We start from the raw sequence: 51,521 nt of genomic DNA on the forward strand, positions 1-51,521 counted from the left end.
ATGAGCCACGACAACGCGATCACTCTTGCCCTCGCGACCTCACCCACGGCCAACGCCGATCCGCTGGCCACCAGCACCCACATGCCACCGGCCCGTTTCTTCGAAGACGGCACTGCGCTCAACCGGTTGTTGCTGGAAGCGCCGTACCTGGCGCGGTGCAGCGACGACAAAACCGCGACCCGCGTTCGTCCTCGTGAATACGCGCTGCGTTACCCCTACATGCAGGTCAATCGTCCTGGCATGGTGTCCTGGCTGGTGTTCGACCTGGACCACGTCAATGCCCTGGCCTGGGACGATGCCGGGTTGCCCGCGCCGAACCTGATGGTGCGTAACCGAAAAAGCGGCCATTCCCAGTTGTTCTATGCCGTGCCGTCCGTGTGCACCACCGAGAACGCACGGGCCAAGCCGATTCAGTACATGAAAGCGATCTATGCCGCGTTTGCCGCTCGCCTCGACGCGGACGTGGACTACCACGGTGGCCCAGTGGCCAAAACACCCGGTCACCCCTGGTGGGAGACGACCGAATTCCACAGCCACGTCTATGAACTGGGTGAACTGGCGAGCGCGGTAGAACTGACCGTCAAACCCTGGGCCACAGGTCCCAAGCTTGACCAGGTCAGCCATTCGCGGCACTGCATCCTGTTCGAGCAGCTGCGTTATTTTGCGTACAGCATCGTCAATCGCGAGCGCGAGCTGGGGTCGTTTGAGTCTTTCATGCGTTCGCTCGATGCGTATGCGTACAACCACAACAGCTTTCTAAAACAGGGTTTTTCGGAAAACTTGCCGCTGTCGTCGATACGCGCCACGGTCAAATCCGTAGGTCGCTGGACGTGGGATCGGTACACCGGTGATCGTCGTTGCCATCGAGGTGCAATGCAGCTCGATGGCAGCTTGTCGCTCACCGAGCGGCAGAGCCTGGCTGCGAAGCGCACCAATGAGCTGCGGCACAAAGCCACTGAATCGAAGATCCGTGCTGCGTGCAGGCAGCTTCAAGACCAGGGCAAGGCATTGGTACGTTCTGCCATTGCGACAGTCGCCGGCGTTTCGGTGAGAACGGTGGCCAGCTACACGCACATTCTCACTGAAGTCTCTCAACCATCCACTGTGAGCGTTCTCAGGGTCACCCGTCAGCCTGCTATGGCTGCGTCTGGTGCACCTGGCCAAGTCGATTCAACTACCCCCCAACCCGCTCCGGCTCGGGCTGCTAATCGCAGTGCTCCGGGTGTGCAATCCGGTGTACATCAGATATCTGCGGTCCCGCAGGGGCCGCAAGCCGGAGAGCCCTTAAAAAAAGAACATGACGATTGCTCATGATGGGGCGTGGTTGAATGAGTTTGGTGCGATAAGAGAACGGCTTATGTGCTGTTGGTCGGCTTGAGTTGACGGGAATCCGCAGCGCGCCGTTAACTGTACGCCCATACAGTAAACTCTGTTCTCAGTCAGGTTCGCGTCATGAACGTCAAAATACTTGGTCGGTTGTGCGAGTCCGGAAAGGTCATCCCGCTCTACTCCTTTAAAATCCCTGCTGGTTTTCCTAACCCAGCAGCGGATCACATCGAGCAGGACTTTTCATTCGACCGGCTGATGGATTTGCGTGCGCCTCACATCTACGTGGCCAAGATCGATGGCGACAGCATGGAGGGTGCGAAGATTTTTCATGACAGCCTGGTCGTCGTAGATCGTTCGCGAAAGCCGTCCAGTGGCAGCATTGTGATTGCGGCACTGAACAACGAGCCGCTGTGCAAAATCCTTATCCTGCAGGGCGATCATGTGGTGTTGAAGTCAGCCAACCCCGCCTATCCGCCTCGGCATATCCTGGAAGGTGAAGAGCTGTCGATATGGGGCGTTGTGCGACATGGCGTCACAAGCTTTGAGTAACAAGCCAGCGCCGGTATTTGCGCCTGGTCGATTGCAATTCGTTCTACGCCAGCTGTGAGCGCGTTTTCCGACCTGACTTGGCCGAGGTGCCTATTGTGGTGCTCAGCAATAACGATGGCTGCGTTATTGCCCGCAGCTACGATGCAAAACCCTACGTGAAAATGGGCGCGCCTTATTTCCAGATCAAGGATGTTTTGCGTCGACACGGAATCCAGTCGTTCAGCAGTAATTTTGCACTCTACGGCGACATAAGCCAGCGCGTGATGGCCATCATTGAATCCATGGTCCCTGCCGTCGAGGTATACAGCATCGATAAGAATAAGATACGTACTGTGGACACCCAAAGTTAGATAGTGCACCCATGGACATTCTTGTTTCTTTCTGAGGCATTGAATGGCGACGTTAGAACGGATTCTTCTCGTTCCCCACCACCTGGCGCACCAGCTGGACGCCGTCACCTACTCTCGCAGTAACAGCCCCTCGTCCAGCGAGGGCCTGTCAGCTCGAAATATTTGAAAGGAATACGACCATATCCGACCAGCCGGTACAATATGTCGATCTAGCTGCCGAAGAGGTTCTTGCGTTGCATAGTCCGATCCCGACGTGAATTCTCGTAGGCAGTTCGGCGTTTAGCCGCGTTTTTAATCAATTCTAGGACCTGGGCAATATCCCTGAGAAGTTCTTCACGCGCGGGGAGCGGCAGTTGGCGTTCGCCTGGGGTGTCGTGGGCCTCAGTCGCTTCGCAGGCCCGCGCATACACTGCCAGCAACTGCTCCCATTCCTCTGCGGGGTGGCCAATGACAGCACCAAATGCTTCTACGCTCACGACATCGCTGAACGGCTGGACGGTATTGTTCAGAAAAACTTCGCGGATTGCGCGTTCGACAGTGCCTCGGAGGCTTGAATATCCCGATGCAATTTGACGTTCAAGTTCGTCGTCTGGGTCGCTGCCGACTGGAACGTTCAGCGCTTTTGCACGATTTTCAAGATCGCCTAGACGTGCCTTGGTGTCCATCGTTGCCCATGTCAGCCCTTCGCTCACCAGTCCTGGCGACTCGTCCCAACCGATGGTCTTGTAGCTGGCCGAACGATCAGCGCGCTGAAGCGCCATCGCTAGCTCGGTCAGGAAAACCGCATCATGGGTGAACACCAGTACTTGACGGATCTCAGCCAGCGCTACTAAACGCCTAGCTATGGCCCGACGATATACGTGATCCAGCGACGTAGATGGATCGTCGAAAATGACGGTCGAATTATGTGGCAGTGATTCGAGCTCGGCGAGGAACATAGCCATACCTAACGCGCGCTGTTCCCCCTCCGACAGCACCTTGGAGGCTTTCGCAGCAATTTCCTGCAAGCGCAGCGTGACTTTAGTCACTCCCAGCTCTGTGCGCCCGCTTAGGTCGGGTTGCACGCGTCGCTTATAGCCCAAGGCTTTCAACTCAGCATTCATGGAGGCGGCCAGAGACTCAGTAACATACGTCGCCGCCAGGGACGTCAGTTTGCGTGACACGGCCGCTGGGTTAAGAGCGGCATGGCAACGGCTCAACGTGGTATTGGTCTGACTGTCCTGAACGAAGCGCTCCACCGCGCCAAGCTGGTTGGCGAGGCGTTGTCGGGCTTCTAGCTCTGCCAGTTCTTGGATCAGCGCCAAGCGTACGGCGGGATCGACAGAGGTACGCAGGGTATTGGCGTCAACTCGGAGTGAAGCAGCTTTGGCAGAGAAGAGGTTATCGAGGTTTGCTTCGATAGGAAGCGACTCGGACTCTAGGGACCAGTGGCCATTTTGCAGGGTTTGGCTGACCCAAGTATGCCGAGCGGCCCAGATCAATGCCGCTGCGGTGATGGCAGCATGTAGGTCGGGCAGTCGCTCCTCCACGTCAGCTCGTGTTGGCACATCCAGAATGTTTAGATCGACAGCCTGCACCTTCTTTAAAGCGTTTGTGCGCGCAAGCTTGGCGGCTTCAGCATCCGCCGTGGCATTGTCGGCGACAAATGCCGCGAAACGCCGCATGCGATCCGAGGCATCCGTTGAATAAGATTGTTGGCAGAGTACACAGTAAGCGTCGGGTTCCAAGTGCGGGAAGGGATGTTCAGGGTATGCCGTCTGCTGAGAGAAAGCTTCAGCGGCTCGGTACATTGTTTGCCAGAGTTCATCCCCTGTACCTTCCAGCAGTGTAGCGGTGGGTGAGGACGTTACCTGCGGCTCCATGGCGTTCAGTACGTCTTGACCTTGAAGACGCGCTTGCGCCAGTTGCATGGCGAGATGCGCAGTTTTTTGCTTTGTAATCAGTTCCTTTGCCCGTGCTACGGCACGATCACTCACCCAACGCTGGGTTTCCTCGGCTCTGCGCTGAGCCTGTTCTAAGCGTGTCGCCAAACGTTCCAATGCCAGCGCCTGCGGCACAGGATCGGTTTCCAGCAATGTCCGCTTCAGGAACTCCAGGCGCCGGAGTTCATCGTCACTGACCGCCCCTAATCGAGCAAGCACGGCGCGGTCCGAGTCCCCCCCTAATTTGGCAATGTAGCGACCGACTTCGGTGTCACCCTTAAGCGGTTCGAATTGTCGGGGGTCCAGGATCAAGGCATTGCGTTCGGTCCCAATCCGTACCTGCAAATCACGCTGAAGTAGGACTAGACGCGTTAGGTGAGTGAGTCCATAGGGCTGAAATGCAGGGGTTCCTTCCGCATCAATGTAGTCATTGGCACAAGCCGCGTCGTAGACTGAGACCGAGCTCAAATGCAAATGGGCTGGCCCGTTCTGGACCCAACGTGCGGTTTCCGGAGTGCCATCCACCAAAATGGCAAAATCTGCTGATGGCGGTCTAGCTGGGGTTGCCGCCTCAAAGGCGTGGGGTAGAACATCCACCCGATGCCGAGCTTTGCAGGCGTTCTTGAAGACGCGGGCGTACCCGGATTTGCCGGCGCCGTTATGACCAAAGAAAATGGTCATGCCCTCCGGTGCGAGGTCAAAGGCACGACCGGATGGGAAGCCGTTCACCTGGTCTAGCCCCGAAACACCTACTAGCCGCACGGTTGAGCCACTTCCGGCGCCTGGTACGTCGTCTAACGTGAATGGCTGGGTTTGCCCAGTAGTTGCTTCTTCCCGCTCTTGCTCGCGAACCATTCGCAGAATGGTCTCGATGTCATCTTGAGTTAGTTCGGCCTGGGCAAATATCCGGCGCAGTGCTTCCTGCTGCCAGGGTCGAAGTCCGCCTGCCCACCCGATAATCGCGTCCAACAATGGCATATCCGTCTCCTTTTCAGATCCGTCGATTAAAGGCCGGGCTAAGTTGGATCGCAAGTGGCCATTGCCTGCGAGATGCTTTGTCGCGTTCCGTTTGCCCGCCTACTGACCGCCGCCCTAGTAGCTTGTCAGGCGTGATGCTGCATGGACAGAGGTTCTGGATGCTGAGCAGTACCAAGCTAGCTAAGTCCGCTACCGGAAAAGTGCTGTTTAGCGGTGAGATGGTGAAACTGCAGAAGCTACTACCGATGCAAGCGATGTGGTGAGCAGTCTTCCGGTATGGACTTCAAGCCTCAATTTCCTAGAAAAGAGCTTTTTTCTATGGACATTCGACATCGGAGAGTGAGTAGCGGAATTTCTGGGCTGAAGCCATGTCCATGGCTGTTCTTCTTTCCTTTACATCGACGAAGCATTTTTAGACCTTACCGGTGTGCCAGGCAACATGACCGAGTTGGGAAGATCGATTCGATCCAAAGTCTACCGCTGCACCGGCATTCCCGTGGGTGTGGGCATTGCACCGACCAAGACCCTGGCCAAGCTGGCCAATCACACTGCGAAGCGTCTCCAGGTGCACACAGGCGGGGTCGTGGACATCTGCGACCCAATGAAACGTGATTGGGTACTGCGCAATACCTCTGTCGGTGAGGTGTGGGGCATCGGTCGAAAGATGAAAGCGCACCTGGAGGGCATGCAGATCCTGTCGGCCAAGGACCTGGCCATGGCCGATCCTTGGATGCTGCGCAAAACATTCAGTGTTGTGATCGAGAAAACGTCACGCGAGCTGGCTGGTACTGCGTGCCTGGAGCTTGACGAAGTCGAACCGCCCCGGCAGGAGATTTGCTGCAGCAGAATGTTCGGCAAGCGACCGACTGAGCTGGGTCCGATCAAAGAGGCGGTGGCCACCTACATGATGCGTGCTTCGGAGAAGCTGCGTGCCCAAGGATCTGTGTGCAAAAAGATCAGGGTCAGCATCCGCACCGGCATGTTCAATCCTGACGAGGCCAAGTATTTGAATGGCGCACTTGTCCAGCTGCCCTACCCTACCAATGATGTCCGACTGTTGACCAAATACGCGACGGATGCTGTCACGCGTATCTACCGGCCCGGGTTCAGGTACAGCAAAGCAGAAGTGCTGCTGATGGACATATGCCAGCCAGGCGAGTTTACCGATGACCTGTTCTCTGCCGTGCAGCCATTGAGCTCCAATCGTCTCATGGCTGCGTTGGACCTGATCAATCACAAGTGGGGCCGTGGCACGCTGCGTACAGGATCAGTACCAGTAACGCCTGATTGGGGTATGAGGCGCGATCAGATGAGCCAGAGTTTTACGACGCGGCTTGACCAGTTGTGGGTTGTAAAAGCGAAATAAAGAACGCTTCCGGCGCAACTAAAAGGATACCAATTAGATATCCTTTTAGTATCTAATTAGGTCCTTTAGAGTATTGTATGAATATTTTTATAGCCGAATCGGGCCAGCAGAACTCTGACGCAAAATATGGTTATCATCTTCCGGTCGCTCTGTCGGCGGCAGCTGCCTGGTTCTTACACTGGGGCGCCTAGCCCGCTTCTAGCGTACTACCCGTGTCGCACAGTTCTTCACTGTCACTACAGTGCAGAAGCAGGCACGCTGGGGTAGAAATTACATGGCTACGGGCTGGGATATCCTTAAGGTATCTAATAAATATCTAACTAGTACTATATTGGTATCTATTAGGTGTCTTAAGGGGCCTTCATTGGAATTCTTGAGGTCGAGAATTTGATAATTCAAGGACATCGCATTGGATCAACTCAATGCCCTCGCAGGTGAAAGCGTTTGCAGGGGAGATATCTATACCCCTGCGTCCAGCAAGCGACGCACAGCGATTTTGATCAGCGCTGGCCTGGATAACCCAAGCTTGTTACGAGCAGCATCAAACTCCGCGAGCAGATCTGGCTCGAACCCAACGGAGAACATCTCTCGATTGCCACGCATGTTTTTCTTCGCTTTGCTGTCTGGAGCTGTTGCTGCAACCTTTGCGGCAGCCGTCGTCGCTGCAGGATCAGCACTTGCTGGTTTGGGGGCTCGTTGTATGACTGCCATGTGATCACCATCTAAAAAGGTACTTTTGGGATATCCTTAGGATATCATAGATGTATCCATGGGACACTATTTGAGTGCCCTTTTATCAGTCGAACAGGGCTTTGATTAATCCATCAATCTCTTTGCACGCTTTAATGTCCTTCGGCTTCATTTCCGAGACGGCCATGCCGAGAGTTGAGGCCGCAGCGATAGATTTTCGACGTGTGATCGTAAGGTCAATCAACTGCAGTTCGGGAAAAGCCGCAATCGACTTACGCGTACTGATGTTGTCACTGGAGTACTTCTTGGGTTCGGCCATGTTGAGGAAGGCATAAATCGGCAGCGGATTGTCTGCGCGAGAGGCTTGAATTTCACGAATCAATGGCACCAACTCGTCCTCCAAGGCGTCGAGCTCAAAGTTACCAGGTGCGATTGGTACAAGCATTACATCTGCAATCATCATGGCGTGACGAAATGCAGAGCTATCCCGACCACCAGCATCGATGATGATATCGTCGTACTTTTCGAGCTGCCTGAGGACTTGAGTCCGCAGTTGCTCTCCTTCGGGGTACGCGACTAATGTGAGGCTGGGCGTTAGTCCGGCTGCATCCCTACGATCAATTGCTTTAGACGACGAGGACTGGCGGTCGCTGTTTACGACGAGCACATCCCTGCCTTGCAGCGCGCGCCCCATTCCTATTTGAACAGTGAGCGTCGACTTGCCTACACCACCTTTACTATTTCCAACCACGAAAATTGCCATGCGGGTTTCCTGACGTTTTTTAGATACCGAAAGGATATCCTTTCGGTATCCGATGTCAATCCCTTTGATGTTGTAAAGGCATCCTTATGGTATTTCATCATCCCAACTGTGTGGCGGGTGGCTGATTTATTGGGTTGCAATTATGATCTGGAAAACGAGCTAGCTATGGAGGTGCTTCGTATGGATGACCGTATAAACCACTTTGCAGAAATGGTCGCTTTGGCCGCGGGGATAGCGCTGGTCGGTTATGCACTTGCGAAGGCGTTCTCTGACCAGGTCGGGCTGGATGTTTCCGCGGGAGGACGTCTGCTGTTCAGCATCGTGCTTTGTGTGGGCCTCATAGGCTACGCAGCGTGGAATGAGTTGACGGATGGATTCCTTGGCATGAGAGCCCTATTGCCCCTTGCGCTATCGACTGTTTGGAGTGGTATGTGGCCGGCAATGCAGTATTGGGGAACGAAGTCACTGTACTTCCCGGGCTTGCCGATCGAGCAGCAAGACGTGGAATGGTGGGCGAACGGGTACACCCAGTGGGGCGGTTTCGCCGTTCTGCTGATAGGTGGGTATGCAATCGCCTACTACACTTGGCGGGCGCGCTGAAACTGGGCAGACAGCAAGGTCCATTGATCAAAAATGATCAGCAGACCTTGAACCTAATCAACAAATAGTTGAATATAGCCCTGCAAATGCGGAACGACTGACCGGATGAGATAGAACGTTCCCTAGCCCGCAAGGGTGTTCGCGCAAGGCGAACCGAGGCGAAAGCCGAGTGGTGTCCGGACCTGCTACACCGAATACGAAGAGGGTGCCTATGGCACCCTTTTTCGTTTCTGGCGTTAGCGTTTTGTAGACGTTGGCTCCCGCAAATAGATTTTGCCGCATAGCAGCGGAAAGGCCATCGAGCCTTTGAGCCTCGGCCCGCCACCATCGGCCTCGTGATACGCGCTTTCCACCACCAAATTCAGATCCTGCCATTGCCGACGCTCACCCGTAGCGCGACGCACTTCGAAAAACACGTGGTATGGGCCTTTCGGGTCATCAATGGTGATCGAATAACACCAGTTGCGCTCTGTCGCTGTCTCCCACACCTTGGCTTTCGGATGGTTGAGGCTCTGGATGAGTGCGGGCAGCTGGTGGGACAGTCGATATCGGATTGGACAGAAGGTGCGTGGCCTGGCCGAAGCGGCATCAATGACGGGTTGCCCTGCGGGATGGTTCTCCTGCAGGTAGCTGATGCTGAAACAATGCGTGGAGAACGTCACATGCACACGCAGCTCGCGCTTGGCTTTTTCACTGTGGATGACAAATGTGAAGGGCTCAAGATGTGCCAGGTCAATGCTCTGGCCGTCTATGAGCAGTTCGGGGAAATAAGGCTGGTCGACCACGCAGGACTCCTTGTTGAACGCGGAGTGTAAGGGGTTTGCAGCACAATTAAACCTGCCCCGGCGAAGCGTGGGGTGCACAGCCAATCAAAACCAATGGAACGGCGGGGCAGGTGGGCATCTCACATGCAGACATCCACACCTGCCTGCGAGGCTCTATGTGCAGCCATTATGAAGCACCGTCACCCCACCAGGTCGCTGAAGCGTTTGGGGTCGCACTGTTCGACCAGGGCAGGCTCGATCTGTGGCCTGGCTACATCGACCCATTCCTGCGCCGCCCAGACGGCAGGGCAGATGACAACGATTCTCCCGCAACCATGGAAGTGCTGACCGGCTCCTTTGGGTTGATCCCGTCCTGGAGTAAGGACAGCAAGTTTGCCAAACGCACGTACAATGCTCGATCAGAGACCGTGGCCGAGAAACCGTCGTTCCGACATGCATGGCGCCAGGCGCAACACTGCATTATCCCTGCGGTGGCCATCTACGAGCCGGACTGGCGATCAGGCAAGGCAATTGCCACGCGTATAGCCCGTGCAGACGGCGAGCTGCTTGGCATTGCGGGCCTTTGGGAGCGGTGGCGCGATCCGTCCACCGACCAGATCCTGCACAGCTACACCATGCTGACCGTGAATGCAGATGATCACGACTTCATGAAGGCGTACCACAAGCCCCAGGATGAAAAGCGCATGGTAGTGATTTTGCCCAAGGGCTCGTATGCGGACTGGTTGACGGCGGGTCCGGAGCAGAGCGCAGCGTTCATGAACCAGTACCCGGCAGATCGGTTGACCGTGTCCATGTGATGGGCTTTACCTGGAGCAGGGCAGGGTGAGGCGTTGTGCTGGCTGTGTCCGGCACCCTGCTGCAGGTGCTTTAGCATTTTCCTATAACACCGCATAAACACTGGTGGTAGGCTTTCCCGGAGGCCCACTGCTGACACTCTTTGGAACGACAGCGAATTTCCGCCAATCCTGATAGAGAGTCCCATGACAGCCAAGATCCGTCGTGCAACATCCCTTCGACCTGGACAATTCAAACACCTCATAAGAGTCGCTTAGGTGACAGGTCGCATGCCAGAGCGGGACGTGCTGCTGCTTTGACTCACTCTCACACAACCGGCCTGCGCGTCACAGAGCTGGCCCAGCTTGAAACATCGAGCGTGCTACACCCATCTGGAGCCGTGCGCTCTGAAGTGCACCTATCTTCTACGATCACAAAAGGGTCGCGTGCCAAGAACGTCTACCTCACGCATACCAAGTGCATCGATGCCCTAGAGCGTTGGATGGATGTGCGATTGCAGCGTGGCTGGGGGGGGCTGGATCTGACGATTTTCTCGGCCTACGCCCAAACTCAAAACTCATTCTCAGCCATAAGGGTGAAGCGTTCGAGCTTGCGTTCAAGCATCGCATGCTCGACAGCGGTCCGGAGGTATACCGGTGCTGTGACACCCTGCAACAGACTTTCAGTCGCCTTTATCGTCAAGCGGGAATCAAGGGAGGATCGTCACACAGCGGTCGCCGCACGTTAGCAGCGAAGTACTCGCCGCAACCGGCGATGTGGAGATAGTCCAGATGCTCCTCGGCCATGCTTGTCTCAGTCACACGAAGCCGTATCTCACGGTAGATCAAGGCACTTTACGACGCGCCTTTGAGCTGGCATTGTAGACACATTGTATAAACATATTGCTTGCTTTTTTTGAGAGTGTATCTACGGTAGATCTACATTAAGGGTGCTTATGATGGAAGTAAAAATTCAAAAGTGGGGCAACAGCGCTGCGATTCGCTTGCCATCTGACGTGCTCAAGCAAATGAGTTTGGCTGTTGGGTATGTGCTGAGCCTCGATTTCACGCCTGAATTAATGACGCTGAAACCTGCGAAGGCCAAACCACATTACAAGCTGGCCGACCTAATGTCTCAGTGCGACCTGAACGCGCAGGAACCAGCAGAGCTTGCCGCCTGGAACGCTATGCAGCCGGTGGGGCGTGAGGTGTGAAGAGAGCGAAGTACGCTCGGGCCGATATTGTCCGTTTGAATCTGAACCCAACGTCCGGCCGTGAGCAGCAGGGCGATTTTCGTCCGGCACTGGTTCTCACGCCAGCGGCGTACAACGCCTCGGGGCTCGCAGTGATTGCACCGATCACACAAGGCGGCGACTTTGCCCGATATGCGGGTTTTGCGGTGCCGTTGAGCGGTTCAGGCACCGAGACTCAGGGTGTTGTTCTGTCTAACCAGATCCGCACTGTTGACCTTGAGGCCCGAGGCGCCAAGCGTATAGAGTCTGTTCCCGAGGTGGTGATTGACGATGTGCTGGCCCGCGTCCAAGCACTCTTTGAATAGCAGGAAAAAATTGCCCATGAAACAGGTGATCGAGGCGCTACGTGCAACCGCCACAAAGTGGCGGGCAAGCAACCAGGAACACCCCGCTGGTGTTGTGCTGGTGTGGGAAGGCGAAGTGTATGGCTGGAAAAACGAACTGCGTGATCCAGAAAGTGAACGACCAGGCGCATACGCCGTGGACATGGCTGGGCTGGTCTACATGGCACAAGGCGGTGATGACTACAACGGCGCGAAAGCGTGGGTCGCGGTTGATCCTGACGGACAGTAGGAAAGCGCCCAGTTGCGCCCTAACCCAACCTTGGGGACCTAAGTGGTCATTTTCAAAGCCAGTCCCCAAGAGCTGCTATTAGGAAAAAGACGATGTTTTCCCTGGAAAAAAGCCACCGGTCTTCAAAATGGGTTCAAGGAATTTCTGGTACTCAGACCAGGAGCTAAAAACCTTGATATCTGCTCTAGGGTTTTCAATATCACCACTCAGTCTGATGAGAAAAACACCACCACCTGCTTCGATGATGCGCTTAGCTTTTTCACCAGTAGATCCATAGGATAACAGGTAGCCAAGCGAAGCAAGTCCCAGCACAGAACCTTTCTGAGCAGCAGATGCTTTCAGCAGCGGATCTGCTGGAACGTCAGAAATCATCAGCATCATAGCGCCTAAATGATGCGCCTCATCATCAAAGCCATCGGCGAGCTCTTTGCCCATTCTTAATGCGTCGGCAGCACGAGATTTAGGTATCTCGTTTTCATGCGCGAATGATTCATAGGAAGTCAGCAGAACTGTACCAACGGGAGCAGGATTTTTTGGATAATGTCGATCGGTTTGCATACCTGCCTCTAAAAATTGACGGTCAGTGACGAACAAAGTTTATCGGAAATGAATTGATCCTAGGAAAAAAACGCATGGATGAACTATTGAACAGCTCTGACGGTCTGCATACCGAGATTCTAGTGGTGCTGCAGGATGCAAGAGCGTTCCCAGTTATACGCCATGAGGTCGCCCTGGTTGCGTGTGGCATGGCACTTGAGCACGCTCTAAGCCTGCGGCTGCTCGTTAGGGCGCATTATCTCCAAAAAAATCAAAATGGTAACGTGCTGACCCAAAACGCCGATCAGGTACTGGTGGGCATCATTACCCAGTCAGACCTGATCAAGACACGTTATCCCGCTTTCAACAATTGAGCTGTTTGCTATTCCTTTCACGCATTGCCGGATAACTTGAACTTACCGACCACGCTGCGAAGTTCGTTAGCCAGCAATGAAAGCTCGTCAGCCGTCACGGCGTTGTCCTCTACGCCTTCCATGACGATCAAACTGCTATTTCGAATGCCGATGACGTTACGGTTGATATCCTCTGAAACCGAGTGCTGTTGCACTGCAGCACTGGCGATCTGAGTGTTCATCCCCACGATGCCGTCCACTGCTTCATTGATCTGATTCAGGCTTCCAGACGCTTGGCTCGCCGCCTCGATGCACTCCCGTGCTCGCGTTTGTCCGGCCTTCATCTGCTGCACAGCGGCATCAGTAGCGCCTTGCAACTGTTGAATGATCCGTCGAATTTCCTCTGTGGAATTTTGTGTGCGCGAGGCAAGAGTTCGCACTTCGTCAGCCACAACGGCAAAACCACGGCCTTGCTCGCCAGCTCGCGCAGCCTCAATGGCCGCGTTAAGGGCCAGAAGGTTAGTCTGGTCCGCGATGGTGCTGATGACTTCGATCACACCACCGATTTCTTTGCTGTGTGTCGCCAGCGCTTCGACTTTGCGTGCGCTGAGCTCTACTTCGTTGGCCAGAGCCTCAATAGCAGCACTTGTTTCAATCATAACTTTCAGGCCGTCGTTAGACGCATTGCTTGCAGATTCAGCGGCACGTGCTGCGCCCTCGGTGTTCTGGGCCACGTCGGAAACGCTCGCGGTCATTTCGTTGATAGCAGTGGCAACCTGCTCAGTTTCAGCCTGTTGTGAGCTCATTGAGGCTTTAGCTTGGCCGATAGAAATCTCTAGCCGCTTCGCCGCATCGGAGACTGAGTGCGAGCTGCGCTCCACCTGGCTCAGTGAGCCCGAGAAGGCCGTTACCATGCGGTTAAGTCCCTCGCCTACATCACCGATTTCATCGTGGCTGTTAATTCGAACTCGCGCGCTCAGATCGCCTTGGGCAATACGTGCGGTCACAGCTAGAAGCTCATCAACGCCTAAGCGCAGGGCCTTGTAGATGCCGACGAACGCGTAGAGCAGCAGTATCGCGATGACGGTAAACAGCTCAATGCCGAAGGTACGCTCATTACGCAGCGTATTCAGACGCTCATCAATTCGAATACGTAGCGATTCCTGCATCTGATCCTGAGCTTTGTAGAACTGAGCAACGACGGCATTTCCGCGCTCGCCCAAGGTGTTGGCATTTACGCTAGAGCGCTTGCTTGGGTCAAGGTAGTCAGCTAGGTCTTTACGTAGGCTTTCCAGGTCGGTAATGGCGGTTGTTACAGACGGCTCAACCACGCCAAAGAGTTCCGGCTTTTCGCGGCGAAGCAGGAAAAGGCTCTGCTGCAACTCTTGACGTATTAGAAGCTCCTGTTTCAACAACGTCTGCGCAAAAATTCGAGTTGTCTCGTCCAGAGGACGGTCAGCGCTAAAGCCGCTGGCCAGACCGCGAAGCTGTCCGACCAGATTTATTTGCCGAGGGAGACGTATAGAGCTTAGATCGATGAGGTACAACGAACCGGCTTCTTCGTCCAAAATCATGCCGGAAGTGGCCGTAATGTAGTAAACGAAATTCATTAAGTCGGTTAGCTGGTCGTTCCACGCAGCAAAGATCACCAAAGGTGTTTCGCCTGCTTTCCCGCGTTCAATCAGTTGCAAGCTAGCTGTACGCAGCTTCTGAACGCGATCTGCTGTTTCCAGTTGAGTGCTGAATTTTGCGTCCTGCGCCGCCAGAGCTGCATATGCATCGTTCAGCTTTTCGGCGTTTCGCGCTGCATTGGCGACGGCGTTGGTATCACCACTGAGCATGCCGTGGGTCAGCGCCCGTTGAATCATGGTTAGACGCAGGATAGGGGTGACAGCCAACAAGTATTGTTGACCTACCTGTTCATGCTTGATGCCTGTAATGCTCGTGTTGAGTGAAAGCATCACCCGCGTGCCTAGCAGCAGCAGAGGAATAAGGACAATCACTCCTAGGATGACGAACTTAATGGGGAATCGAACACGGTTAGTGACGTACAGGGCAGGGGCAAATAAATTCATTGGGGTCTCGATCACTCAAGCATCAGTGCATGCCTTCCTAGGCTTGTCTAAGAGGCTCCATCGCACATTTATGACGGTTTCCGTCGTTATAAAGAGCGTATCGGCTGGAGCAATAGAAGCTTCAGTGGACTATCAGAGTAAAATTCTGTGAGGGTTGAATCGCCCCGGATTCTCTAGACGCCTCCATGCCTTAAACTGAGGCCAATCAGGAGGTGCCATGAGCAACCCACGTTATCCCGAAGAATTCAAAATCCAAGCGGTCAATCAAGTGACCGAAAAGAAGCTGCCTGTCGCTGATGTGGCGGCGCGTCTTGGCGTGTCGACGCATAGCCTCTATGCCTGGATAAAGCGCTACAGCAAACCTCAGGCAGAACGGCAGCAAGACGATGATCAGCACGCTGAACTGCGTCGTCTGCGAGCGGAACTCAAGCGGGTCACTGAAGAGCGGGACATCTTAAAAAAGGCCGCCGCGTACTTTGCCAAGGAGTGCGGCTGAAGTACGCCTTTATCAAGCAGCGCGCGGGCGACTACTCCATTCGACGGCTTTGCCTGACGCTGAAAGTCCATCCCAGTGGTTATTACGCTTGGTTGTCTGAGCCGCAATCTGCACGCGCTAAAGACGACCAGCGATTGCTGGGTTTGATCAAGCACTCGTGGCTGGAGAGCGGCGGAGTTTATGGCTATCGCAAAATCCATGACGACCTGCGCGAGGTCGGTGAAGATTGTGGTCGGCATCGTGTGGCGAGGTTGATGCGTCTTGAAGGTCTGCGCTCTCAGACAGGGTATCGACGTCGCCCTGGAAAGTACGGAGGTAAGCCAGCGGTCGCCTCACCCAATTTACTGAAGCGCGAGTTCGATGTCGTGGAACCCAACAAGGTTTGGGTCACCGACATCACCTACATTCGTACGTATGAAGGCTGGCTGTATTTGGCGGTGGTGCTGGACCTGTTTTCTCGTCAGGTCGTTGGCTGGTCAATGAAGTCGCAGATGACCAGTGATTTGGCCATTGATGCGTTATTGATGGCGGTTTGGAGGCGAAAACCGAAACAAGAGGTGATGGTACACTCCGACCAGAGCAGCCAGTACAGCAGCTCCGATTGGCGCAGTTTTTTGAAGGCAAACAATTTGGTTGCCAGCATGAGCCGCCGAGGCAATTGTCATGACAACGCCGTGGCTGAGAGCTTTTTCCAGCTTCTGAAACGGGAACGAATCAAGCGGAAAATCTACACCTCACGGCAAGATGCTCGTAGTGATGTGTTCGATTACATCGAGATGTTCTACAACCCAAAACGCCGCCATGGTTTCAACAATCAGCTGTCACCGGTAGAGTTTGAAAAACGTTACGCAATGAGCTTGCAAGGTGTCTAGAGAATCCGGGGCGATTCATATCGACTACGAGCGCTTTGTCAGAGCCGACCCTTTGAAGCTGGCCGCCTTGAAGCACGCGAAGCATTGTGGCCTGCACTGCCAATGGCAGCTCGCCGATATCATCTAGAAAAAGCGTTCCCGTACTTGCTACTTCAAATTTGCCAAACCTGTTTTCTATTGCATCTGAAAAGGCCCCTTTGACGTGGCCAAAAAGCTCGCTTTCAACTAAGTGCTCGGGAAGAGCCGCGCAGTTTACGGTTATGTAAGGTTTGTCTGCTCTGGCCGATAAATCATGCAGACGCTGCGCCACCAGTTCCTTACCGACCCCCGTCTGACCTGTTATCAGTACCGTGACGTCGCTTGGTGCAACCAGGTCGATTTCAGAAAGGAGCTGCTTGGAGGTGTCGCTGGTACCAATCATGGATGACTTGGTCCGGCGATCCGTCCAGGTCAAAGCTGGTCATGACGCACAAGGGGCAGGCTTTTGAACTCGCATTCAAGCACACTAATGTCTGTGGAAGGCCCTACGCAGGGTGAACGGAATGTACGTTTCGAGGTATGAACACTGTCCCGAGTGAGGCAAGCGTTTTTTTCGTGCGTGACTTTCTAAAGCTATGAGCGAGCGCTGCTTTCCAGCGAGGAATGGATGTGCTGTGGCAGGAGGTCACTTACACCTGAGCCTTTGTGTGTAATCTGCTGATGTACGCAGCCATCATTTTGCTGACAAGAAGTGCCTTCCAGACGCTTACGAATTGCCGACCCGCTACCCGAGGATGTATCTAATTGCTCAGATCAACAACTTGGCTGAACCCCGAGACTGAATCTTCAATGGTCTATAAAGATCTTTTCCCTGTAATGGAGACAGTGCTTGCGAACGGCGTTACGCTTCTCGGGGGGCTGCAATATCATAGAATTGATGGCTACCGTCCCCTGACGCTCGACCTCTACTCCCCGTCGAAGAAAGGGCCGCCTCACCCAAGGCAGTTACCCCTGCTGGTCTATATCCACGGAGGAGGTTGGAGGCGTGGTGACAGTCATCGGTGCGGCGTTTTCACTGACTTTCCCAGATTATTGGGCGATGTTGCGAGCAGAGGTTACGTTGTTGCAGCAGTGAATTATCGACTTAGTTCAGAGGCGAAATGGCCAGCGCAAATCGACGATGTCCGAACTGCCATCAGTTTTCTGCTGAATCAAGCTGATGCATTCGGTATAGATCCGCAAAGAGTCTACGCTTGGGGGGTATCAGCCGGAGCTCAGTTGGCTGCCTCGCTGGGCAATCCAACTGAATCGGTAAGTAGTCAAGATCAGCATTGTCCTGCCACGGCAAGCGTTCATGGCGTAGCGGCTTGGTATGGAGTTTTCGACTTCACCACTCTTGGAGATCAAGCGCTACAGCTGGGAATTGACATTCCAGATGATGCGCCGGAGTGGAGGCTTATAGGGGCAGAGCCTGGCCAGGATCGCACTGCTCGTTTTCGCTCAGCCAGTCCCGCTTTTCACCCCACGTGTCGAACTTCGCCGATGCTGATTTTAGCCGGGAAAAAGGATCGGAAGGTTCCATATTTTCAAAGCGTGCAAATGAAGGACGCGCTTGATCGTGTGGGTGTGCCAAATTTTTTATATATATATGAGGAAGTAGGGCACAGCTTCATCTGCGAAGATAACCCTGCTGAGACTAATCGAGTCAATCTATTGGCAATTAATCAGACTATTGATTTTTTCGATGCTTTGGCCTTGTAGTGTCGACTGAGCAGCATTTGTGCCCAACATTAACAGCCAGCGCAGGCGTCGCCTGAGCTGGTGTCGCTATGTGCAAAGCATGGTCGCATGCTTAATGCTGAGGGCCCAACTCAGGGCGTCGGTGCGATTGACCAGTTACTACGCCATTCTTCGGCACCGCGCTTCTGATGCGCAGTGTGTCAATCAGTCAGACGCTTCTGAGCCTAATGGGGTCGATGTGGGTATCTGCCATTCAGGCTTTTTATCATTCTGACTGTCGAAATTACGCCGTGCCTTGCGGAAATCCTCAACGTTTTCGACAACCCACGTCCAGATGGGGGACATGCGGATCAACAGTTCCATACCCAGCGGCGTCAGCTCATACTCGACACGTGGGGGGATTTCACCAAACTCCCGCCGACTCACTAATCCATCCCGCTCCATGGCGCGCAACGTCTTGGTCAACATCCGCTGAGTCACCCCGGTCATCTGCCGTTTTATTTCGGCATGGCGCATTGTGCCGTACACCCCTAGGGCATGCAGGATGCCTAATGACCAGCGACTGCCTGCGTGAGCAAGCACTTCCCGTCTAACGCCATCATCGTCTTCTCTAAGAGTTCGGCAGATTGTCTCAGCCTGGCTGAGAGCCTCCTGACTGGACATTTCGTTGTCTGGTATCACAGGTGTGCCTTCTTACAAGCGTTGCCTAATCGTGCAAGCATTTGTTCATCTTACAGGCAACAGGTCTCAGGAGAAATCATGACCGAAGTGACCCAGCTTTCCCCCCAATCCATTCTCGTTCTAGGCGCCGGTGAGCTAGGACTGCCGGTTTTGCGCAACCTGGCGCGGGTAGCAAAGCGTGCGCCAGGTTCCACAATCAGCGTCCTCCTCAGGGACTCGACCATCAACACTCAAATTTCTGAGAAAAAGGTTGAAATCGATGAGCTTCGGACCCTGGGCATCCAGATGGTAGCCGCAGACCTCGTGAATGACTCGATTGATCAGTTGGCTGAGGTATTCGCACGCTTCGATACCGTAATCGGTTGTGCAGGCATGGTTGCAGGCCGGGAAACCCCAATGAAGCTGGCTACTGCTGCCCTTAAGTCCGGTGTGAAGCGATACTTTCCCTGGCAGTTCGGTGTCGACTTCGAGGTAATTGGTCGGGGAAGTCCTCAAGATCTGTTCGACGCTCAGCTTGATGTACGCGAGTTGCTTCGTGCCCAGGATAAAACTGAATGGGTAATCATATCGACTGGGATGTTCACCAGCTTTCTGTTCGAGCCTGTATTCGAGGTTGTCGATTTCGAAAACGACACCGTGAACGCACTGGGCAGCCTTGAGACTAGCGTGACGCTTACGACTCCAGACGACATCGGCGCCTTGACAGCGGAAATCGTTTACTTTGAACCCCGCTTTCGCAATGAAATTGTGTATCTATCGGGAGACACTGTGACGTACGGAGAAGTCGCCAGCCTCCTCGAACGCGTATTGGGTCGCCCATTCAAACGTAACGTATGGACTGTTCCGTACCTGCTTCAAGAATTGGAAAAAGACCCCACCCATCACATCAAGAAGTACCGTGCTGTGTTTGCTCAGGGCAAAGGTGTGTCATGGCCTAAGGCAGGCACCTTCAACGAGCAGCAGTCGATTCAAGTCACGACCGCTGAGAACTGGGCCCAGGCAAACCTGAAAACCTCTTCAGTATAAGTCGGGTAGCTGAGCTAACGTATCCGCGATGGAAATTTGCCTGCGGCAAGCTCTGCACTCTAAAACTGGGACCGAATCCGTCTGGTATGTCCGGCCAGAGTGTCCCGACCAAACACCCGCCAAGGAACCTAGGCGCGAAAAAATGCTTGCTGTGCAGCGTAATATCGCGCCACACCGACCGCTGGCTTACCGCTGCGATGATCCAAAATGAATTCGCTGCGAAGCCGTCGCCTGCACTTGGCGCGTTACCCAGCATGTAGTTAAAAATGAAAGTAATACGCCCAAGATCGTCAGCGACAGACTAAGCCGAGAAATTAGCCTTTCGTTACGCTCCAATTCATAAAAAGAAATCTTTTCATAAACGTGAATCGTGCTGCTTCGTCCATGCAGCCAGTCCTATGGATGGGATGGGTGCGAGACCTGCACGACGCGATAGCGCACAAACGGTGGGAGCATAGTGAAGGAAAAATACGCTCCTTGGGCGAGTGGCATACACACCCTGAGAACAATCCCTCACCATCTGGTATAGACCTGCGTGAATGGCATGCATTGGCATCCAAAAGGAAGGACGGCAGGCCAGTGCTGGGTGTTATTGTCGGACGGCATGATTTGTACGTAGAGAACACGCCTCAGTTTGGTCAAGGTGTCAGGTATGAGCCGATTCAACCAGTCTGAAAGCTGGTCATGTACAGCGGTCGAGCTGTCCGCGATCACATCGAAATGCAGTGCGGATGGTGTTAAGCATCTACACGCGATTTCAGGACAGGCCAGATGGTTAATACTTCACCTTATAGGTCGGTGAATCTTCAGGCCGGTTCTCCCGCCGGTCATAGATCTTGGTCGTGCTGATATTGGCATGCCCCAGCCAGAGCTGGACCTTGGCAATATCGGCTTCATGCTCTAGGGCATTGGTAGCTGCGGTGGCTCTGAGTCCATGCACGCCCAGGCCGTCGACCTCAATTTCGGCCTTTTTCGCGTAGGCCGTCACGACGGTATAGATGCCGTTGGCCGTGATGCCGGTGCCGGTCAGCTTGCCTCGCAGCGGGATGAAAAGTGGCACCTTCCTGTTGGCCAGATGATGCCCCGAGCTTTCCAGGTACTGATGAATGCGCCCGGCCGCGACCGGGTGCATCGGCAGATATCGCACCTTGCCGCCTTTGCCATGCACCTTCAGATGCTGGATCCCACGTCGCTCCTGTATATCGCTCACCTGCAGCAGCGCCGCTTCTTCGCGGCGCAGCCCGTGATAGAGAAGAACAGCCAGTAGCGCCCGGTCCCGCAGCCCTTTCAGGCTGGTTTCGTCGGGCGCCTCGAGCAGCGCCTTTGCCTGGTGATCGCCCAGTGCCGGCGTCTTGCCTTCGTTGCTTTCTATCTTGGGACGTTTTACCCCGTGTACTGGATTGCCGCCGGCGATTGCATTGCTCTCCAGGAGGTGATCAAAGAGGCTTGCCAGCGCGGCCAATTTGCGCCGGATCGTGGCGCCCGCCAAACCGCGATGCTCGAGCTGGGCACGCCAGGCCAGAACGTGTGATCGGGTGACCACACGAAACTCATCCGCTGAAGCCAATCCGACAAACCCACAGAAGTCTTCCAGGTCATTCTGGTAGGCGCGTCGTGTGCGAGGGTTGTCGAGGTTGGCAAACCACTCGACCGCGGCCGGAACTTGGGCCAGCGTCTGGAATTCGACCGATGTGAGTCGGCGCTGATCATTCTGCTGGGATTTCGTCAGTTCCTGCATAAGCTTCTCATCGTTGGATCGCGTTCGAATCATTTGCCGTTCATCCAGTCACGAAAGCAACGGCAAATGCTCCCGCTGTTGCCGAAACCGATAAGCGGCAATAAGTGGTGATAACGTATTTTATCACCACTTATTCTGGATAAGTCGGATGTCCAGGCAATTCAGCCATGCCTGTTAAATCTCTTGACGCGCTGGAAAACATGAAGGTTGCAAAAAGACCGTATGTGGTCTATATTTAGGCTTGAGGTTTGAAGCTTAGGCAAGAAGCGCAGTCAAAGCAGCCAAGTTAGGCATCTGTTTCTCGGTGCCATTATGAAGGAGATCTCAACTCATGCGAGTTGAAACAATAAGTTATCTGAAACGCAACGCAGCCGACCTGCCTCTCGATGAGCCACTGGTCGTCACGCAAAACGGTGTCCCGGCCTATGTGGTGGAGTCTTACGCAGATCGTAAGCGCCGCGATGAGTCAATTGCCTTGGTGAAGCTCCTGGCAATCAGCTCCCGCGAATACTCCCAAGGCAAGCACTGTTCCACTGACGAACTTAAAGCCCGATTGAGCAGGAGGTTTGCCCACAAATAAATAGGAGCATAAATGAATACGTTTGCACTACGCTTTACCGAGGTTGCCCAGCAGAGCATTGAAGATCAGGTCGAGCACCTGGCTATCACTCAGGGATTCTCATCAGCTGCTCAACGCATAGATACCCTTATCGATGCCATCCAGGACAAGCTCCTGTCCACCCCGTTGGGCTACCCGGTCAGTCCTCAATTGAGCGAGCTAGGCGTACTGCACTATCGTGAGTTGAACACTGACGGCTACCGAATTTTTTACGAGGTGATGCAGTCAGTTGACATCGACGAAATTGTTATATCGCTCGTATTGGGCGGTAAACAAAGCGTTGAACAGGCATTGATCCGCTACTGCCTTCTTCAGGCTATTTAGACACGCTTATGCTATCCGCTCCAGTCTAGTCTCTCATAGCATCCATATCATAAAAGGGAATGCGCGTAGATTCGCACTCCCTTTATGATAACGTCGCATATGTTAACTTATAGTGCTTTGGAAGAAATAAGCAAAAAGTTCTGATTGAGATTTTATATTGAGCTTACCATAAAAGTTTCTTCGATGTACTTTCACTGTCTCTGGGGATACTGATAGCTTTCCAGCAATTTCGCTATTTGAAAAACCACTCAAAGCCAGTTTTAAAACTTCAATTTCACGACCCGTGAGTTGTGGAGCAAGCTCTAAAATCTTGTCCTGCCATTGCTGGGGTCGAGAGCTTTCTTTTTCTTCAATATCAGAAGCTATACGTTGCTTCATCAAAGCCAATACCCATGGTTTGATTAAGTCGAATATAGCAATATGCTCCTGAGTAAACCGACTTTTGCTACCCATGGATAAGCAAAGTGTTCTTTCAGAGTCAAGCTGAACGTTATACTGAACTTCATCTACTGATACAAATTGTTCAAAATAAAGATGATAGTACTCTGTTTCTAGAAAGTGAGTTGGTGCAATATCCAAGAGATGAAAGAAACCGCTTTGCTGATTTTCTCGATTAGCTATGTAGAAGGGGTCAAGCATGTATAGCCCTTTGACATATCGGTTGAGCAGCCCATCTATTTCTTCCTCGTCAGCGGTATCAGGATAGCAAATTGCCTGTACCCCTTCGCTGCCAAACATCAGCACAACCCAGTTGTCGACTGGTGCATATTCCTTCAGCAACCTGACTAGCGAATTCCAAAACTCAGGTCGGTTGAGCTTCTCGATTAGTTTCGCTATCGATCTGTGCCAAATTTGGCCCTGGAGCTGGTTTGGCATCGTCTACCCCTATTGGGTTATTTAAAACCTGACTTGATACGTTTATATTGCGCCCTCATGGATTCGGTACCTGCCAATGGGGACTGACCAATGGCATGGAGTAAGCCTATGAAAAGCGTTCGTATGTTGACCATCATTACTGCCTCTTTGTTCAGCGCTGGGCTAAATATTGCGGTTGCGAGCCCACCCAGCGTGCATCTATACAACTGGTATGCCTTCATCGCACCAGATACCCCTAAAGAATTCGAGCACGAAACCGGCAGCCAACTGCTCATTGATTCCTTTGACAGTGCCGAGATCATGCAGAGTAAGGTCATGGCTGGGCGCACAGGATATGACGTAGTGGTAGCTACCTCAAACGTGTTGCCGAGCTTGATTACTGCAGGAGTGCTCCAACCTCTGGATCGCAGCCAGCTCGGCAACTGGTCGCACCTTGATTCCGAAATACTGGCTAAGGTTTCTATTAATGACCCTGGAAACCGGTACGCAGTCCCCTACCTTTGGGGTACTACCGGAATCGGATATGATGTCGATAAGATAAAGTCCGCACTAGGTGATGACGCTCCGGTGAATAGTTGGGATTTGGTGTTCAAGGAAGAAAACATTAGTAAGCTCCAGCAGTGCGGTGTAGCAATGCTCGACTCTCCAAGTGAAATTATTTCGATTGCCTTGCACTACCTTGGTCTGCCTCACAACAGCAAAAACCCAGACGACTATCAGAAAGCTCAAGACTTATTGCTCAAGATTCGTCCTTATGTACGCTATTTTGACTCATCTAAGATTGATGCTGATCTGGCTGATGGTAATATTTGTATGGTTGTAGGATGGGCAAATGGGGCGCTTGCAGCGCAAGAGTTGAATGAGAAAAACAAAACTGGACGTCGAATAGCATATTCCATCCCTCGCGAAGGCGCTTTGGTATGGTCAGAGAATATGGTGTTGTTGAAGGATGCCCCTCATCCTCAAGAAGGCATGGCGTTTATAAACTACATGTTGCGCCCTGAAGTGATCGCCAAAACTTCAAATCACACCCTTTATCCTAGTGCTAATAAAGATGCAAAGCAGTTTGTTGATCCCAAACTCAGAGATAACTCTTCGGTTTATTTGGATAAAGATACTATTAGTAGGCTTTTCCCTTTGGAGCCCCTTCCTTTGAAACTTGAGCGAATTCGCACACGCGCTTGGGTCAAAGTGAAGAGTGGTATTTAATCCGGAAATTTTTGCCGTGAATATTGAGCGCGTTTTGCGTAGATTTGTCTAAGTGGACGTGCTCAAGTGATGGTATAGATTCGAGGACAGAATCAGCTATGACTACTTCAGTCGCTGTACTAGAAAAACCACACCGAGATGAAATCAAGGAGCTGGTGCAACTCGTTAGAATGGATGAGAAATATGCTGCGTTGGTTGCAGATGGTTTCTTACCTATCGATGTGCAATCGAGTATATATAACTTCCAGAGAAAAAGTCGTATAAAGGAATTATCTCAAAAATATGGCCTGATTTAACGAGTTTTCATCTATTCAGACTGTATTTTTTTGGGCGGGTTATTGTATGCGATGAATTTATCGGTGAGACGGATGATTTCCTCCAGACTTTCAGGAGAATCGACCTGGTTGATTTTTTCTGAAAGTTCTTGTCGAAGCGATATCAATCGCGTGCGGAGAACATCTTGGCCACCAGGTAGCAGCTCTCCTGGAGCGACGTTGAAAACGGTTGCGATTCTTATCAGCTGCTCGATGCCAGGCAGGTTTATGCCTCGTTCGTAACGTCCTATCAGCGGAGCGTCGCAGCCAATCTTTTCCGCCAAGTCCGCTTGGCTCAACGTAGAAGACTTCCGAAGGGCTTTGATTTTTGCTCCTACCACGCTCCTGAGAGTGTCCACAGTGTCTCCAAAAAAAACCAATAATTTCATCTGCTTGCGCCTTCACAAAGTCACAAATGTGTTTATTAGGTATAAAAGTGTTTACTTTTTTTTCTGTTCCATCTATTTTGTTTCCTAGAAATCCGTTCCCTGATTGAGCTCCTTCGAGTCAGAAGCGGATAGAGCCGGCTCTCTATGGCTCAATTCTCCCCTGGGCCCAGCGGTTCCGGAATTCGAAAGCGCGCCTGATCGAAAGGTTCTGATTATGAAAAACTGGCACGTTTTGATGCACAATTCTGCCGTTTATCAGTCACTTATGACATTGATAGAACGGTTAGACGTTGAGGTGTATTCCCCCGTCAGAATCACCTCTCGCAAACGTACGGATCGCCCTTCGTCGATAGAAAAGGAGGTTCGTTTGTTTCCTGGCTATCTGCTGCTACGGTTCGACCCCGAGGTGACACACACCACAACCATCACAGCGTTGAATGGTGCCCATGGGTTTGTTCAGTTCGGCGGTCGAACCTGTGTTTTGCAGGACTCTACGGTAGAGGAATTGAAGGCTGCTGCGCTGATTCGATCTAACCGTTCACTCGATTGCATCGAGTTTCGCAATGTGCCGACAGATCTAGAAAAAACGCTCCGTCTGATCATCGACATGAAATCTGAAGCTGCCCGCAGGGCGGCTTTCTTCGCGCTTCTGTCGCAGAACGCCGCGCTGGAACGCCTTGTCGGGCGATCTGGGACCGTTTTCTATTCGACGGTGAATGCCGCCTAGGCATTACCTATTTCCACGATTTCCCATTTCACCGCCAGGTCTTGCCTGACGGTGTTTTTTTGCGTTCTCACAGCCCTTAGGAGTTCCCATGGCGTCATCCGAAGATGAAGCAACCACCAAGACATCAAGCGTATATATCCGACCGATCAGGGTGGAAGCACTGAATAAAGCCGCGATACGCGTGAGTTATGAAACCAACAGCTCCAGGCAGATTTCGCCTTCTGACCTCGCTCGGTATCTGATCGATAACTTTCTTGAAAAGGCCGTCGAGAAGCTGATTGAAGAATCTCAAGGGCGGTCTTCTGGGAAACCTCTCACTACTACCGACTAGAAGGAATTTGCAATGCTCACCACCAGTGCCTTTCTGGCCCTGGCTATGCAATGCGCTCCCTCGATACACCCAGACACGCTGACTCCCATCGTCAAGACAGAATCCTCCTTCAATCCCTATGCCATTGGCGTGGTCGGCAGAGTGTTGCCGCGTCAACCGCAAACCCTGGATGAAGCCGTATTGGCGGTGAAAAAGCTGGTCGCAGAGGGCGCTGACTTCAGCATCGGCCTGGGCCAAATCAACCGGCAGCATTTCGATGTCAGCCGACCTGAACCTGTATTCGAACCCTGCACCAACCTGCGCATGGCAGCGCGAGAGCTACAGGCCTGCTACGTAAAGGTCAGGAAAACCGATCCTGATGTGCAAAGCGCTTTGCACAAAGCCATTTCCTGTTACTACAGCGGCAACCCCAAACGTGGCTTCAAGGCCGAGGCCGAATTTGGTGGCAGCAGCCACGTGCAACGTGTGTTGGCCAATGCAGGCGTTACCAGCGTCACTGTCCCGGCGCTAGAAGGCGGCTCAGCTGAGCCAAACCAGCTCCAGCGCGCTCAGGCCACGGCGTCCACCGTTGAGCCGACTTATGAAAGCTGGGATGTGCTGCGCCAGTACCCGCGCTATCTGCCACCTGCGCCACCGCCTGTTTCTGCGCCATCGGCTTCACCAGCTGTTCCCGCTCCACCCCCAGAACAACCCTCAACCACCCCTAAAGAGGATCAATGATGATCAAACGTACCCTTGTGCCCAACAAAGGCGAGCTGGGCATTCTGCTGGTGGCTCTTGCCTACCTGCCCGGTATCGCCTCCGCTGACTGGCTCACCACGCTGAACCAGTGGGGCAGCAATATCCGCCTGGGCCTTTACACCCTGGCGGGAACCCTGGGCCTGATTAGCCTGATCTGGTCAGGTGCCCAATGGCTGATTGCTCGCTCCACTGGCGACCGCTCGCACACCTTCATGGACTACCTGGAGCAGGTGGGTGTGCTGCTGGTCGTTGGTGGATCTGTGCTCCTCGGCACCGCGGCTTGGCAGGTGTTCGGCACCGGCGTGCCGGGTTGACCAGGAGCGCTTATGGCCGGTAACGAAGTGCTCAAAAAAGAGGTTTCCCCAAGCTACAACGCGATGAGTCGGCCCGCGATGTTCTGGAACATCCCCATCATGCCGATGGTGGGATTGTTGATGGGCGGCTTGGTCTTCGGTGTTGCCACGACGTTTCTGCTGTCCTGGGTGTGGGGCCTGGTCGTTGCCTCCCCATTCCTGATTGCCCTCATCGCCTTGAGGGTTGTTGGCCTGATCGATCCTCAATATTTACGCCGCGTCCGCTTTGCACTGCGGCGTCTCCGGCTGAACCTCAAGTACGGCAAGCCGTTGTTGCTGACCCCCATTAATCCGCAATGGAGCAAATTCTATGGCGCACGATTTTCACAAAAGCGTTATGCCAGCGGAGGACAAAGTGCCGCTGATGGGCTATCCGGTAGACGAGCTCATGACAACCCTGTCAGGCAATCGCCTGGTGAGCCTGATCCAGCTCAAGGGCGTCTCCCCTGAGACTCGCAGTGATGAAGAACTGATCCGCCTGTGCGAGACCCGCAACCGCTACTTTCTGGCGTTGGGCAAGAAAGAAGGGAAAAACCTGTTGGTGCACACCTACACCACCAAGACAGGCATCGAGCTGGACACGCAGTACACGATGCCGCTACCTGCCCTGCAGGACTTCGTAGACGCTTATACCGAACCGTTTCGCAACGGCACCTTCTACCAGGTGGGCTACGGCCTTGCCCTGGTTCTCAAGTACCGCGAGCTGGATGACGGAATCCAGCGCATGAACGACCTGTTGTCACTGACCAGAACCCTACTGGCCGAATATGACCCAGCGATCATGGGCCTGGAGGAGAACGAACACGGCGCATTGTTCTCGCAGATCGGGCGCTACTACAGCCTGCTGATCAACGGGCACGAAAAAGACGTGCTGGTTAGCGACACCCGCTTGGGTGACGCGATCATTGATAGCGTCACCAACTTTGAAAACTACGATTTTGTGGAGAACCGGCCCAACCGAGGCGGTCAGCGTTTCGCGACCACCTTTGACCTGCGCGACTACCCCAGTGGTGGGACTTACCCCGGCATGTGGGATGAAGCCAACGAGCAGCAATTCGAGTTCACCCTGGTGCAAACGTTTCTGTTCGAGGATCGCAACAAGGCCAAGGACAAATTCAAAAAGCACAAGGCGGATCTGGGCTCCGTCGAAAACGACTCCCATCAAATCAAGGAGCTTGAAAAAGCCATCGAAGACATCACCCTGGGTGACAAGGCGTTCGGTCGTTATCACGCCTCCCTGATCGTCTACGGCAAGACCCCGGACCAGGCCATCGAGAACGGCACGAAAATGACGTCGGTGTTTACGGTGCGTGACGCGACCTTTGTGCGTTCGACCATGAGCAACGTCGATACCTGGTACACGCAGTTCCCAGGTGTGACCGAGGCCATGTACCCCATGATGAAATCGACCGAGAATCTGGCGGACAGCTTTTCACTGCACTCCACCCCGACGGGTAAGGTCAAGGGCAACCCCATTGGCGACGGAACGGGTGTGATGCCCGTGCAAACGGTCAACAAGGCGTTATATGTGCTCAACGTGCATGACAGCCCGCCCGGCCAGAACAACCTCGGTGAAATGCTGCCAGGTCATGCGGTTTACACAGGCCAAACAGGGGTCGGTAAAACCACCAATGAGGCCATCCTGTTGACCTTTCTCAGCCGCTTCGATCCGCTGATTTTCGGCATCGACTACAACGAGTCGTTGAGGCACCTGCTGTGTGGATTGGGGGCCGAGTATTACACCGTGCAGCCTGGGCACTTCACCGGCGTCAACCCGTTTCAGTTTCACGACAGTCCGGGGTTGCGGCAAATGCTGTTTGACCTGGTGCTGTGCTGCGCCGGTGGACCTGATAAGAGCAATGACGCTGACCAGAAAAGGATCAAGGACTCGATCGAGGCTGTCATGGAGCACACCAACGTGCGCAATCGCAGCATGTCATTGCTGCTGCGAAACATCCCTGAGCAAGGCGAAAACTGCTTGCGGACCCGGCTATCGAAATGGTGCCGCCTGGCGGGTGAAGGCCGCGAAGGCCAGTACGCCTGGGTGCTGGACTCGCCGGTCAACCAGTTCAATGCGCAGACCTACCGGCGTCTGGCCTTCGATTGCACGCAGCTGCTTAACAACGACTACGCCCAGAAGCACCCAGAGGTCATGGAAGCGTTTCTGAACACGCTTTTCTACATGAAGCGCGAAATGCACCAGGCCCGCCCCGGCAACCTGCTGCTGAACGTGGTGGCCGAGTACTGGGCACCGTTGTCGTTCAAAAGCACAGCGGATGCAATCAAGGAGGTCCTGCAGAGCGGACGCATGCGCGGGGAAATCCTGATCATGGACACCCAGTACCCCGAGCAAGCGCTGGCAACGCCTTACGCTGCGGCAGTCATTCAGCAAGTGACGACCCCCATCTGGCTGCCCAACAAAAAAGCCCAGGCTGAGAGTTACGCGAAGTTTGGCGTCACGGGCAAGTTGTTCGAGGCCGTGCGTGATATGGGGCCGCTGAGCCGGGAAATGGTGGTACAGCAGGGTAACCAGACGGTGAAGCTGAAAATGGAGCTGGACGGCCCGCTCAAGTATTGGTTGCCGCTGTTATCTGCCACCCAAAAGAACCTGGCGGTGGCCGAGCGTATTCGGCAACACCTGGGCACGACCGATCCCACGGTGTGGGTCGATGCGTTCCTGGTGGCCGAGGCAGTGCGCCAATGGTTGAACACCGACGATCCCGCCGTGTGGCTGCCTGCGTTTAACTATGCCGAGGACTTACGCCAGTCCATGAACACGCGGGATGCACAGCGCTGGATGCCTGCTTTTCAAAAAGCCTGGAAAGCCCTTCAGGAACAGAATGAAGTCGAGGTTTCGTCATGAAAAAACACGCGATTGCTTGTGCGCTGAGCGCGCTCATATTCACCACCGCCCTGCCTGCTGCGCATGCGGCAGTACCAGGCATTCCGGTCCTGGATCCGTCCAACCTGCTTGTGCTGAAAGCGAATGCGCTGGCCCAGGCCAAGCAGGCGATGGACGCGCTTACCACGGCCAAGGACGCCATCACCCAGACCGCGCAGCAATACAACCATTACAAAAGCATCATCACCGGCAATGACATGTTGGGTGGGTTCCTGAATGACCCCGCCTTGAACAATGTCATGCCCATGGGGGATTGGGCTGATGTTTACAGCACGGGCCGGGACATCGCCAGTTTGCGTGACCGCTACGGCTTGACCTCGGATAATGCCAGCGTGCAGGCGAAATTCGACCAGATGATGTCGGTTGCCGATGCGCTGGAGCGCAATTACAACGCCAGCACTGAACGGGTCAAGAACGCCGAGCTGCTACGGGCTCGGTTGAACGAGGTGACGACCCCACAGCAGAAGGAGGATTTACAGCTGCGTTACCAGCAGGAGCTGATCGAGCAGCAAAACCAGCAGATGCGGCTGGCCAATATGCAGATACTTCAGCAGCAGCAAGATAAAATGGAAAATGAAAAGCGGGCACAAGCGTTCAGTGATTACATGAAGGGTAAAACGAGCGTGCGGCCTAGCTACGAATGATTAACGACTCAGTTCACAAGGGAATATGACCTATGTTTAAAAAAATGAGTGCTGTGATTTGTTTGGTGCTGTGTGCATTTGCACTGTCTGGTTGCGGTGATGACAAAGGACAAGGGTTTGTTGGGCGATGGACCGGAGAAAACAAAACCAGAATGGGCAAGCCAACTTATGTGATGGATATATCAAAGGATGGAGAAGTCTTCCACGTAAACCTTGAAACCACGGCTGATCTTGTGGGGTATGGAAAAAAGGAAAAAGCTCTGCAGCGACTGGAAGCCAAGGCAGAGTCGGATAGTGTTCTAAGCATGGCTGGTGGTCTTGCAACCATGCGTATGGAAGGTAACGTCATCTATTTCGACAACACAACCTATACCCGATCAAAATGACGGAGGCGGCATGGACGTAACAAAAATAGCCCAGACGTTGTTCGATTTCGTTGATGCCGCTCTGCAAAGCGCTTTGGTCACCGGCATGGCAAAGGTGATGCTGGGGCTTGGAGCGCTCTTCGGAACCATATGGTTGATCGACTTCACGCTTCGAAACATTCAATGGCTGTACCGTGGCATGAACGTCGCCTTTGAAGAAGTGCCGAAAGAAATTGCAAAAATGGCTTTTATCACCGCGTGTGCATTCAACCTGGAGTGGTACGTAAAGACAATCGTGCCCTTTGTCACCGGCCTCCCTAATTGGATGGGGGGGATCATGTCCGGCCAGGAGGGCATGCAAACCAACCAGATTGACAGTTTGATTGTTGCGTATATCGAAAACCTGCAAGCGCTTATAAGTGCCATGAACTTCAATATCCTAACTACCAGTGTTGCTAATGTTTGGTTGGGTATTCAAGGCGTGGTGTTTTATGTGCTCGGAGGTATCCCGTTCTTGCTCGCCGCCGTTGCCACGCTTTTTGTGCTGAAGGTGTCGACAACGGCTATTGTGTCCGTGGGGCCTCTATTCATTGCATTTCTGTTGTTTGATCAGACCAAACAGTATTTCTGGGGTTGGGCATCAGCCATCGGAGGCTTTATGTTGGCTCAGGTACTGATTACGGTCGTGCTTGCTATCGAGATTGGCTTTATCAACACTGCGATGATCAAAGATGGTTCTTTAAACACCTCTCTGGCGGGTAATTTCATCATCCTGCTTGTCTTTGGCACGTTTACAGCACTTGTCATCGAACTGCCTTCGCAAGCGGCCTCCATCATGGGTGGCGGTCCCTCCGGAGGCGGAATGGTAAGCCGCATTTCAGGGTTTGGTGCAGCAAAAGGCATGACACGCGGTGTCGCCGCCGGCATTTCAAGACTGCGGAGGGGACGCAACAACATCAAATAAAACACCGCTTCATCTGCTACGCCCTCTCCCCACTCGCAACACCCTCGCTTTTCTCAGGTACTCCACTATGAATTTCAAACTTGCTTTGAGCGGGCTGCTTTCGGCTGCCCTGCTGTCAGGGTGTGGCTCTGCACCCAAACTGTCCGAACCGGAAGGGCAATGGGAAGACATGCCCTTCACCCATGCCCCTGTGCCTCGCGCTGCCCCCGTGACAACGCCTGCACCCGTGCCTGGCAGGGTGCTGCCAGCAGCGAGCCCTGCGCCCAAGGCGCAGTCGCTCAAGACCACCAGTCCAAAGCGTTCGGCAACCGCCTCCCCGGCAAAGCCTGCCGAGGCCCCGCCCAACGATTCCAAATGCTCCGCGAACTGATCCGCGCAGCACGTGTTTGTCCAGGTTTAGGTGACTTATGAAGAAGCTTCGCAAATCCAAAGAGGATGTGATCGAGCAGGAGCGGCAACTGGCCGCCCGTACCAGCATCGACGCGGCCACCGCACAAGAAATCAGCCTGGTTGAACAGGCTTGGATTCATGCAGCGCGGTACTTTGAAAAGAGCATCGCCGCCGATGAAAAGGCCAAGACCAAACGAGCAACGCGGTTGAATTATGTGTTCGGGGCTATTGCCGTCATGTCAGTTGCTGCCGTGATGGGCTTGACCCCGCTCAAGACCGTGCAACTTGGCTTGGTACGGGTCGACAGAAACTCCGGTTACACGGATGTGGTGTGGGCCGACGATAAAGGCAAGCCACAGGAGCAGATCGATGACGAGTTCTGGCTTTCCGCGTACACGCGTTTCCGCGAGAGCTACAACTTTTCGAGTAACGATGCCAATTACGCCATGGTCAAGTTGATGTCCTATGACGAGACCTTTACCGAGTACCGCAACTTCCAATTGTCCTCCAAGGGCTATCTGGAAGTGCTGGGGACCAACCGGCAAATACGCACGGATATCAACAATATCAATTTCCTTGATCGTAAAGATCGGGAAGGCACCGCCCAGGTGCGGATCACCAAAACCGTGCTGGACCGCAACGGCGTCCCCGATCCCCAGCTGCACCCGGTCACCTGGGTGGCCACAGTGACCTACGACTACAAAAACCCTGCGAAAAAAGCCGGTGACCAGTGGCTGAACCCCCGTGGCTTCGGGATCAAGGCCTACACAATGACTCAGGAAGTTGGGGTGTCCAATGGCAAATAAAGCCGCCTCAGGCCTCACGGCCTTGTTACTCATGACATTCGGTCTGCCTGCCTTTGCCGAGAGCATGGGCACTGGCTCGGCACTGGACCGGCGCGTGCAGACGGCCATTTATTCGCCTGACGAGGTGTACAGGATTCAAGCGACGGTGGGCCGTGGAGCGCTCGTCCAGCTTCAATCAAACGAGACGATCAATCAAGACACCGGGCTGATGGTATCGGGCGATCCGAAAGCTTGGTCTATTGGTCCAAACAAAGCGGGCAATATGGTTTCGCTCAAGCCGGTTACCGATAAAGAGCCCGATACAAACCTGACCATCAACACCAATAGGCGTACCTATCTGATTGAGCTGAAGTTGGTCGAGCACACCGAAGACTCAACCTATCTGCTGCGCTTCACCTACCCCGAGCCGCCGAAAAAGTCCGGCGCAACCCGCCGTGATCCCGGCAATCCCTGTGACGGCCCGGTACAAAACGGCCCCTACCAAAAGCGCTCGAACGAAGAGAGTCGATCCATAGCGCCCTATGAGGGCTGGGACAACGGCATGCTGACCTGCTTCCGCTTTACCGGCAACGGGCCGCGCCCGGTGCTGTACCAGGTTCTACCAGACGGCACCGAAACGGTGGCCGACATGCACAACGAACAGAACGTGGTCGTGGTGCATGGGGTCAGCCGATTGTTTCGGTTTCGCCTGAACGGTCTGCTTGTAGAGGCCCGGCCTACTGCCCAGGTGAACACGGGGTACAACTTCAACGGGACCACCACCGGCGAGATTCGGGAGCTCAAGCATGCAGAACAATGACAACGACCAGGCTCCGGAGAACACTCAAGGGCCGGACAACATCGGGCCGCCCGAAGCAGCAGCGTCCACAGCAGCTGCTCCGGAACCGGCCCCGGTCTCCGAGCCTTCTAGCACCCAGGCCCGTGGGGCCTTTGACGTGCGGGCCAAACGATCAGGTGATGCCCAAAACAAGAGAATGCTTTACCTGGGCCTGGTCGGGCTGGTGTTGGTTGGTCTGCTGGGGATAGGCGTACTCTGGTACTTCACCATTTCCCAGATGAAAACCACCGGCTCCGAGGTCGATGAAACCAACGTCAAGAAAGACGCGACCCTGGACGTGAATCTGGGCAGTGACGACAGCATGAAAAAGGCGCGGGAGGCCAAGCTGGCTGCTGACAAAGCCGATGAAGAAAGGCGAGCCCGAGCGGAAAGAGAGCGATTGGCCAAGGAGCAAAAGGATAAGGAGGATGCCGAACGCGGAAAAACCGGTCAGGACCATGCCGGTAGTGCGCCGCCACCACCCGGCTCTCCTGGCCAGAACCCGCCCGTGGAACAGACCCCCCGGCAACGCAAACTGGGACGTGAAATGTTGGTCACCTCGGAAGACGCGCAGGGTACTGGTGCCGGGAATACTCAGCCGCAACAGCCGTCCAGCGAGCAGCCATCCCTGCCGCCTTCAATGCTGGCCGACATTCAGGGCGGATCGAGCAGCGGTCTGGGTGGTGAATCGTCCACCCGAAAACGCAGCAGCCTGAGCAATCTGGGCGGCACCACCTTTACCCCGGCTAAGGCTTACCTGGCACCGAACCGCAAGTACCTGGTCAGCCACAACACCTACACGCGCTGCGCGCTGTACACCGAAATCATCAGTACACACCCAGGGATGGTGGATTGTCGTCTGACCGATCCGCTGTATTCCGCTGATGGCTCCACGGTGATTGCGGCAGCAGGTGACAAGCTCACCGGTGAACAGACGGTTGAGGTTGGGCCAGGCGAAACCAGCGTGTTCACCACCTGGACCGAAATCGAAACCGAAGCGGGTGTGCGGGCCAAGATTGACAGCTTGGGTGCAGGTCCCATGGGAGCCAGCGGGACCGAAGCCTGGATCGATCGTCACTACATGCAGCGCTTTGGCGGTGCGGTGATGTTGTCGTTCATCCAGGACGCGCTTCAGGCCGCGTCCAACACGACGCAGAAAAGCTCGGGGTCTGGAGGTTACACGGTGAACAACAGCGAGCAGAACGTCGAGAGCATGGCCAACAAGGCGTTGGACAGCACCATCAACATTCCGGACACCGGGAAACTGCTGCCTGGCACCGTTATCACCGTCATCGTGGCCCGCGACATCGACTTTTCATCGGTTTTCGAGAACCGCTAAGGAGTATTCATGACTGAAGAGCAAGGACTTACCGAAGACACGCTGGTCCTGGACTTCCTCGACCAGGCAGGTGCCACCGAGCGCCTTAATCGTCAGGGCACCAAGGACGTGGCCATCAACCGACCTTACGAGCTGTGGGTGGACGGTCCAAACGGCTGGGAACACGAAGAAGCGCCTTGGCTCACCTACAACCTGTGCTGGCGGCTGGCCAATGCGCTCTGTGCGCTGAGATACCGCGTACTGGCTCCTCACTCACCGATTCACACTGTGAAATTACCTGGCGGGGAGCGGGGCCAGATCGTCATGGCCCCGGCGTGCGAAGAGGGCACCCTGTCGATGACGTTTCGAAAACCCTCTTTGGATCGCTTCACCCATATGGATTACGTCAACAGTGGCCGCTATGACCGAGCCAGGGCCATCGCTTCACCGATACTGACCCTGAAAGCCTGGCAGCGCGACATGCAGGAAGCCCACGCAGCCGGCGAGTGGCATCGATTCATGGAAATCGCCATCGCTAATCGCCAGAACATCATCATTTTTGGCGGGCCAGGGTCGGGTAAAACCACTTACGGCAAGTCGCTGATCGACATGTTTCCGGTTAACCGTCGCATGATCACGATCCAGGAAATACTGGAGGACCCCATGCCTTTCCATCCTAACCATGTGCATTTGCTCTATGGCCATGTGGTGACGCCCAAAGCCCTGGTGGCCAGCGCGATGCGGATGAAGCCTGACCACCTGTTTTTGGCCGAGCTGACCGGTGATGAGGTGTGGCATTACATCGAGATTCTGAACACCGGCACCAAGGGCACCGTGACCACTGCGCACGCCAATGACAGTGAAGCAGGCTACGCCCGTGTGTGCGGTCTGGTGAAGCAGTCACCAATCGGCCTTGGCCTGGATTACGCGTACATCGAACGACTGGTGCGCACCTCATTCGACGTGGTGGTGTACATGGAAAACACCTACATCGAGGAAGTGCATTACGAACCCGAACACAAGCTGGCCTTGCTCAATGGCCAGCGTCAACGCGCTGCCTAGGAGAATGCCATGTGGTGGAAAGTCTCGTTATCAATCGTATTCATGATGGTTGCGTGCTTCGTGATCGGGCTGTACGCAGGGGGGGCTATGTATCTGCACCTGACCCAAGGTCACTTCGCGGGCTTGGCCTGGGACACGCTATGGGAGACCCGCAACCTGGCCTGGAACGACCGGCGGATGCTGTACGTGCCCTGGTCATGGTGTGTGACCGCTGCCCTCACCTTCTTGCCGGTCGGCATAACGCTGATGGCCCTTTTCGTGCGTTTGAAGCCCAAGACCTCGTTGCACGGTGATGCCCGCTTTGCAAACAACCGTGAGCTGCGCCAGTTCGAGTACCAGGGCGAATACAAGAACACCAGCAAGTAGGCCTTACACCCGCATCGCCGCCTGATACTCCCGAATTTTCAAACCATTTCCTTGCACCGCCACGCAGACGGCTATCAGCCGCCTGGGGCCGATCTGTGTCCGGAAGCACCTTGCAGGAGAGTCCCAATGGAACAATCAAAAAAATCGAAACCCCTTCTCTTTTTGGGTTTGCCCTTGCCCATTGCGCTGGGCGTTGTCTTTGCAGCTTGGGGAATTTATATCGCACTCGCAAAGCTCGATGAGATCAGTGCATCGCTCAGGCAGATCCAAGCCAATCAGCAGGTGGCCATCGCCCTACAACAAAGCCTCGAAGCCCAGGCGATTGAGCGTCGAGCAGGTGTCCGCTGATGGCCAGAGCTAAATCCAAACCCATCAGCCCGACCAACCCACAAAAACGGATCGATGAGTATCCCGCGTTCCTCTTGGGCAAACACCCCACGGAGGATTCGTTTCTGGCCAGCTACGGGCAACAGTTCGTGATGCTGGCCGCACCACCAGGCACCGGAAAAGGTGTCGGGGCTGTGATCCCCAACCTCCTCAGCTACCCCGATTCAATGGTGGTCAACGATCCGAAATTTGAAAACTGGGAAATCACCTCGGGTTTTCGCGCTGCCGCCGGGCACAAGGTCTATCGCTTTTCCCCTGAACGCCTGGAGACGCACCGCTGGAATCCACTGAGCGCTATAAACCGCGATCCGCTCTACCGGTTGGGGGAAATTCGCACGATTGCCAGGGTGCTGTTTGTCTCCGACAACCCAAAGAACCAGGAGTGGTACAACAAGGCAGGCAACGTCTTCACCGCCGTACTGCTGTTTCTGATGGAAACGCCGGAAATGCCTTTCACGTTGCCTCAGGCCTACGAAATTGGGTCTTTGGGTACAGGTATGGGTACGTGGGCGCAACAGATCATCGAGCTGCGCAGCACCGGCCCTAATGCGCTCTCCTTTGAAGCCCTTCGCGAGCTTAATGGTGTATTCGAGGCCTCGAAAAACAAGAGCAGTGGTTGGTCCACCACCGTGGATATCGTGCGTGACGTGTTGTCGGTGTATGCCGAGAAGACGGTGGCATGGGCAGTGTCGGGAGATGACATCGACCTGTCGAAAGCCCGAGAAGAAAAGATGACCGCGTACTTCAGCGTCACCGAGGGTTCGCTGAAGAAGTATGGCCCGCTGATGAATCTGTTCTTCACACAGGCCATACGGCTCAATTCCAAGGTCATTCCCGAGCAAGGCGGGCACTGTGCAGACGGCACGCTACGGTACAAGTACCAGCTGGCCCTATTGATGGATGAGCTGGCCATCATGGGCCGTATTGAAATCTTGGAGACTGCGCCCGCCTTGACCCGAGGCGCGGGGCTGAGGTTCTTCTTCATTTTCCAGGGTAAGGATCAGCTGCGAGCTATCTATGGTGAGGAAGCTGCCAACGCCATCATGAAGGCGATTCACAATGAAATCGTGTTCGCCCCTGGTGATATTAAGCTGGCTGAGGAGTACAGCAGGCGCTTGGGTAATACCACCGTGCGCGTCCATAACCAGTCATTGAACAGGCAGAAGCATCAGGTTGGGGCTCAAGGGCAAACAGACAGCTACAGCGAACAGCCCCGGCCCTTGATGCTGCCCCAAGACATCAACGAGCTGCCTTATGACAAACAGTTAATCTTTGTACAGGGGACCAAAACCACGCCCGCCCTGAAGATTTTGGCTCGCAAGATTTTTTACTACGAGGAAGAGGTGTTCAGGTCGCGAGAAAAGCTGCCGCCGCCGCCCTTGCCTGTCGGTGATGCATCAAAAATCGACGCGCTCACCGTGCCGGTGCGCACCATCGAAGCCAAGGTGGCAGTGGCAGACGCCAAGCCCATGCAGGCCGAACAACGGCAGCGCTGGAATCCCAAAGAAAAAGCGTCCGAAGTGGCTCAGGCCGAAGCGGACAAGGCACAGCCAGTTGAGGTCGAGCCTGATCCAGAGCCTGTGCAGGCTGACGACACCTCCGAACCGATGTAGTCCCCCCACCGGCGCACCCAGCGCCTGCAGGAGCAAAACATGAATACCTACAGCAAAACGGCTGACCGCCAGGGTCAGGCCGCTGGCAACGCCGTGCCTGGTCGCGGCAAAACGCGGGTCTGCGCGCTGTTCGCAGTGTGCCTGCTGGGCAGCAGCTCAGCGTTCGCCGGTGACCCGTGCAAGTCCGTGCTTTGCCTCTACGGCAAGTTCACCGGCAACAGTGGTGGCAGCGAGTGCCGCAGCGCCGAACAAGACTACTTCAGCATCCTGGTCAAGAAGCACGGGAACATCAAATGGAGCCAGACCGCCACGGCGCGCCAGGACTACCTCAACAGCTGCCCCGGTGCTGATCAGAGCTACACCCAAAAAATCAACGACAAGTTCGGCAAGGTCCGGGGCTAAGCCCCAGATCCTGACAAGGAGAACACCATGCGAGTATTCATTGCGGAAAAGCCCGCCCTGGGCCAAGTCATTGCCGAAGCGCTGGGCACCGTCATACGCAAGGACGGCTATTTCGAGTGCGGCAGCAACGATATCGTCACCTGGTGCGTGGGCCATCTGCTCGAACTGGCCCCGCCCGAGGTGCACAACCCCGATTATAAAAACTGGGTTCAGGCCGACCTGCCCCTGAAGCTGCGTCCGGCCAAGTACCAGCCCATCGCACGCACCAAGGACCAGCTGAGCATCGTCCAGCAGCTGATCGGTCGCGCTTCGGAAATCGTCCACGCCGGAGACCCGGACGACGAAGGCCAACTGCTGGTCGACGAAGTCCTAGTGCATTTCGGCAACACCGCGCCGGTCAAACGCATCCTGATCAACGACATGAACGCCAATGCTGCCCGTAAAGCGTTGGACGGCCTGCGCGACAACACCGAGTTTTTCGGCCTGTTCCAGAAGGCCCTGGCCCGCAGCATCGGTGATCAGTTGTACGGCTTCAACATGACCCGCGCCTGCACCCTGGCCGGTAGGGCCAAGGGCGTCAAAAGCGTGTTGTCAGTGGGCCGCGTGCAGACCCCGATCCTGGGGCTGATCGTGAATCGCTACCTGGCCAACAAGAGTCACGCCAGTGCGTTTTACTACACGGTTGCGGCAAGCCTGGCCGTTTGTGGCAGTCGTCCCCAGGCCCGCCTCGTGGTGGCCGCGGATGCCCCGATTGATGACAAGCACCGCATCATCGACGAGGCGTATGCCACGCAGGTAGCCGACGCGTGCCGGCAGAAACCAGCGAACGTGATCGAGGCCCGTGTGGAGGAGAAGCAAACGCCCGCACCTTTGCCGTTCGCGTTGCTGGACCTGCAGGTGTACATGAGCAAGACCCACAGCATCGATGCGGAGAAAACCCTGGCCCTGACCCAGGCGCTGCGCGAGAAGTACAAGGCCATCACCTACAACCGGTCCGATTGCAGTTACCTGTCCGACGAACAATTTGCCGAGGCCCCGCAGACCTTGAGCCTGCTCAGCGAAGCCCTGCCTGACCTGGTCGGGATGTTTGCCGAGGTGAATTCGGAACGCAAAAGCCGGGCTTTCGACGACAGCAAGGTCTCGGCGCACACCGCGATCATCCCAACGGCAGTGAAGATCGACATTGCCCAGCTCAGTGACGATGAGCGCGCCGTGTACATGGCCATCGTCAAACGTTACGTCGCGCAGTTCTTGCCCGAGAAGCGCTACCTCAGTGCCGAAGTGCGTTTTGGCGTGAACGGCCACACCTTCGTTGCGCGCTCCACCAAAGTGACGCAGCCCGGTTGGACGGCGCAGGTCACTGAAGAAAACGAGCAAGACGAAGATGCGTCGGACGCCGCCGAGGTCGCAAGCCCCTTCGATGCACTGGCGGATCTGAAAGTCGGTGACGCCGGAGTGTGCGACGGCATCACGGTGGCCAAGGAAAAGACCAAGCCGCTGCCGCTCTACACCGAAGCAGAGCTGCTAAAGGACCTACGGCGGGTCGCCAAGTATGTGAAAGACCCGCGCATCAAGCAGCTGCTGATCGACCGTGACCAGGGCAAGAAAGGCGAGAACGGCGGCATCGGCACCCCGGCGACCCGTGGCGCGGTGCTGGCCAAGTTGCAGGAGCGTGGTTTCTACGCGGTAGAGAAGAAAAAACTGATTCCCACCGCGTTGGGGCTTGAGTTCATCGCCGCGTTGCCAGCGATTGCGACCACGCCGGACATGACTGCGCTGTGGCATGAACAGCAGCAGATGATCGAGGCCGGTGAACTGACCGTCGACGCGTTCCTGGACGAACTGGAGGCCTTCATTGCAGACCAGGTGCAGAACATCGACCTGGGCAACGTGCAAGGCGACGGTAAGCCGGTGCTGGACAGCCTGAACGCCCAGTGCCCCATGTGTGGGGGTGAACTGGCCGTCACCCCGCGAGTGATCGGGTGCCGAGCCTGCGCCTTCAAGTTCCATCCGGAAGTCAGCGGCAAGATGTTGTCGCCTGGCCAGATCGAGGCGCTGCTGACGAATGGCAAGACCGGCGTACTGAAGGGTTTTCACAGCAAGAAAACCGGCAAGTCCTTTGATGCGGCCCTGAAGCTCAACCACGAAGCCAAGTTGGAATTCGTATTCAGCCGCAAACCAACCCGCGCATGACCCCCTCTACAAAGGAGGCTTTGGCTATGCCAGACGCAAAACTTCCCAAGGGAGCCTATGCCGCCCTTGAAGCGCTTCAGGCCCAGGCTGTAGCAGTAACAGCAACGATTCCAGGCAATGATCCTGAAGCCTTGGCATTGGGCCGCAAGGCACTTGCGGACGCTCAGGCACAAATGGCGAAACATCCGAATTGGGTGGCCAAGATCATCAAGGCGCTGCTGATAGCCCCATTCGACGAAGTCACCATCCTGACCGCAGACGCTGATTGGCTTGCACAGACCTTTACCGAACGTGTTGCTCAGTGGCCACCTGGTGACACGATGACTGCGCACTGCCCCAACTGCGAAACCCCCGCAACTGTCGATATCGCCAACGTCAGAAAGTGGGAAATGACTTGGCGTCCAGTGGATTGCGACACCTGTTTCGCCGAGTTTGAGTTGTCGGCAAACGGCACAACTGCCTTGATATTGGCCCCTGCTGCGCAGTCTTCGGCCCGGGGCCGCGAGCTGTTGAACACGACAATCCATTTTGATCCCGACGCCAGCAAAAACGCCCCCTACACCACTGCCGTTGAGATCTTGCTTGGTGGTGTGGGCCGTCTGATGTTTCCCGATGGCACCGAGCAGTTCGTGGACGATGACGCCGAACCGGCGCTGATCTATTCGCCACGCCTTCAGCCCGACGCCCTGGAGCGGTTCTGCGAAGAACACATGGATCGCTACGAGCGTTTTCATGAGGAACACGAAGCGCAATTGGCAGGCTTCGAACGTATCGCCATGGACGCCTTTTGGTAAGTCCATAGGTCTCGTAACACCCCCTCACATCCCTTTAAGCACTCATTGAAGAAGGAGCGCAATCATGGCGCGTGGCATCAATAAAGTGATCCTGGTAGGCACCTGCGGACAAGACCCTGACTGTCGTTACCTTCCCAACGGCACTGCGGTGACCAACCTGAGCCTGGCCACCAGCGAGCAGTGGACTGACAAGCAGAGCGGGCAGAAGGTCGAAAAGACCGAATGGCACCGCGTGTCGCTGTTTGGCAAGGTCGCTGAAATCGCCGGTGAATACCTACGCAAGGGCTCGCAGGTCTACATCGAGGGCAAGCTGCAAACCCGCGAATGGGAGAAAGACGGTATCAAGCGCTACACCACGGAAATCGTCGTGGACATGCAGGGCACGATGCAGTTGCTGGGTGGCCGTCCACAGGGCGACTACCAACAAGGGCAGACCGGCCACGGCAGCGGCGGCAGTGATCACCAGGAACCTCCTCGGCAGCAAGCCCCCCAACAAGCGGCGCCTGAAAAATCGTCCGGCAAAGGCAAAGCCGCATCAAAACCGCCACGTGCATCAGGCAAGCAGGCACAGGCCAAAGTGCCCGAACCGCAACCCGCTGGGGATTTTGACGGCAGTGATGACAAAATCCCGTTCATGGACCCCTATCGGTTCAACTGGATGCTGGTCTGACCCATCCGCACAGCGATCTTGCCCACGTCAGGTGCCGCGCTCCCGGCTCGTCGTGACGCGCTTTATCGTCGCGGCGAACGGAAGCACGGGCGCAGCGCACACTTGACGCTACCTCTTTCAAAAAAGGCTCACCTTGGGAGTGTGGGGTAGCTTCACCACCCCGCGCTCCCGAGGTCAACGCGGCCGTTGCGAGATGACAAGGGCCGCGCCCTTGGTGTTCAAACCGCCCGGCATCAACAATTTCAGATCAAGCACACCGGGTGGTGTTTACCCGGTGCGAACCCCTCTATTCAAGGATTACCCAGATGAAATTCATCAAAAAGAAAGTTGTGGTCATCAATTACACCGGCACCGTTGGCAAAACTACCATCGCGGCCAACTTGCTGTGGCCACGTATGGGCGGTGCGCCGCTCTATGCCATTGAGTCAATCAACGAAACGGCTGAGAACCTTGGCTTGGATGTTGAGAAGCTGCGCGGCGACGCGTTCCGCGAGCTGTTCAAGCGACTCATGCTGGAGGATCAGGCGATTATCGACGTTGGAGCGTCCAACGTTGAAGATTTTATGGCCAACCTGGAGGAGTTTGACGAAGCCCATGAGGAAGTTGATTACTTCGTGGTCCCGGTCACCTCGGGTACCAAGGAGCAAAAGGAAACCGTCAGCATGATTGGCAGCCTGTCCTCTCTTGGCGTACCTCCTGAAAAGATTCTTGTATTGTTCAATCGTGTCAAAAAAGATGTGAAAACAGAGTTTCCGATTATCTTTGCTTATCACCAGCGCGCCGGTGCCTTCACGCTGAATCCTGACTGTGCCGTGTTCGAATCTGCATTGTTTGATGCCTTGTCTATCCACCGTATCTCAATGCAAACCGTAATGGACGATGACACCGACTACAAAACACTCCTCAAGAATAAAGATGCCAGCGCACAAGAGCGTGATCGTTGGTCTGATATGTTCGGCCTGACGCTCTTGTGTAAAGGCGTCAATCGCAAGCTTGATCGAGTTTTCGCAGCGTTGTTTGACCTTGAGGTGATCAAATGAGCGAACATGAAACTATTCCCTCTACTGCACGTGATGCTCTGATTATTGAGTTGTTGAGCGACGTAGGCCGTTTGCACGATGAGGTTAAACGCATTCCGAAGCTGCTTGAGATATCCATGAGGGATTCACTGGATATTGTGGCCGACGCAGTAGAGGATGCGGAAGACACTGCGTTGCTTTTGCAAGAATCGACAAAGGAAGTTATTCAAGCGACTGCCGCCAAAGCTGGTGTGGACGTTGCTTTGGAAATGTCCACGGCCATTCACCAGAGTTTAGAGCGAGTGTTCGAACCTGCTTTGCAGCGCGCAGCGATAAAAATCGATGACTTGGAAAAGCGAGTCAGCGCTTTATCCGGCAATTTTCGTGACACCCAAGCCTCACGGTTCAACTATATTGTCCTGTCGGGATTTGTTGCCGTGAGTATCGCGGTGGTGTGTGCAATGGGGTGGGTAGCGATAAAGGCTCAGGACGTTAATGAAACCAATCGATGGTTTTATCACGAATACAAAAAACAGCAGGCTGTCATTGATACGCTACCGTCTGCCATTAAAAAACAGTTTGCGCAGTAACCACTGAGCTAATATATAACGGTCATGGCTTGGAAGTTCTGTTCGCGTCACTGATGACTTCGGCCCAATTCGTGTTTTCCACCTCCTCCCTGATTTGCTTCATGTTTTGCCTGAAGTTAGCTTGTGGCCTGGTCTTCTCGCCATTCAGCAATGCGGGTTTGCTGACCGCTGCGCTGTCGCTTTTTTCAGGTAGGGGGTATTTAACCTGTCCGGCTCGTTTGTGGCTTTTACGAATTCTGTACAGCGCCTGGTCGAAGTGACGAAGGCTGATTGCGAGTCCAGTATCCACCAGTTTCTGGTGAATCACCGTCCTGCTTACACCTGAGTTCAGAGCGTTTTCGATCACGTCATACAGGTCGCGAATTTGCGCAGTGTACGACCTGGCTTTGCTGTCCTGGGCTAGTTCTGCCAACGCATCACGCCGGTTTTCGGTTTCTTGAGCCACGATTTGCCCCTTGCTGCGTACAAAGTGATGTAAATGTGATGTAAATCTGTCGTATTCGAGCGTAACACTGATGTAGAAAAACGCAATGCAAAGTAATTCTGACGTAATCCCGAGCATTTCTGATGCAATTCTGATGTAACCGTGGGTTCATCCTGCTGACCCCCTATCTCGAATTCGCTAAACAGGCACGTTACCGATTGTCTACAAAAAAGAGCTTCGCCTTTTTCGTAGCCAATCGACGTGCCAAAGGGGATACCCCTTTGAAACCCCGCAGGGCGGGAAAGCGTCGTTGTTGTCGTTGTTGGTTGTCGTCATTCCAGGTGCCCCCAGGAGGTGATCTTGTGGCCGAAAAAGTGAACAAGTCGTGCCCCGTGTCATGCCGTTTCACGGATGAACAGTTCGCTCGGTTTGCCGAGGACATAGCTCAATCCGGCTTGAAGCCAGCCCGATTCTTTCGTGACCTGGTGATCAGCCGTTCGCCTACCTTCGAGCGGTCCGCAATCGACAAAAAGCGGATGCAGCAGGTATTCGAAAAGTCCGGACTTGCTCTAAACCGAGTTGCCTACTCCGCAAACTCGGCACCTTACAACGGCACCGTTTATCAAAAGCAGTATCTCCACTGGCTTAATAAGCTGAATGCTATTCAACAACTGTTGCTCACCGTGTTGTCCGATGCTGACCCGCCAAAATCGGCAAAGCCAGTCCATAACGGCAACCGTGGTTCACCTAACGTATCTGGCAAAAAAGTTCATATCATTCGGTTTCGACTCACCCAAGACGAAATGACCCAGTTCGATGACATGATCAAACGGGCGGGCTGTTCTGCATCAACCTTTTTTCGAGAGCTGATTTTAAATCCAACTCCAGTATTCAAAGAGTTTACCGGGTTTAGGAGAAGAATAGTATTCATCGTCAACAAAGCCGGTAACAACATTTCGCAGTTGGCTTATATCGCTAAATCAGCCAGTGACAGGGGCCTCATTACCGACAGTGTGAGAGACAAATGGTATGAAGCGCTGGTAGTCATCGAGACGATTTTATTAGCAGGTATAGAATATGCTGATTAGAGTCAGTGGCTATAACACTGGGGCGCAGGAGTATTTAGAACAAGGTAACAAGTCAGGCCGGGAGTTTACACGTGATGAATTGGACCATCGTTTGATCATTGAGGGGCAGCTCAGTGTTACTAGAGCTATCTACGAAAGTATCCCGGACCATGGCCAAGATCGCTACCTTACGTTCACGCTAAGCTTCAAAGAGGACACGGTGTCACCTGAATTGCTCAAGGCAGTGACGACCGACTTCAAGAACTTCTTTATGCATGCGTACAAGCCTGAAGAATTCAATCTGTATGCCGAAGCGCACTTGCCAAAAATGAAGACGGTCACTGATAGGAAAACCGGCGAGGTGATTGACCGCAAGCCACACATTCATATCATCATTCCGCGTATCAACTTGCTGAGCGGCAACGAGGCCAATCCGGTCGATGTTTATAAGAATCATGAGAAGTATTTTGAAGCTTTTCAGGAGCACATTAACCAGAAGTACGGTCTGTCTTCACCGCGTGAGAATGTGCGTGCGGACATTACCGATGCGGCCAGTGTTTTGTCACGTTACAAGGGCGACGACTTTTACGGCAAGAACCGCCAGTTCAAACAGCAGCTGGTTAAGCAGGTCATTGAGCGCGGCGTAACTTCACGCGCCGATTTTTATGCCCTGGTAGCTGAGCACGGTGAAACGCGCATCCGTAATGAAGGCAAGGACAACGAATACATTTCGGTCAAATTGCCGGGTGACGCAAAGGGCACGAACCTGAAAGACACCATCTTTCAGGATGCCTTCATTGTCCGGCGTGAACTGAAAAAACCACCGCTTGAAGCCAGTGTGATCCAGGAGCGCTTGCTTGCTTGGCCGCAGCGCGCAAGGGAAATCAAGTACGTCAACAAGGCCACCCCCAAGTTTCGCAAACAGTATTCCCAAGCTTCCCCTGAAGAGCGTGTTCGGCTATTGGCCGAGCGCGAAACCAATTTCTACCGAGCACATGGAGATGATTATGAATCCGTACACACCTGGCAACGACAGAGAGATAACCAGCGAAGTCCTGCTGAAACTACAGGGCGACGCACTGCGGCACCTGCCGATGGCTTGCAAGACCTGTCCGTCAGCGATGTGGCAGATCACAGGCAAGCCGGACCGACCCGAAGCCGTGACGGTGCGTTGTTACTGCCCAGTGATGCACACGTTCACGTGGGACAGTCGCAACCAGGAGGAGATTCTGGATTGCGATCATCTGTACCAGGAGGAGGACGAGGAAGGCGGGTCGGGTCCACAGCTGAGCGAGGAAGAGGAGGAAGCCAACCTGCCGCCGTTTCTCAAGAAACAAAGGGAACAGCAACGCCTGCAGGCGCAACAGGCCGACGACGAGCCGGAGCTGGAAAACCCCGAAACACCCGAGTACGAGCTGGACGTGTAGTCCCGCCTTATGCCCAGAACCCCCACCGTGTCGCCACCATCGCTGACATCGAGGAGCGGGGCCGACGCCTGTTTGACCCGCTCAAGTGGCCTTCTGACAACGCGCTGGTGTTCTATCGATCATCCAGCCACCCACAGGTGGCCGACCAGTTGCCCCGGGCGACGGCTGCGACGACAACGCCTGTCCAATCTACTGCCGGACGCAGGCCCCGGAGTTCAGGCAAGCCCCGCCCTCCCCGTCAATGGCGGCCTGGTGCTGTCCCGCCTTACGCCAAGAACCCGCACCGGGTCGCGACGGTGGCTGACATCGAGCAGCGCGCCCGGATGCTGTTCGATCCGCTCAAGCGACCTGCAGACAAGGCGCTGGTGTTCAAGCGGGCTTCGATCAAGGCCCTGACCGTTAACAAACACGCCTCCACGGTGGCCGCGTATTTCACGCGGCAGGCGCAGCACAACCAGATCGCTCCGGCCCACCGCCGGGCCATACGCCGGATCGATCAGCAGTATTTCGCGCTCAGGCGCGCCGTGTTCTCCGATCAACGCTTAACCCGCCAGGACAAGGCGCAGCTGGTTTCCGTGCTGACCTTCGAACGGCTCAAAGCACGTGAACAGTTCCACAAATCCCAACCCAATATCGAGGTAAATCTCATGGGCAGTGCAGCCATACGCAATCTACTAGATGATGAAAAAGAAGACCCAGGCTTCAGCATCAGCGGCGCGAGGGGCCCAGGCCGTGAAGGCGTGCGTGACCAGGTGAAGCGGATCATGGATCGCTTCGCCAAGCAGGTTGATCCAGTCGCCGCCAGTGAGCGGGCTCGCGACCTCAGCGCCAAGGATCTTTACACGCGCAAGGCCAAGTTCAGTCAGAACGTGCATTACCTGGACAAACAGACCGACAAGACTTTGTTTGTCGACACGGGTACCACCATTTCCATGCGCCGCACGGGCATCACCGAAGCCGGGGTGTCCGTAGCCCTTCAGCTGGCCCGGGAAAGGTTTGGCAGCACACTGACGATCAACGGCACTGCCGAATTCAAGAAGTTGGTGATTGAGGCGGTGGCCAAGAATGGCCTGGACGTGCATTTCACCGACAAGGCCATGAACCAAAGCCTGGCGGATCGCCGTGCAGAGCTGGACATCGAGCGCGGTGGCCAGAGCATTGGTCCTGCCACCGACTTGCCTCGGCACGTTGATGACGCCACACGGGACGTGCGGGACCAGGCGGATCGCCTAGGCGTTACCGTGCCTATCGAAGCGATGTATGGCCAAGGAAAAACGGCTGACCAGGTTAGCCAGGCGCTGGCCACCCAGCTCGACACTGTTCCCGAGCCGGAGCGCATTGCGTTTGTGGAGACGGTGGCGATCACTCTGGCCATTCCAGAGCGTGGCGAGCCCAAGGGCGACCAGGCATTTGCCCAATGGCAGTCGCAGCGCGCGCAGCCTGCAGCGGATTCCGCAGCAACGGCTACAACAGAAATGCAGACCGCTGTGCCAATGCCTTCAGACGCTGCGCCCGAACCGATGAGCCCAGAAGCTGAGATGCCTACTCTGGCCAACGACCCGGCCCTTCAAAGCCCCAGCGAGCTGGTCAGGCTTGAAGCGCAATGGCGTCGGGATTTCCCGATGTCCGAAGCGGATGTCAGGGCCTCTGACACGGTCATGGGCTTGCGAGGTGAAGACCATGCCGTCTGGATCATTGCGACGAATGACAAGACGCCTGAGGCCGCTGCCATGCTGACGGCTTACATGGAAAACGACAGCTACCGCGAAGCGTTCAAAGCCAGCATTGTCGCTGCTTACAAGCAAGTCGAAAACTCGCCTAAGTTGGTCGATGACTTGGACCACCTCACGGCGATGGCTGCCCAGATAGTCAATGAGGTGGAAGACCGCTTGTACCCGGCCCCTCAAGCTTCATCCGAGTCCACGAACAAGATCATCGAGGGCACGCTTATCGAGCATGGGGAAGCACCGTATCAGCACAATGACGACAACCAGATGAGCTACTTCGTGACTCTCAAGCCAGAGGGCAGTAAGCCTCGCACGGTGTGGGGCGTAGGGCTGGCAGAGGCCATGAGCGAAGCAGATCTGAAACAAGGCGACCAGGTCCGTTTGGAAGACCTGGGCACCCAGCCGGTCGTGGTGCAGGTCATCGAAGAGAACGGCACTGTCACGGACAAAACGGTCAACCGCCGCGAATGGTCAGCGCAGCCGGTCGCGCCTGAACGGGAAGTGGCCGAGACCACGCCCAAGGGGCAGGCCGCAGCAGCAGGTACACCGGAGCTGTCATCCCCTGATGAAGATGATGGTATGAGTGTGGATTGAACCGAGTGAAAACCCACCTCCTTGTATGGAGGTGGGTCCTTTCCAGGCGACTCAGCAGATTCCTCGTAGCAAATATTTCATAACTTATGTAAGTTATGTCACTTCAATAATCAGTCTCAAGGGCAGTTCATGATCTTACTTTTAGGTGGTGAAAAAGGCGGCAGCGGTAAAAGCTGTCTGGCTCAAAACCTGGCCGTCTGGCTGCAGGCTCGCGGAGGTGACGTCCTGCTTCTAGATGCCGACCCTCAGGGCACAACCGCAGACTGGGCTGCTGAACGCTCTGCACAGGGAGACCTCCCTGCGATTCCTGTTGTGCAAGCACACGGCAATATTCGTCAAACGCTGACAGACCTTCGGGGCCGGTACAGGCAAATTGTGGTCGATGCTGGAGGATCTGATTCGGAGGCACTGCGGTCAGCTATGACGGTAGCAACTCATATGTTGATCCCTTTCCGGCCCAAGCGACGAGATCTTAAGACCCTTCCAAAGGTCGACAACCTGGCACGATTGGCTACTGCAGTGAACCCAGCATTGAACGTGCGTGCAGTGATCACCCAATGCCCTGCCCTTCCTAGCCAGATACAACGGATATTGGATGCCAAAGAAGCATGCCGCTCCTTCGGCATTCAACCTCTTGACGCTATTACTACAGCTCGCAATGTCTACGACGATGCGGATGAAGACGGATGTTCGGTCTTGGAAAGCAACTCTGACGCACGTGCTAAAGAAGAAATAGAGACGCTGGCAGCAGAGCTTTGGGGGGCTGCAAAATGGGATTGAAAGATTTGATTCGTAAGCCAGAGCAGGTCTCCCCGTCTTCGGAGACCAACGACGAAGCAGCACTGGCATTTATATCTGCTGCACCTGTTAGTGCCACCCCCGAGCCTAAGCGTAAGCGTAAGAAAGCTTCTACGTTCGTGCGTACTACTTTTTCCCTTTCCAAAGACGTCAACAGGCAGATAGATAAGATTTCTCTATTGCCACGGACCTTCCGCATATCTCGATCCGATGTAATTCGGGCTGGGATCATGGCCCTCCAGGAGCTGGATAAGGCTGATCTGATTGCGTTGCTAGAGAATGCATCGAATGCTGAACCCATTACCGATTTTACGGAAGACGAGTAAGTGTCTTAACTTACGTAAGTTATTTCAGTTGCATAAATTACTTCATTTGTATTGCTGAGAGCCACGTGCCGCAAGGCCTATAGCCATTCGCACTATGATAAAAATCTGTGCAATATCAGCTGTAAAAAATGGCATTTTCATTGCGGATGGAGAACCCGGGTGGTAGTGTTCACGCACTTTGCCTGCCCACTGTTGCTGGCATGCCACATTTTTCATGCTCGAATGAGCGTAGACGGGAAAATTTCTAACGATTTAGCCAAATAGCAGAAACCAAAAAGCCCCGGTTGGCGCCGGGGCTTTTTGGAAAAACTTGAACAGGCCGTTTGGTTGCGGAGTACCTGTTCAACACACATAACGTGAGCTGATTATGGCGTTCACTACGGTTTTGTGCAAGCCGTCAAAAGTGAAGCCTTCAGTTCACCGCTGAACGGTGGACTTATGGAAAAGATTCTTCAGCGGCTGCGCGTCCTTGATGACAGCACCCTGCCCTCCCAGTTGGCCCCTTGCGTCACACCCTTTCACCGCGTTGGCCAAGGCGGTGAAGC

57 protein-coding genes and 4 pseudogenes are annotated in these 51,521 nt (G+C 54.6%); 46 read left to right on the top strand and 15 right to left on the bottom strand.

Annotated elements, in window-relative coordinates:
- From POR16_RS25820 to POR16_RS25830, 3 genes and pseudogenes are all read left to right on the top strand, one after another.
- Positions 1-1,314 carry a replication initiation protein gene (locus tag POR16_RS25820; protein ID WP_003436848.1) on the top strand — a complete coding sequence of 438 codons (1,314 nt, stop codon included), beginning with the start codon at positions 1-3 and terminating at the stop codon, positions 1,312-1,314.
- A 138-nt stretch (positions 1,315-1,452) separates the two neighbouring features.
- On the top strand, positions 1,453-1,878 hold the full coding sequence (locus POR16_RS25825) for a LexA family protein (protein WP_003436849.1): 426 nt from the start codon (positions 1,453-1,455) through the stop codon (positions 1,876-1,878).
- Positions 1,856-2,195: pseudogene (locus tag POR16_RS25830) on the top strand (Y-family DNA polymerase); the annotation flags it as partial. The gene POR16_RS25825 and the pseudogene POR16_RS25830, both read left to right, overlap by 23 nt.
- A 242-nt stretch (positions 2,196-2,437) precedes the next feature.
- On the opposite strand, the gene POR16_RS25835 reads toward POR16_RS25830, so the two are convergent.
- Complete coding sequence (locus POR16_RS25835) at positions 2,438-5,128, bottom strand: AAA family ATPase (protein WP_003436852.1); 2,691 nt, start codon at positions 5,126-5,128, stop codon at positions 2,438-2,440.
- A gap of 397 nt (positions 5,129-5,525) precedes the next feature.
- Between POR16_RS25835 and POR16_RS25840 the strand changes: the two are divergent.
- Positions 5,526-6,494: pseudogene (locus tag POR16_RS25840) on the top strand (Y-family DNA polymerase); the annotation flags it as partial.
- A gap of 459 nt (positions 6,495-6,953) precedes the next feature.
- Here the strand turns inward: POR16_RS25840 and POR16_RS26920 are convergent.
- On the bottom strand, positions 6,954-7,205 hold the full coding sequence (locus POR16_RS26920; RefSeq protein ID WP_003436856.1) for a ribbon-helix-helix protein, CopG family: 252 nt from the start codon (positions 7,203-7,205) through the stop codon (positions 6,954-6,956).
- A gap of 85 nt (positions 7,206-7,290) precedes the next feature.
- The gene (locus POR16_RS25850) at positions 7,291-7,947 is read right to left on the bottom strand and encodes an AAA family ATPase (RefSeq protein ID WP_003436858.1); all 657 of its coding nucleotides are present in this window, start codon (positions 7,945-7,947) and stop codon (positions 7,291-7,293) included.
- 180 nt (positions 7,948-8,127) lie between these two features.
- On the opposite strand from POR16_RS25850, the gene POR16_RS26750 reads away from it, so the two are divergent.
- Positions 8,128-8,547, top strand: a complete 420-nt coding sequence (locus POR16_RS26750) for a hypothetical protein (RefSeq protein WP_032610013.1) — start codon at positions 8,128-8,130, stop codon at positions 8,545-8,547.
- 236 nt (positions 8,548-8,783) lie between these two features.
- On the opposite strand, the gene POR16_RS25860 is transcribed toward POR16_RS26750, so the two are convergent.
- Complete coding sequence (locus POR16_RS25860) at positions 8,784-9,332, bottom strand: hypothetical protein (RefSeq protein ID WP_003436860.1); 549 nt, start codon at positions 9,330-9,332, stop codon at positions 8,784-8,786.
- Between the two features lie 155 nt (positions 9,333-9,487).
- On the opposite strand from POR16_RS25860, the gene POR16_RS25865 reads away from it, so the two are divergent.
- The 4 genes from POR16_RS25865 to POR16_RS25880 all read left to right on the top strand — a co-directional run bounded on the left by POR16_RS25865 (position 9,488) and on the right by POR16_RS25880 (position 11,931).
- On the top strand, positions 9,488-10,129 hold the full coding sequence (locus POR16_RS25865) for an SOS response-associated peptidase (RefSeq protein ID WP_003436862.1): 642 nt from the start codon (positions 9,488-9,490) through the stop codon (positions 10,127-10,129).
- A gap of 935 nt (positions 10,130-11,064) precedes the next feature.
- Positions 11,065-11,319 carry an AbrB/MazE/SpoVT family DNA-binding domain-containing protein gene (locus tag POR16_RS25870; protein WP_003436866.1) on the top strand — a complete coding sequence of 85 codons (255 nt, stop codon included), beginning with the start codon at positions 11,065-11,067 and terminating at the stop codon, positions 11,317-11,319.
- Entirely contained in the window at positions 11,316-11,663 is a 348-nt protein-coding gene (locus POR16_RS25875; protein WP_003436868.1) for a type II toxin-antitoxin system ChpB family toxin, read from the top strand. The genes POR16_RS25870 and POR16_RS25875 overlap by 4 nt, the downstream gene beginning before the upstream one ends.
- Positions 11,664-11,679: 16 nt before the next feature.
- Positions 11,680-11,931: a hypothetical protein gene (locus POR16_RS25880; protein WP_003436870.1), complete on the top strand. Its 252-nt coding sequence runs from the start codon at positions 11,680-11,682 to the stop codon at positions 11,929-11,931.
- A gap of 78 nt (positions 11,932-12,009) precedes the next feature.
- On the opposite strand, the gene POR16_RS25885 is transcribed toward POR16_RS25880, so the two are convergent.
- Positions 12,010-12,489: a hypothetical protein gene (locus tag POR16_RS25885; RefSeq protein ID WP_050558000.1), complete on the bottom strand. Its 480-nt coding sequence runs from the start codon at positions 12,487-12,489 to the stop codon at positions 12,010-12,012.
- Between the two features lie 74 nt (positions 12,490-12,563).
- On the opposite strand from POR16_RS25885, the gene POR16_RS25890 reads away from it, so the two are divergent.
- Positions 12,564-12,842, top strand: coding sequence for a hypothetical protein (locus tag POR16_RS25890; RefSeq protein WP_003436873.1), 279 nt, complete (start codon positions 12,564-12,566; stop codon positions 12,840-12,842).
- A 17-nt stretch (positions 12,843-12,859) separates the two neighbouring features.
- Here POR16_RS25890 and POR16_RS27220 read toward each other — a convergent pair whose 3' ends face one another.
- Both POR16_RS27220 and POR16_RS27225 read right to left on the bottom strand, forming a co-directional pair.
- Positions 12,860-13,735 carry a methyl-accepting chemotaxis protein gene (locus POR16_RS27220; RefSeq protein ID WP_420066376.1) on the bottom strand — a complete coding sequence of 292 codons (876 nt, stop codon included), beginning with the start codon at positions 13,733-13,735 and terminating at the stop codon, positions 12,860-12,862.
- 45 nt (positions 13,736-13,780) lie between these two features.
- A pseudogene (locus POR16_RS27225) lies at positions 13,781-14,896 on the bottom strand (methyl-accepting chemotaxis protein); the annotation flags it as partial.
- 217 nt (positions 14,897-15,113) lie between these two features.
- Between POR16_RS27225 and POR16_RS25900 the strand changes: the two are divergent.
- Positions 15,114-16,264 (top strand): IS3-like element ISPsy29 family transposase gene (locus POR16_RS25900; RefSeq protein WP_096133376.1). Its coding sequence is split into 2 segments (ribosomal slippage): positions 15,114-15,348 and positions 15,348-16,264, totalling 1,152 coding nucleotides; the frame shifts between segments, so codons are not numbered across the junction.
- On the opposite strand, the pseudogene POR16_RS25905 reads toward POR16_RS25900, so the two are convergent.
- Positions 16,239-16,703 (bottom strand): annotated as a pseudogene (locus POR16_RS25905) (sigma 54-interacting transcriptional regulator); the annotation flags it as partial. The gene POR16_RS25900 and the pseudogene POR16_RS25905 overlap by 26 nt on opposite strands.
- A 389-nt stretch (positions 16,704-17,092) precedes the next feature.
- Between POR16_RS25905 and POR16_RS25910 the strand changes: the two are divergent.
- A complete protein-coding gene (locus POR16_RS25910) occupies positions 17,093-18,004 on the top strand; it encodes an alpha/beta hydrolase (protein ID WP_003436770.1) in 912 nt (303 codons plus the stop codon).
- Between the two features lie 183 nt (positions 18,005-18,187).
- Here POR16_RS25910 and POR16_RS25915 read toward each other — a convergent pair whose 3' ends face one another.
- A complete protein-coding gene (locus tag POR16_RS25915; RefSeq protein ID WP_032610010.1) occupies positions 18,188-18,646 on the bottom strand; it encodes a winged helix-turn-helix transcriptional regulator in 459 nt (152 codons plus the stop codon).
- A gap of 96 nt (positions 18,647-18,742) precedes the next feature.
- On the opposite strand from POR16_RS25915, the gene POR16_RS25920 reads away from it, so the two are divergent.
- Complete coding sequence (locus POR16_RS25920) at positions 18,743-19,690, top strand: aromatic alcohol reductase (protein WP_003436783.1); 948 nt, start codon at positions 18,743-18,745, stop codon at positions 19,688-19,690.
- A 402-nt stretch (positions 19,691-20,092) separates the two neighbouring features.
- The gene (locus tag POR16_RS25925) at positions 20,093-20,365 is read left to right on the top strand and encodes a Mov34/MPN/PAD-1 family protein (protein ID WP_232428504.1); all 273 of its coding nucleotides are present in this window, start codon (positions 20,093-20,095) and stop codon (positions 20,363-20,365) included.
- Positions 20,366-20,465: 100 nt separating this feature from the next.
- Here POR16_RS25925 and POR16_RS25930 read toward each other — a convergent pair whose 3' ends face one another.
- Positions 20,466-21,428, bottom strand: a complete 963-nt coding sequence (locus tag POR16_RS25930) for a tyrosine-type recombinase/integrase (RefSeq protein ID WP_003436787.1) — start codon at positions 21,426-21,428, stop codon at positions 20,466-20,468.
- Positions 21,429-21,759: 331 nt separating this feature from the next.
- Here POR16_RS25930 and POR16_RS25935 point away from each other — a divergent pair, with 331 nt between their 5' ends.
- Both POR16_RS25935 and POR16_RS25940 read left to right on the top strand, forming a co-directional pair.
- A complete protein-coding gene (locus POR16_RS25935) occupies positions 21,760-22,008 on the top strand; it encodes a type II toxin-antitoxin system prevent-host-death family antitoxin (RefSeq protein ID WP_003436790.1) in 249 nt (82 codons plus the stop codon).
- A 12-nt stretch (positions 22,009-22,020) separates the two neighbouring features.
- Complete coding sequence (locus tag POR16_RS25940; RefSeq protein ID WP_003436792.1) at positions 22,021-22,371, top strand: type II toxin-antitoxin system RelE/ParE family toxin; 351 nt, start codon at positions 22,021-22,023, stop codon at positions 22,369-22,371.
- A gap of 102 nt (positions 22,372-22,473) precedes the next feature.
- Here POR16_RS25940 and POR16_RS25945 read toward each other — a convergent pair whose 3' ends face one another.
- Positions 22,474-23,247: a helix-turn-helix transcriptional regulator gene (locus POR16_RS25945; RefSeq protein ID WP_003436798.1), complete on the bottom strand. Its 774-nt coding sequence runs from the start codon at positions 23,245-23,247 to the stop codon at positions 22,474-22,476.
- Between the two features lie 108 nt (positions 23,248-23,355).
- Between POR16_RS25945 and POR16_RS25950 the strand changes: the two genes are divergently transcribed.
- Together POR16_RS25950 and POR16_RS25955 are read left to right on the top strand one after the other, a co-directional pair.
- On the top strand, positions 23,356-24,456 hold the full coding sequence (locus POR16_RS25950) for a polyamine ABC transporter substrate-binding protein (RefSeq protein WP_003436801.1): 1,101 nt from the start codon (positions 23,356-23,358) through the stop codon (positions 24,454-24,456).
- A gap of 98 nt (positions 24,457-24,554) precedes the next feature.
- Complete coding sequence (locus tag POR16_RS25955) at positions 24,555-24,752, top strand: hypothetical protein (protein WP_003436803.1); 198 nt, start codon at positions 24,555-24,557, stop codon at positions 24,750-24,752.
- A gap of 11 nt (positions 24,753-24,763) precedes the next feature.
- Here the strand turns inward: POR16_RS25955 and POR16_RS25960 are convergent, their stop codons facing one another.
- Positions 24,764-25,159 (bottom strand): helix-turn-helix domain-containing protein, encoded by a 396-nt coding sequence (locus POR16_RS25960; RefSeq protein ID WP_003436805.1) that lies wholly within the window; start codon positions 25,157-25,159, stop codon positions 24,764-24,766.
- 214 nt (positions 25,160-25,373) lie between these two features.
- Between POR16_RS25960 and POR16_RS25965 the strand changes: the two genes are divergently transcribed.
- The 23 genes from POR16_RS25965 to POR16_RS26075 all read left to right on the top strand — a co-directional run bounded on the left by POR16_RS25965 (position 25,374) and on the right by POR16_RS26075 (position 44,613).
- A complete protein-coding gene (locus tag POR16_RS25965; protein ID WP_003436807.1) occupies positions 25,374-25,886 on the top strand; it encodes a transcription termination/antitermination NusG family protein in 513 nt (170 codons plus the stop codon).
- A gap of 88 nt (positions 25,887-25,974) precedes the next feature.
- Positions 25,975-26,217, top strand: a complete 243-nt coding sequence (locus POR16_RS25970) for a hypothetical protein (protein ID WP_003436809.1) — start codon at positions 25,975-25,977, stop codon at positions 26,215-26,217.
- Positions 26,218-26,229: 12 nt separating this feature from the next.
- A complete protein-coding gene (locus POR16_RS25975) occupies positions 26,230-26,937 on the top strand; it encodes a lytic transglycosylase domain-containing protein (RefSeq protein WP_003436811.1) in 708 nt (235 codons plus the stop codon).
- On the top strand, positions 26,937-27,272 hold the full coding sequence (locus POR16_RS25980; protein ID WP_003407111.1) for a hypothetical protein: 336 nt from the start codon (positions 26,937-26,939) through the stop codon (positions 27,270-27,272). Before POR16_RS25975 ends, POR16_RS25980 begins: the two co-directional genes overlap by 1 nt.
- 12 nt (positions 27,273-27,284) lie before the next feature.
- The gene (locus POR16_RS25985) at positions 27,285-27,761 is read left to right on the top strand and encodes a VirB3 family type IV secretion system protein (protein ID WP_003436813.1); all 477 of its coding nucleotides are present in this window, start codon (positions 27,285-27,287) and stop codon (positions 27,759-27,761) included.
- The gene (locus POR16_RS25990; protein WP_475513854.1) at positions 27,649-30,174 is read left to right on the top strand and encodes a VirB4 family type IV secretion system protein; all 2,526 of its coding nucleotides are present in this window, start codon (positions 27,649-27,651) and stop codon (positions 30,172-30,174) included. The genes POR16_RS25985 and POR16_RS25990 overlap by 113 nt, the downstream gene beginning before the upstream one ends.
- Complete coding sequence (gene virB5, locus POR16_RS25995) at positions 30,171-30,857, top strand: P-type DNA transfer protein VirB5 (protein WP_005892632.1); 687 nt, start codon at positions 30,171-30,173, stop codon at positions 30,855-30,857. The genes POR16_RS25990 and virB5 overlap by 4 nt, the downstream gene beginning before the upstream one ends.
- A 32-nt stretch (positions 30,858-30,889) precedes the next feature.
- On the top strand, positions 30,890-31,243 hold the full coding sequence (locus POR16_RS26000; RefSeq protein WP_003436819.1) for a hypothetical protein: 354 nt from the start codon (positions 30,890-30,892) through the stop codon (positions 31,241-31,243).
- A gap of 10 nt (positions 31,244-31,253) precedes the next feature.
- Positions 31,254-32,186 carry a TrbL/VirB6 family protein gene (locus POR16_RS26005; RefSeq protein WP_003436821.1) on the top strand — a complete coding sequence of 311 codons (933 nt, stop codon included), beginning with the start codon at positions 31,254-31,256 and terminating at the stop codon, positions 32,184-32,186.
- 67 nt (positions 32,187-32,253) lie between these two features.
- The gene (locus tag POR16_RS26010) at positions 32,254-32,556 is read left to right on the top strand and encodes a hypothetical protein (protein ID WP_003436825.1); all 303 of its coding nucleotides are present in this window, start codon (positions 32,254-32,256) and stop codon (positions 32,554-32,556) included.
- A 37-nt stretch (positions 32,557-32,593) separates the two neighbouring features.
- The gene (locus tag POR16_RS26015; protein ID WP_003436826.1) at positions 32,594-33,382 is read left to right on the top strand and encodes a VirB8 family type IV secretion system protein; all 789 of its coding nucleotides are present in this window, start codon (positions 32,594-32,596) and stop codon (positions 33,380-33,382) included.
- Positions 33,372-34,181, top strand: coding sequence for a P-type conjugative transfer protein VirB9 (locus POR16_RS26020; protein ID WP_003436827.1), 810 nt, complete (start codon positions 33,372-33,374; stop codon positions 34,179-34,181). The genes POR16_RS26015 and POR16_RS26020 overlap by 11 nt, the downstream gene beginning before the upstream one ends.
- Entirely contained in the window at positions 34,168-35,538 is a 1,371-nt protein-coding gene (locus tag POR16_RS26025; protein WP_003436828.1) for a TrbI/VirB10 family protein, read from the top strand. The genes POR16_RS26020 and POR16_RS26025 overlap by 14 nt, the downstream gene beginning before the upstream one ends.
- Positions 35,539-35,547: 9 nt before the next feature.
- Positions 35,548-36,579 carry a P-type DNA transfer ATPase VirB11 gene (gene virB11 / locus POR16_RS26030; RefSeq protein WP_003436829.1) on the top strand — a complete coding sequence of 344 codons (1,032 nt, stop codon included), beginning with the start codon at positions 35,548-35,550 and terminating at the stop codon, positions 36,577-36,579.
- Positions 36,580-36,588: 9 nt separating this feature from the next.
- Positions 36,589-36,945: a hypothetical protein gene (locus tag POR16_RS26035; RefSeq protein ID WP_003436831.1), complete on the top strand. Its 357-nt coding sequence runs from the start codon at positions 36,589-36,591 to the stop codon at positions 36,943-36,945.
- A 126-nt stretch (positions 36,946-37,071) separates the two neighbouring features.
- Positions 37,072-37,293, top strand: coding sequence for a hypothetical protein (locus tag POR16_RS26040; protein ID WP_003436832.1), 222 nt, complete (start codon positions 37,072-37,074; stop codon positions 37,291-37,293).
- Positions 37,293-38,945 (top strand): type IV secretory system conjugative DNA transfer family protein, encoded by a 1,653-nt coding sequence (locus POR16_RS26045; RefSeq protein ID WP_003436833.1) that lies wholly within the window; start codon positions 37,293-37,295, stop codon positions 38,943-38,945. Before POR16_RS26040 ends, POR16_RS26045 begins: the two co-directional genes overlap by 1 nt.
- Positions 38,946-38,984: 39 nt before the next feature.
- Complete coding sequence (locus tag POR16_RS26050; RefSeq protein WP_003436834.1) at positions 38,985-39,347, top strand: TrbM/KikA/MpfK family conjugal transfer protein; 363 nt, start codon at positions 38,985-38,987, stop codon at positions 39,345-39,347.
- A gap of 27 nt (positions 39,348-39,374) precedes the next feature.
- Entirely contained in the window at positions 39,375-41,540 is a 2,166-nt protein-coding gene (locus POR16_RS26055) for a type IA DNA topoisomerase (RefSeq protein WP_003436835.1), read from the top strand.
- A gap of 26 nt (positions 41,541-41,566) precedes the next feature.
- Positions 41,567-42,334 (top strand): hypothetical protein, encoded by a 768-nt coding sequence (locus POR16_RS26060; RefSeq protein ID WP_003436836.1) that lies wholly within the window; start codon positions 41,567-41,569, stop codon positions 42,332-42,334.
- A gap of 64 nt (positions 42,335-42,398) precedes the next feature.
- Positions 42,399-43,004, top strand: coding sequence for a single-stranded DNA-binding protein (locus tag POR16_RS26065; protein ID WP_003436837.1), 606 nt, complete (start codon positions 42,399-42,401; stop codon positions 43,002-43,004).
- Between the two features lie 305 nt (positions 43,005-43,309).
- Positions 43,310-44,044: a StbB family protein gene (stbB, locus tag POR16_RS26070; protein ID WP_003436838.1), complete on the top strand. Its 735-nt coding sequence runs from the start codon at positions 43,310-43,312 to the stop codon at positions 44,042-44,044.
- A complete protein-coding gene (locus POR16_RS26075; protein WP_003436840.1) occupies positions 44,041-44,613 on the top strand; it encodes a hypothetical protein in 573 nt (190 codons plus the stop codon). Before stbB ends, POR16_RS26075 begins: the two co-directional genes overlap by 4 nt.
- 22 nt (positions 44,614-44,635) lie before the next feature.
- On the opposite strand, the gene POR16_RS26080 is transcribed toward POR16_RS26075, so the two are convergent.
- A complete protein-coding gene (locus tag POR16_RS26080; RefSeq protein WP_232428501.1) occupies positions 44,636-45,058 on the bottom strand; it encodes a hypothetical protein in 423 nt (140 codons plus the stop codon).
- 341 nt (positions 45,059-45,399) lie between these two features.
- Between POR16_RS26080 and POR16_RS26085 the strand changes: the two genes are divergently transcribed.
- A complete protein-coding gene (locus tag POR16_RS26085) occupies positions 45,400-46,125 on the top strand; it encodes a plasmid mobilization protein (protein ID WP_003436842.1) in 726 nt (241 codons plus the stop codon).
- A gap of 202 nt (positions 46,126-46,327) precedes the next feature.
- Here the strand turns inward: POR16_RS26085 and POR16_RS27230 are convergent, their stop codons facing one another.
- Positions 46,328-46,561 (bottom strand): hypothetical protein, encoded by a 234-nt coding sequence (locus tag POR16_RS27230; RefSeq protein ID WP_032610008.1) that lies wholly within the window; start codon positions 46,559-46,561, stop codon positions 46,328-46,330.
- 192 nt (positions 46,562-46,753) lie between these two features.
- Entirely contained in the window at positions 46,754-47,038 is a 285-nt protein-coding gene (locus POR16_RS27235) for a hypothetical protein (RefSeq protein ID WP_003436844.1), read from the bottom strand.
- 73 nt (positions 47,039-47,111) lie between these two features.
- Here POR16_RS27235 and POR16_RS26930 point away from each other — a divergent pair, with 73 nt between their 5' ends.
- From POR16_RS26930 to POR16_RS26100, 4 genes are all read left to right on the top strand, one after another.
- Complete coding sequence (locus tag POR16_RS26930) at positions 47,112-47,531, top strand: hypothetical protein (protein ID WP_003436845.1); 420 nt, start codon at positions 47,112-47,114, stop codon at positions 47,529-47,531.
- A gap of 764 nt (positions 47,532-48,295) precedes the next feature.
- On the top strand, positions 48,296-49,852 hold the full coding sequence (locus POR16_RS26935) for an LPD7 domain-containing protein (protein WP_304665195.1): 1,557 nt from the start codon (positions 48,296-48,298) through the stop codon (positions 49,850-49,852).
- Positions 49,853-49,981: 129 nt separating this feature from the next.
- Positions 49,982-50,632 (top strand): AAA family ATPase, encoded by a 651-nt coding sequence (locus tag POR16_RS26095; protein ID WP_003407061.1) that lies wholly within the window; start codon positions 49,982-49,984, stop codon positions 50,630-50,632.
- A complete protein-coding gene (locus POR16_RS26100) occupies positions 50,623-50,976 on the top strand; it encodes a hypothetical protein (RefSeq protein WP_003436847.1) in 354 nt (117 codons plus the stop codon). Before POR16_RS26095 ends, POR16_RS26100 begins: the two co-directional genes overlap by 10 nt.
- Positions 50,977-51,521 lie beyond the last annotated feature (545 nt).

It is taken from the genome of Pseudomonas coronafaciens pv. oryzae str. 1_6, assembly GCF_000156995.2.
GTDB classification, from domain to species: domain Bacteria; phylum Pseudomonadota; class Gammaproteobacteria; order Pseudomonadales; family Pseudomonadaceae; genus Aquipseudomonas; species Aquipseudomonas tremae.

What these genes read in the sequence shown, in the direction of transcription:
- POR16_RS25935 (WP_003436790.1), top strand. Translation starts at nt 21,760, where the DNA reads ATGCGAGTTGAAACAATAAGTTATCTGAAACGCAACGCAGCCGACCTG.
- POR16_RS26750 (WP_032610013.1), top strand. Translation starts at nt 8,128, where the DNA reads ATGGATGACCGTATAAACCACTTTGCAGAAATGGTCGCTTTGGCCGCG.
- POR16_RS26930 (WP_003436845.1), top strand. Translation starts at nt 47,112, where the DNA reads ATGAATCCGTACACACCTGGCAACGACAGAGAGATAACCAGCGAAGTC.
- POR16_RS25885 (WP_050558000.1), bottom strand. Translation starts at nt 12,489, where the DNA reads ATGCAAACCGATCGACATTATCCAAAAAATCCTGCTCCCGTTGGTACA.
- POR16_RS26060 (WP_003436836.1), top strand. Translation starts at nt 41,567, where the DNA reads ATGCCAGACGCAAAACTTCCCAAGGGAGCCTATGCCGCCCTTGAAGCG.
- POR16_RS25965 (WP_003436807.1), top strand. Translation starts at nt 25,374, where the DNA reads ATGAAAAACTGGCACGTTTTGATGCACAATTCTGCCGTTTATCAGTCA.
- POR16_RS25920 (WP_003436783.1), top strand. Translation starts at nt 18,743, where the DNA reads ATGACCGAAGTGACCCAGCTTTCCCCCCAATCCATTCTCGTTCTAGGC.
- POR16_RS25955 (WP_003436803.1), top strand. Translation starts at nt 24,555, where the DNA reads ATGACTACTTCAGTCGCTGTACTAGAAAAACCACACCGAGATGAAATC.
- POR16_RS25985 (WP_003436813.1), top strand. Translation starts at nt 27,285, where the DNA reads ATGGCCGGTAACGAAGTGCTCAAAAAAGAGGTTTCCCCAAGCTACAAC.
- POR16_RS25960 (WP_003436805.1), bottom strand. Translation starts at nt 25,159, where the DNA reads ATGAAATTATTGGTTTTTTTTGGAGACACTGTGGACACTCTCAGGAGC.
- POR16_RS25940 (WP_003436792.1), top strand. Translation starts at nt 22,021, where the DNA reads ATGAATACGTTTGCACTACGCTTTACCGAGGTTGCCCAGCAGAGCATT.
- POR16_RS27220 (WP_420066376.1), bottom strand. Translation starts at nt 13,735, where the DNA reads ATGGTAACGGCCTTCTCGGGCTCACTGAGCCAGGTGGAGCGCAGCTCG.
- POR16_RS25820 (WP_003436848.1), top strand. Translation starts at nt 1, where the DNA reads ATGAGCCACGACAACGCGATCACTCTTGCCCTCGCGACCTCACCCACG.
- POR16_RS25910 (WP_003436770.1), top strand. Translation starts at nt 17,093, where the DNA reads ATGGTCTATAAAGATCTTTTCCCTGTAATGGAGACAGTGCTTGCGAAC.
- POR16_RS26005 (WP_003436821.1), top strand. Translation starts at nt 31,254, where the DNA reads ATGGACGTAACAAAAATAGCCCAGACGTTGTTCGATTTCGTTGATGCC.
- POR16_RS25970 (WP_003436809.1), top strand. Translation starts at nt 25,975, where the DNA reads ATGGCGTCATCCGAAGATGAAGCAACCACCAAGACATCAAGCGTATAT.
- POR16_RS26045 (WP_003436833.1), top strand. Translation starts at nt 37,293, where the DNA reads ATGGCCAGAGCTAAATCCAAACCCATCAGCCCGACCAACCCACAAAAA.
- POR16_RS25945 (WP_003436798.1), bottom strand. Translation starts at nt 23,247, where the DNA reads ATGCCAAACCAGCTCCAGGGCCAAATTTGGCACAGATCGATAGCGAAA.
- POR16_RS26055 (WP_003436835.1), top strand. Translation starts at nt 39,375, where the DNA reads ATGCGAGTATTCATTGCGGAAAAGCCCGCCCTGGGCCAAGTCATTGCC.
- POR16_RS26010 (WP_003436825.1), top strand. Translation starts at nt 32,254, where the DNA reads ATGAATTTCAAACTTGCTTTGAGCGGGCTGCTTTCGGCTGCCCTGCTG.
- virB11 (WP_003436829.1), top strand. Translation starts at nt 35,548, where the DNA reads ATGACTGAAGAGCAAGGACTTACCGAAGACACGCTGGTCCTGGACTTC.
- POR16_RS26040 (WP_003436832.1), top strand. Translation starts at nt 37,072, where the DNA reads ATGGAACAATCAAAAAAATCGAAACCCCTTCTCTTTTTGGGTTTGCCC.
- POR16_RS25925 (WP_232428504.1), top strand. Translation starts at nt 20,093, where the DNA reads ATGGGATGGGTGCGAGACCTGCACGACGCGATAGCGCACAAACGGTGG.
- POR16_RS26075 (WP_003436840.1), top strand. Translation starts at nt 44,041, where the DNA reads ATGAGCGAACATGAAACTATTCCCTCTACTGCACGTGATGCTCTGATT.
- POR16_RS26050 (WP_003436834.1), top strand. Translation starts at nt 38,985, where the DNA reads ATGAATACCTACAGCAAAACGGCTGACCGCCAGGGTCAGGCCGCTGGC.
- virB5 (WP_005892632.1), top strand. Translation starts at nt 30,171, where the DNA reads ATGAAAAAACACGCGATTGCTTGTGCGCTGAGCGCGCTCATATTCACC.
- POR16_RS26920 (WP_003436856.1), bottom strand. Translation starts at nt 7,205, where the DNA reads ATGGCAGTCATACAACGAGCCCCCAAACCAGCAAGTGCTGATCCTGCA.
- POR16_RS25950 (WP_003436801.1), top strand. Translation starts at nt 23,356, where the DNA reads ATGAAAAGCGTTCGTATGTTGACCATCATTACTGCCTCTTTGTTCAGC.
- POR16_RS27230 (WP_032610008.1), bottom strand. Translation starts at nt 46,561, where the DNA reads ATGATTCTTATAAACATCGACCGGATTGGCCTCGTTGCCGCTCAGCAA.
- POR16_RS26035 (WP_003436831.1), top strand. Translation starts at nt 36,589, where the DNA reads ATGTGGTGGAAAGTCTCGTTATCAATCGTATTCATGATGGTTGCGTGC.
- POR16_RS25825 (WP_003436849.1), top strand. Translation starts at nt 1,453, where the DNA reads ATGAACGTCAAAATACTTGGTCGGTTGTGCGAGTCCGGAAAGGTCATC.
- POR16_RS25880 (WP_003436870.1), top strand. Translation starts at nt 11,680, where the DNA reads ATGAAACAGGTGATCGAGGCGCTACGTGCAACCGCCACAAAGTGGCGG.
- POR16_RS25865 (WP_003436862.1), top strand. Translation starts at nt 9,488, where the DNA reads ATGTGCAGCCATTATGAAGCACCGTCACCCCACCAGGTCGCTGAAGCG.
- POR16_RS25870 (WP_003436866.1), top strand. Translation starts at nt 11,065, where the DNA reads ATGGAAGTAAAAATTCAAAAGTGGGGCAACAGCGCTGCGATTCGCTTG.
- POR16_RS25835 (WP_003436852.1), bottom strand. Translation starts at nt 5,128, where the DNA reads ATGCCATTGTTGGACGCGATTATCGGGTGGGCAGGCGGACTTCGACCC.
- POR16_RS26935 (WP_304665195.1), top strand. Translation starts at nt 48,296, where the DNA reads ATGGATCGCTTCGCCAAGCAGGTTGATCCAGTCGCCGCCAGTGAGCGG.
- POR16_RS26100 (WP_003436847.1), top strand. Translation starts at nt 50,623, where the DNA reads ATGGGATTGAAAGATTTGATTCGTAAGCCAGAGCAGGTCTCCCCGTCT.
- POR16_RS26000 (WP_003436819.1), top strand. Translation starts at nt 30,890, where the DNA reads ATGTTTAAAAAAATGAGTGCTGTGATTTGTTTGGTGCTGTGTGCATTT.
- POR16_RS25980 (WP_003407111.1), top strand. Translation starts at nt 26,937, where the DNA reads ATGATCAAACGTACCCTTGTGCCCAACAAAGGCGAGCTGGGCATTCTG.
- POR16_RS26065 (WP_003436837.1), top strand. Translation starts at nt 42,399, where the DNA reads ATGGCGCGTGGCATCAATAAAGTGATCCTGGTAGGCACCTGCGGACAA.
- POR16_RS25975 (WP_003436811.1), top strand. Translation starts at nt 26,230, where the DNA reads ATGCTCACCACCAGTGCCTTTCTGGCCCTGGCTATGCAATGCGCTCCC.
- POR16_RS25850 (WP_003436858.1), bottom strand. Translation starts at nt 7,947, where the DNA reads ATGGCAATTTTCGTGGTTGGAAATAGTAAAGGTGGTGTAGGCAAGTCG.
- POR16_RS26015 (WP_003436826.1), top strand. Translation starts at nt 32,594, where the DNA reads ATGAAGAAGCTTCGCAAATCCAAAGAGGATGTGATCGAGCAGGAGCGG.
- POR16_RS26095 (WP_003407061.1), top strand. Translation starts at nt 49,982, where the DNA reads ATGATCTTACTTTTAGGTGGTGAAAAAGGCGGCAGCGGTAAAAGCTGT.
- stbB (WP_003436838.1), top strand. Translation starts at nt 43,310, where the DNA reads ATGAAATTCATCAAAAAGAAAGTTGTGGTCATCAATTACACCGGCACC.
- POR16_RS25930 (WP_003436787.1), bottom strand. Translation starts at nt 21,428, where the DNA reads ATGCAGGAACTGACGAAATCCCAGCAGAATGATCAGCGCCGACTCACA.
- POR16_RS25990 (WP_475513854.1), top strand. Translation starts at nt 27,649, where the DNA reads ATGCCAGCGGAGGACAAAGTGCCGCTGATGGGCTATCCGGTAGACGAG.
- POR16_RS26020 (WP_003436827.1), top strand. Translation starts at nt 33,372, where the DNA reads ATGGCAAATAAAGCCGCCTCAGGCCTCACGGCCTTGTTACTCATGACA.
- POR16_RS25915 (WP_032610010.1), bottom strand. Translation starts at nt 18,646, where the DNA reads ATGTCCAGTCAGGAGGCTCTCAGCCAGGCTGAGACAATCTGCCGAACT.
- POR16_RS25890 (WP_003436873.1), top strand. Translation starts at nt 12,564, where the DNA reads ATGGATGAACTATTGAACAGCTCTGACGGTCTGCATACCGAGATTCTA.
- POR16_RS26025 (WP_003436828.1), top strand. Translation starts at nt 34,168, where the DNA reads ATGCAGAACAATGACAACGACCAGGCTCCGGAGAACACTCAAGGGCCG.